We start from the raw sequence: 57,671 nt of genomic DNA on the forward strand, positions 1-57,671 counted from the left end.
CGTAATGACGGTAACGAGCGGCGTAGAAACCGCACCCTTTTCTTTCAGCAGCGAGACGGCCGCCGCAGCCAGCGGGAACGTGCAGACGATAATATCCGGCTTTTTCTCCTCCAAGAGTGTCAGGAACCGGGACAGCCCCAAGCTTAAAAACGTTTTGAACGGAATCGGCATTGCCTCTTTCCGTCTTGTTTTGCGATATAAATAGCCGTAGACCGACGGCGCTTTCTCGACGCCCTTCATGAAGCAGTACTTCACCATCGGATGAAGATACGGATATACTTCCTGCATAAAATCGATCACCTCGGCCCGGACATGTTCCGCCAAGCCTTCCCCGCATGTTTCCGCCAGCGCCCGCGCCGCCTGTCGGTGACCGTCACCCAAGTCGCCGGAGAGCACCAAAACGCGCGCAGCCGCGGGGATCTCGCCGTTCGTCAACATAAGTAGCCCCCCATTAACTATTCTTTGTTTACCCTTCTACTCTATATATTAAACGAAAATCCTGAAGAAATCCCATGCTCAGAGCTTAAAACTTTCTTAAGTACGCGAATGACCCGGACGTAACCCAAACCCGGGAGTGCACCCATAGAGCCCAACGGGAATACACTATCAGCAAAAGCCCATATTTACGCTTGATCGGAGGTTCCTTATGAAGCCTTACCCTGAATACCCCTATTATGCGATGGAAACGGAGTGCCGCGAAAAGCCGATTGCGTTCCCGCCCCAGCATCAGGAGCGACAGCCCGGACTCGAATATTTGATGAACCCGCGGCCGATCTTCGACAACCCCGCCTATGTCGGCAGCGGCAAGCTCCTTGGCAAAGTAGCCCTGATTACGGGCGGGGACAGCGGGATCGGACGCGCGACCGCCGTCGCCTTTGCCAAAGAAGGAGCCGACGTAGCCATCGCCTACTTGTACGAGCATCCGGACGCGGCCGAAACGAAGCAGCATATCGAGCAGCTTGGCCGCCGCTGCCTGACGATCCCGGCAGACCTGCGGGATAAAGCGTCTTGTGCGGGCGTCGTCGCCCAGACTGTTGCCATGTTCGGCAAGCTGGACGTGCTGGTCAACAATCTGGGCGTCCAATACCCGCAGTGGAGCATCCTGGATATTTCGGAGGAGCAGTTGATCGAGACGTTCCGAACGAATATATTCTCGTTCTTTTTCGTTACTCAAGCCGCTTTGCCTTATATGAAGACGGGCGACTCCATCATTAATACGGCTTCGGTCACCGCCTACCGCGGCAACCGGCAATTGATCGACTATTCATCCACCAAAGGGGCGATTGTCACTTTTACCCGCTCACTGGCTCTCTCGCTGGTCGAGCAAGGCATCCGGGTGAACAGCGTAGCCCCGGGACCCGTCTGGACCCCGCTGACGGTCTCCAGCTTCCCCGCCGAGCAGGTGAAGACGTTCGGCACGGATACGCCGATGGGCCGGGCCGCCCAGCCGTTCGAGCTGGCGCCGGCCTACGTGTACCTCGCAAGCGACGATTCCAGATTCGTCACCGGCGAGACGCTGCATGTGAACGGAGGCCAGTTTATCACCTCCTGACGCGCAACGTCAAAAAGGGACTGCGGAGATCGTTCCCCCGCAGTCCTTTTTGACGTTGCCCAGCACGGAGCCCCCTGCACTCCTGCTTAGCCGCGGATCACTCGGCATAAAAGCCCTGCTCCGCCGCATAATTGCCCCAGTGCGGCCTGCTCCCGTCTTCATCCGTAAAGCCGTACTCGTCGGAAAGTCCCCAGCTCGTCAGCGCTTGACCGGATTTGTCCATGATGCGCGGGTCGGCGGCCAGTGCGGCAACCGCCCGTCCGACATAATGCGGCGTCTCCGACATGATGAAATGCGGGTCCTTCTCCGCCGCGTCCCGCCAATTGTCCTTCGTCACGCCGAAATGGTCGAGCATCGCTTCCGAACGCAGAAACCCCGGCGTAACCGCCACAGCCGCCACATGGTGCAGACGAAGCTCCTCGGCCATGGCCTCGGCCAAGTGAATCGCGGAAATTTTGACGAGACTGTAATACAGGTTACCGCGGTACCTATAATCCCAGCCGTCCGTAATTTCGACGATGAGTCCCCGCTTGTTCGCCATAAGCAGAGGCGCGCCGTAATAGCTGGCGATCATATGCGAATGCACCGCCCGCCGCTGCATCAACAGCCCGTCCGCAATCGGCTGCTCCCAGAATGTCTTACCCCATTCCATCAGCGAGTCTCCGCCCCACACGTCGTTGACGAGCAGGTCGAGCCTGCCGTCCTGCTCGCTTCGCACCCGTTCGAACAACGCCCGGACCTCCTCCTCCTCCGTATGGTCCACGCGCACAGGAATGCCGCGTCCGCCTCGGGCCGTCACCAGCTCCGCCGTCTCCTCGATCGTTTCCGTCCGGCCCATATCAGAGAGCTGTCCCCGCGTACTGCGGCCGGTCACATAGACCGTCGCTCCCGCTTCCCCCAGCATCTCGGCGATGCCGCGCCCCGCTCCTCTTGTCGCTCCGGCGACGACCGCGATGCGTCCTTCCAATGGTTTCATCGTTGACTCCCTCCGCTTCCCTTAGCTGTCCGAAGGCTGCACTCTGCCATTCCCGCAGTTCATATCGATCCGCCGGATCTCCAAGGCATGTCTCCGCCTTACGCTTCCATCCTATCAATCCTAATATGTCAACCCTTGTCATATTTGCTGTGATAAAATAAAAATATCTGATGACTCAAACGGATCTTAAAATTACGACGTACAAGGAGCAATTGTCATGCGTGCGGATCGACTGTTATCCATTTTATTGCTGCTGCAGAACCGCGGCCGAATGACCTCGCGGGAGCTGGCCGAGCAGCTGGAGGTATCGGAGCGGACCATCTTCCGCGACATGGAGGCGCTTAGCGCTTCCGGCATTCCGCTATATGCCGAGCGGGGCTCAGGCGGCGGCTGGGTGCTGCCGGAAGGTTACCGTTCCCAGCTCACCGGACTCAAAATCGATGAAATCCGCTCCCTCCTGCTCGCCCACGCTTCCGGCATGATGCGGGATCTGGGCTGGCGCGAGGCTTTTGAAGCCGCCTTGTTGAAGCTGCTTGCCGCTCTGCCTCCCTCCCTGCGGCGGAATGCGGAGGCGGTCCGCGAACGCATCCACGTGGACGGAGCCGGGTGGTACGGACCCGCAGAGGAGGTATCATGCCTGTCCATCGTGCAGGAGGCGGTGTGGGAGGAACTACTGCTAGCCATTCGTTACGGACGAGGCGACGAGGTCGTCGAGCGCGAAGTCGGCCCGCTCGGGCTGGTCGTCAAAGGAAACACGTGGTACTTGATCGGGCTCGTAGACGGCCAGATGCGCACCTACCGGGTTTCCCGGATACGCAGCGCCGTCATCCGGCCAGAGAGCTTCGAGCGGCCGGCGGACTTCGATCTGGCCCGTTACTGGGAGCAATCGACGGCCGACTTCAAGTCCCGGCTGCCCAGCTATCTCGTGACGCTGCAAGCGGATGCTTCCGCGCTTGCTCTCCTGCAAGAGGAGCACTTCGTCAAAATCCGCGACACCCGCCCGGCTGCCGACGGCTTGACCGAGCTTACCGCCGATTTCCAAACGGCGGAGTATGCGCTGCGAATCATTCCGGGATATGGCGGCGGACTGCAGATACTGGAGCCGGAACAGCTGCGCGCAGACCTCCTCCGGCTGGCGGAGGCGATCCGTCAAATGTATTGCCATGGATGATACAGATCGGTTTATGCACATGAAGCCGCTGCAGCACCGTACGTCTCTCATCCGACTCCGGCGCTTGATCGCCGGGGTTATTTTGCATGCGGCGACGACATTTTTTTTGAACTAAAAACGAACAAATCCGGAGCTCGGGACCAATATAGAGTGAAAAAACAACGATAGGGGGGCCGGCCGCCTATGACAGACTCCGAATGGCAGTATTGGATCAAGCAAGCGAACCACGGAGATGAACAAGCGTTTCAAACGATTTACGAGCAAAGTAAAGACCACGTGTACCGAACAGTCACACTTCTCATCGGCAGCAAGCAGGACGCGTGCGACGTGGTCAGCGAGGTGTATGCCGAATTATTCAAGTCGCTCGCAAAATACGACGGACGCAAGCCGTTCCGCTCCTGGCTTACCGGCCTCGTGATCCGCCAAACCCGCAACTGGAACCGAAAGCTGTGGCGGAAATTCAGGCTGCACGAGCGCAGCAGATTGCTGGAAACGGAAGAGCACACTCCGGACACGGAGGAACTGTTCCTGCAGCATGAGCATCAGCACGAACTGATCGCTCTTGTCCACAAGCTGCCTTACAAGCTCCGGAGCGTCGTCGTGCTGCGGTATTATCAGGAGCATACCTTTGACGAAATTGCGGAACTGCTGGACATCCCGTCCGGTACGGTCAAATCGAGGCATCACGCCGCCATGGCCAAGCTGCGCAAGCAAGCAGCCCATTTAATTGAAACGAACGAAGGAGGGCTTGCCCCATGTCCATCGAAAATCAATTGAAAACCGAGCTTCAGCAATTTGCCGGAACCCTTCACGCCCCTGCTCAGCTCGACGATCGAATCGCAGCGTTAATTCGGAAGCATACCCGCGTGACGGCTGCGTCCCTCAGACCCGCCAAACGTAAATACGCGACCCGGGCGGCTCTTATCGCCGCGTGCATCTTTCTGTTTTCGGGCATCGCCTATGCTTCCAGCCTGCTCTATACGATGCAGACCGATAAGGTTCGCGTGGAGCTAACCCAACAAGCCGCGGCCACCTTGCCCGCAAGCTTGTCCGCCGAACTCACGCAATCGGTGCGGGACATCCGCAGCCAACTCGCTTCGGGCGAGTCCGCTTACGTATACAGCGCGGAGCTTGAGAAGCGGAAGCTGCCGGCGCTGCTGAAAATTACCGCCCCCGCAGCCTATTCGGACATCGATGCATGGAAAACGGAGACGAAGAAGCGCTTCGCCCCGTTTAAGACACCGACGGCGCTGCCGGCCGGATTCGGCTTCGTCCGGGCGGAGCTGGAGGCTCCTGTAAGCGGCATCGACGCTGCAACCTATGAGCAGTACCATAGCTTGCTTCGAAAAAAAGCCGGGGCAGCGAACCAAACCATCGTCTGGCAAAAGGCGCCTTCGGCAGGGGAAGCCGTCTCCCCGATGGATATGCCGGGGCTGGTCTATGCTAACGGTGACGGAGAACAAATCGAGGTGCGTTACCAAGTGTTCTCCGGAGACGATGCGGCGACTGACATCCGCACCCTAACCGGCGAATCGACAACCGCGGATAAGGTTTCCGTTTCGGGTAAGGACGGCTACTATACGTTGAACCGTAACCACATGCTCAGCGAAACGGGAGCGATGCAAAGCTTGGCTTGGCTGGAGACGCAGGACGGCAGCACGATCCTGTACCAAGTGACGACTCCTTCGCTGAAAGTATCTCAAAACGATCTGCTTCGCATTGCGAATAGCTTACAATAACGTCCCGCGTCCGGTCAGGGCTGTCTTGCGAGACAGCCGGGCCGGGCGCTGGCCGCTTATCCCATGAAGCAAAAAGGGATCTCCGTACGCGATTTCGCGTGTCGGAAGATCCCTTATAACCGTGTCTCAAGCGTAAATGTTAGTCCTTCCGCCGATTTTAACGACAATTCGGCCGCGAGCTTCCGGCGGCAGCCAAGCAAGCGCCGTCTGGGAAATCGGAATCCGGGAAGACGCCGCCTCGTACAAATAAACGTAATTCGGATACGTTACCTGATCGATCATGTAAGCGGACTTCGTGCTGCCCGGCTTGCGGTGCTTATTGAGACTATCAATGATCCCGGCTGCATTCTTAATGCCGATCCCATGGCCGAAATAGCTGTCGCTTCCGAGCTTCACCACGTTCTCTCCCTGCCACTCCATCCATTCCGGATCGACGTCGGGATTTTTGAAATACAGGATATCGCCCGAATACGTCGGCATTTTCTCGGCAATCGTGATCAGCCGCAGGTCGCTGTCGACCTCCCACGAATACAAATACAGGTCGGAGAACAGCCGGTTGAACTTCTGATCTCCGATCGTCTCCAGCACCGCTTTGTACAGCACGATAATGATGGCGGTAGCGCATTCGAACGCATAAGCCCGGCCGTTCGAGAAAATATCGCGGATCGCTGCGGCGGGCAGTACATCCCGCCTCATCTTAAATCCGCCATTCTCGGTACGGGTCCAATAGGCTGCGTTGCAGCGCGATTTCTTGAAGGAAGCGAACGACGCCGCGCTGTTCTGCATATCTCTGGCCGCTTGGACAATCGCCGTCCGCAGCCTGAGCTCGAAGCGCAGCGCTCCTTCCGAATCATATTGGTACGTCGTGGGGTTCCTGTGTTTCTCCTCGTAGATGTCCCTCTCGGGCGGTTCCCAGGCGGATATATCGACCGACGCTTGGCCGTCCGCAATAACGATCATGGGGACCGGTCACCTCCTCGTCAGAGATGCGATACTAGCGCTCGCTCCCAGTATATGCCGGGGAGGGCCAGGATCAGACCCCAAAAGCCTTAATCCATCTCGTAAATCGAGCCGGATTTGCTTGCGAACAGCTCGGCGTATACCTTCTCCGCGTAGGCATCCGTCATGCCGGAGAGATAGTCGGCCACGAAGCGCGGCCATGTCCAGCGGTTTTTATGCCGTTCGTAATTTTCGATCCAATCGGGCGGAATGATCAGGAGCCCTTCCTCAGGCACCTTGAAGCTGTCCCACAGCCGCCGGATCATAATTTCACTGCGCTTCTGGAGCCGCTGTACGCGGAAGTCTTTGATCAGCGTCACCCAAGCCAGCTTTTTCAAAATTTCCATCGTCCGCAGCAGCTCCAAATCCTGCTGTCCGTCGCGAACGAACGTGACCCGCTTCCAGCCTTTCTTCGGATCGTCAATAATGCCGACCCGTCCGGCAAAAGCGCTCACCCAGCGGGCTTTCATCTCTCTGCGGGTCCGCGAGGCCTCGTTGTCGCATGCGGCGTAGATTTCCTCCCACTGCTCCAGATACGAAGCCAGCACGCGCTTGACCATCGCCTTGATATCGACCTGATCCCAGCCGACCTCCAGGTTCCCTTGATCGCCCTCGATCTCTTCCACCAGATGCATCGCCAACCGGTCGTCCTCGAAAAAGGTCCGGTTCATCTGAATTTTGCCGGCGCGGATGCCGTCCTCGATATCGTGCGTCGAATAAGCGATATCGTCGCTCAAATCCATGAGTTGCGCCTCCAGCGTCGAGCAGCCGGACGGCATGTTCCATTTGTCGCGAAGGTATCCGATGCCTTCCCATTCCATCGGATACACGCCTTTAATCCGTCCGGGCGTATCCAGATTATACGGGTATTTATTAATCCCAAGCAGCACCGCTGCCGTCAAATCGAGGCCGCTGCCGCTGCCGGCGCGCTTCTCCAGAAACATCAGCAGGCGGAAATTTTGCGCATTGCCTTCGTAAGCCAAGCCGTGCTCTTCGGCAAGCAGCCGGTTCAGTACTTCTTCTCCTTTATGCCCGAATGGCGGATGTCCGAGATCGTGTGCAAGCGCAGCGCATTCCACAACCGCCGGGTCCATCATTAAGCCGGGATGCTCCTTACGCCGCAAAAACTCATAGTGCTCGCCAAGCCGCCGCGCCGTCTCGCGGGCAATTTGCGACACCTCGATCGAATGCGTCAGTCTTGTCCGATAGTAGTCGCCGGTCCCGGCGCCGAATACCTGCGATTTGCCCTGCAGCCGCCGAAAAGCCGGGGATTGGATGAGCCGCGCATAATCCCGCTCGTATTCGTCCCGTTCTTCGCTGAACGTCCCGGCCACCGGTTCGTCCAAACGCAGTTTACGCAAGTCCATAATAATCCCTCCGCTACTCTGCTTTCCTATGTCATAAAAAATAACATCATAGGTTGTTGAGCAAATTGTAGCATATTCCTTTTGCAAAGGAAAAGGGGCACCTCATGGGCTTGTCCTACGTCCTGCTGCCGAAGCGGATGCGGGGGCCGCCATGGTGCGGATCGCTTCTCGGAAAAGCTGGAGCGGCTTTGTTCTCCTGATCCGGATTGCTGCTCTCCCCGGGCTTGTGATCCGCTGCGGATTTGCCGTCAAAGACGGGCTTGCCCTCCGTTATGGGGCTCCCGCCTGCTTTAGGTTTGCCCTCCGATTTAAGCTTTCCGTCGACCACGGGCTGGCTTGTGCCGTTCCCGCTCCCGTCGGCTTCCTTGCCGTACGTATACGCTGCCCCGATGTTTAGCTTGCCGCTCAGCTCCCGGATCCCCAGCTGTCCGAGATTGTTGTTCAGATCGACGTGCTCGACGACGACCTTCTCAATAGATAACGATTGAATCACAATGGCGGGCTGAGTCTGCCGTTCCTCCAGCTTTTCTATCAGTTGGTTCAACCGTTCTTCCAGCTGACGGAGCCGCTGCACTTCTTCCTGTTTACCGCCTTGCTGCGGGGGCGCGTTGGAATTGGACGTTGTCCCGAAAAGCGATTTCCTGTTCATCGTATCCCCACTTTTTTGGTAATAATCGAATTATTCGATCTCGATATGTTCGTCTTTGCGCCGCATTCTTTCGTAGTTGAGAAACAGCAGCCCCCGCTCGAAGCGGGCATGGACCGGAGACTGCTCTCCCAGCTGCGGCAGCGAAATCGTACGCTCGAACGGTCCGTAAAAACGTTCTTTATGCAGCGGTACGGCATTGTCGAGCGGCGGCTTCGCTATCCCCCGTACGGTCAGTTCGTTGCCCGACAACGTCAGGTCCACGTCCTCCCTGCACAGCCCGGGGAGCTCCAGCACAAGCCAGTTCTCCTCCTCCCGCTCGTACAGATCATACGCCGGATAAGCGCTTGGCTTAGTGCCTTGCGCACCTCCGGGAGCCGCTTCGTCATGGCTCTCGAGTATGGACTTCCAAAAGTCCCCTTTCTCGAGCTTCTGCGCCAGCTCCATCCACTGCTTCAGTTTATCCATGTCCATAGCCCGAAGCCCCCCAATGGCAACCGCTCCATATACAACCCTCTTGTCCCCTCTATCCGCAACCCGCTGAATGTTAGATGGTGCTCGTCACCGGAGCATTCGGGCTGCCGAACGAATTCTGATTTTGATCTACAAGATCCGGGTCCGCCGCAGCATTGATCATCAACGAGGAAACGGGCGAAAGGTCTCCGTTGGCAAAATTGGCGCCGACGACTTTCAAGTTGACCGTGTGGCCGTTTTGCACTATCGTGCCGAAATCGATGTTCGCGTTTTTGGACAATCCGTTCGTCTTAATATTAAAAATATTAATAATGTTGGGCATCGGTGACGCCTCCTTCTGCTTGCAAGCCCGCTGGTAAAGCTAAAGCATACGCTTCATTTGGGAGAGAGCGTAATCTCCCCTTGGTCGTTCAGATCGGGATCAATATAAATATTGCGCATCTCGGACCGTGACGGGGATTCGTCCCCGAAGGACGCATTGGTTCCTTGCGTTTTGGAACGAACCGTATGGCCGTGGTGGAATGTATCCCCGATGCTGAAGGAGCCGTTATTCGAGATGCTGTTGATTTTGATATAAAAAATATTTATCGCCGGCGTCGTCACAAGAACCCACCCGCTTTCGGCATTGATTCTCTATTGTATGCGCGGAAAGGCAGTCATTTGCCCGCCAAAGCAAAAAAAGCGCAAAAAGACGGTTGGACCATGGTCCAACCGTCAGTTCGTTGCGGCGTGCAATCTATTATTCAGCTTCCTCCGGCGCTAATGCCCACCGGCATTCGGCACGGCTCCCCCGCCTTCCGGATCCGCCGCCGCGGCGGTAGAAGGGGCTCCGGTATATTTGGCAAGATACTGCTTCCCGAACATTTCATCATATTGAAGCTCCCGGTACTTCTCCACATCGGCAGCCGCCGAAGCCGGAACCGACGCATGCATCTGTCCGTCCGAATCGATGACGAGATTGCGCAGCAGACCCGGAATCTTCTTGGACAGCTCGGCATTGTACGCCAGCGCGGCAGGCTTCTCCATCTGCAGCCGGTCCAGCACATAGGCGCTCAGGAACGAGTTGCTCAGCACCGGCACCTGCTCCTTCGCCATGTCGAAGTTGGACCACATCACAAAAGGTACGCTGTGCATCTTTTTCAGCTCCTCCAGCGACCATTGATCCGATTTGGCCGTATGAATGAACCCGGACTGCACATACACATCGTAATCGTACCCAAGCATCGGCAGATGATCGCCATAGAACACGATAATCGTCGGCTCGTTGGACTTTTGGAAATGATCGATCAACAGCTGCAGACTGCTGTCCGCATCGCGGGCACCGTGCACGTACGTTTCCAGCGTATCGCGGGCCGCATCGTCAAGGCTGCCTTGAACTTTAACGGGATTGTCGCTGCCGTAGCGGTGATCGTCGTAAGGGCCGTGATTCTGCATCGTGACCGCATAGATGAACGTCGGGTTGTCGTTGGACTCCACTTCCTTGATAATGCTCTTGGACACCTCGTCATCCGCGATGAAATCGCCGCGGTACTCGGGATTCTGGAAGCCGTCCTTGCTCTGGAAGCTGTCGAAGCCCATATGCTTATAGACGTTCTCGCGGTTCCAGAACCAGCCTTCGTACGAATGGATCGCGGCGCTCTTGTAGCCGAGGCCCTTGAAATAGCTGGCCATGCTCGGAATCGGCTTACTGATGTACTGCTGATACGGCACCGATCCGGCCGGCAGAAAACTCATCGACTGCCCGGTCAGCACCTCAAATTCGACATTGCTTGTGCCGCCGCCGAACTGCGGCGATAACAGGTAGCCCGACGTACTCTCCTGCTGAAGCCGGTGCACCGTAGGCACCGGGTCTTCGCTGAAGCTGACGTTCGGCAGCAAGGTCGGGTCCCAGAACGCTTCGTTCATAATAAAAATAACGTTCGGCTTCACTCCGCTTGCGGCGTTCGCCGTCGACGGACCGACCATTTCGTTCAGGCTTTCGGCCAAACTGGCCATCGTAGGCTCACTGTAGCCCGGCGGCTTCGGTACGATCGTATTTTTTACATTCATAGTGAATGCCAAGGACAGCCCGTTCGTTCCGTAGTTTTCCTGCTGGTTCCAGACGATCTCGTTCACTCCCGCCCGGTCCAACAGCGTTCCGACCCATGGAGCCCGCACGCCAAAGCTGTACAAGGCGAAGATACACAGCGCGCCGAGGACTACCCGGGTTACAGGGCGCAGCGACAGCCGCGGTACCCACAGACGGAACAGGAAGATCACAGCCACGATGGCGAAGATCAGCCCGATCCGCACAAGAGCGGTACGAGTCGTGACCAGCGGCAAGATGTTCATGCTCTCCTTGTTCAGGAAAATATCCCATGGAAAGAAAGGTTCGCCGATCAGCTTGACCTTGAAATAACTGATCAGCGATACGATCGATAGCAGCAGGGCGCTAATGCCGGCAGACATCACCAGCGACCCGATGATACAGTAAATCAACACAAACACCAGAAACACAATCAAAGCATTCAATTCGAACAGCTTCCAATTGGCGGTTAGCCAAGTCCAGGTCTCGTGTACGGTTCCCCGTCCTATCAGCTCCATGCCAAATACCAGAAGCAGGGGAATTCCAATCATTGCGGCAACGATAAAGCTGTTCCAACCCATGCGGGCAAGCTTTGACCGTGATGACTTTGGCTGTCCTTGGACACCCAAGGGACGCATCGCTTCTCACACTCCTATCAGCCCGCATATCGTTCTTATTGCGGAATCAATTTTTAACTTATTGTAAAGGCTGAATATTAAAGAAAAATGAATTTAAGATGAAAGGGAGAAATTGGTCCTTCCGGCTCAGGACTTATCCCCGTTATCGGCAAAAAAGAGCAAGGCTCGCTCCGGAGAGGTGGCCTGCTCTTTCTTATTACCCAAATTTGCAAAAGGTTAACACTTATGGGGCCGATGGCTGCCATTTTTTTATTTTGTACAGCCGCCACTCGTTGTCAAAATCATGATACAGCTCGGCCCATTCGTTGCCCTTTTCGTACAAATCCTTGTATTTCGTATTAATGGCGCTTTTGTCGGCGTTCGGCAGCGGCCGCGGGATCAGAATATAATCGACGCCGTTGCCGGGCGGATCGTTCTTGGCCTTCTTGAAGTCGTAATCGCTCGTAATCAAAAATTTCTTCGTATTGCGGCTGTTCACCAGAATCGTAAACGCGGAGGCCGAGTCGGTCAGGATGGTCGCATCCCCCATATGCTCGTCCAGCCACTTCGCCACGGAGCGGTCCAGAATCTGGCTTTGGTAATATTTATTCCCGCTCTTGATCGTCAGAAACGTGTTCTCGTCAGGTGCAATCTGCGGGTTGGTGACCGCATACGACAGCAGCGTGGAAGTCGCCAGCAGTCCGGCAGCCACAACGGTGAAGGCGGCCCGGCGCTTCCTGAGCAGGCCGAGCTCGTAAGGAATCCAGGCTACCGTAATCGGATACACGTACATAAAATAGCGGAACCAGCCGAAAGACGACTCTTTCATCAGAAGCGCAAATTGCAGTCCCGGAATGGACAGGAACAAGCACACCAGCACCAAAGTCTCCCAACGCAGCAGCCGTCCCGCAAACGTACGGATCAGGAGTACGGCCGCCAGCGGCGCGGAAAACCAGGCGGTCTTTTTGGCAACGAAACCCAAGGCCAGCAGCGGGCTGTTAAAGATCCGGCTGAAGTTCTCGTCGGCCTTCAGCGCGTCGGACTGGGCCTGATTGGAATACTCGGAGTGCAGGAAGTAAAGCGCGTCGCCCATAATAATATAGTTGAAAAAGATCCAGAGCAGCCCCGAAAACACGGCCGGCAGCAGCAAAATGAACGCGGTGGCCTCCACCTTGCGGGCCCGTTCCGCCCATGGCAGCAGTCTTTCCCCTTCGCCAGGCGGCATCAGCAGCAGGACGATCAGCAGAGCGGCTCCCAAGGATACGCCGAAGGGGACGGCTTCGTACCTCGTCCAGAACGCCAGGGCCAGCGCAAAGCCAGCAAGCACCAGGTGGCTGATTTGCCGCGTTTTGAGCCAGTCGCCGAACCGGATCACGGTGTACATGAGAAAGTAAATATAAGGCGCGTCGCTGAGCCCGTTCGCCCCGAACAGGAAAACGAACGGATTCAGGCAGTACAGCAGGCTGAGTCCGAGGCTCATGCCGAACGACAAGCCGTTGCGCCGCCCGGCATCATACAAGAGCAGCGCCGTGAGTCCGGCGAAGACGCTGGTAACCAGCACCCCGGCCAGCCCGTAGGAAGCCAGCTCCGGCAGGATCGGGTACAGCACCAGAACGGCCAGCTCCATGAGGCTCGGCAATGGATTCCATACGAACCCGATGGCGCCCAGATGGGGGTCGCGGCTGTAGAGTACATAGAATGCGTTAGCCACCCGGCTGAGCGCGTCCGAATGCATGTATCCGACGACATAACTAATATAGAAGCCGAGCGCGAGCTCGGTTAGAAAGAAAAACAAAAATAATCCCCAGCGAAATGCGTTTCTTCTCAGCATCGATTCAAAGTTTCTCCCGTCCGAAAAATAACTGCGGCCAGATTCGTCAAAGAATAGGCATTTAGAACCATTATAGAACGAGAGTATGCTGGTGAAAAGAGGTAATTCAGGAATGCGGTCTCAATGCAGGATAGTCGTTCCGGTACGATGCGCAAAAAAGCCGTGCGCGACTCTCGCACTTTCCGAGTCACGCACGACTTGTGCCGAAGGCTTATTTGCCGCCAAGCACGGCTTCGATCCGCTCCAGCTCTTCGCTGCCGAATTCGAGCTTGCTTACCGCGCCTACGGCATCCTCGATTTGGCTTACTTTGCTCGCTCCGATGAGAGCGGAGGTTACCCTGCCTCCGCGGAGCACCCACGAAATCGCCATCTGCGACAGCTTCTGGCCGCGCTCCCGGGCGATAACGTTCAACTTGCGCACTTTGTCCATCACTTCGTCTGTCAGCTCCTCCGGCTTCAGAAAGACGCTCGAACCGGCCGCGCGGGAATCTGCCGGAATTCCGTTCAGGTAACGGTCGGTCAGGATGCCCTTGTAAAGCGGCGAGTAAGCGATGCTGCCGACGCCTTCCCGCTCCAGCAAATCCAGCAGGCCGTCTTCGACCCAGCGGTCCAGCATGGAGTAGCGCGGCTGATGAATGACGCACGGCGTGCCGAGCGACTTCAGCATGGCGAGCGCCTGCTCCGCCCGGTCAGCCCGATAATTCGAGATGCCGACATACAGCGCTTTCCCTTGGCGCACGAGGTGGTCGAGCGCGCCCATCGTTTCCTCCAGCGGAGTGTTCGGGTCCGGACGGTGATGGTAATAAATATCGACGTAGTCCAGCTTCATCCGCTTAAGGCTCTGATCGAGACTCGCGATCATATTTTTGCGGGAGCCCCATTCGCCATAAGGTCCCGGCCACATGTAGTAGCCCGCTTTCGTCGAAATGATCAGCTCGTCACGGTAGTTTTGGAGATCGGAGTGAAGTATTTTGCCGAACGTTTCCTCTGCCGATCCCGGAGGCGGTCCGTAGTTGTTCGCCAAATCGAAATGCGTGATGCCCAGGTCAAAGGCGCGCCGGACCATAGTCCGGCCGTTCTCATAGATGTCACCGCCGCCAAAGTTGTGCCACAAGCCCAAGGAAACGGCCGGCAGTTTCAGCCCGCTGGCTCCGAGCCGGTTATATTTCATCGTGTCATACCGGTCGCCGCTCGGTAAATAAGACATATTCGCAACTCCTCCTTAGGAAAGTGATTTAATAACCTGCACTGCTTGTTTCATTGTAGCGCGCACCGTTGGAAAATCGTATGTCAGCATGTTGGATAAAATATAGTATAATGTCACTTAATCCTCTTCATGGTGAAGCGGACTTACGGAGCGGAGGTGGCAAGCGTGTGTGCCTTTAAGTATGTTCACAGGCCCGGACCGCACGAGGCGGGTACGGACTTGAAGCTGTACTACTGCGGGATGGAAGACTGCGCGCCCGGACATTCCTGGGGACCCGGTCTGAAGGATCATTATAAAATTCATTACGTCCATCGCGGACGCGGCGTGTACCGGACTCCCTGGCAGACGTACGAGCTCTCGGCAGGATACGGCTTTCTCGTGTCCCCGGACACGGTATCGTCCTATCAGGCCGACCTCGACGAGCCTTGGACGTATTCCTGGGCGGCCTTCAACGGGGTGCAGGCGAAGCATTATTTGCAGCGAGCTCGCCTCAGTCCGGAGCAGCCGGTCTTCCAGTGCCGCAGACCGGAGGTCATCGAAGGCTGTCTTCAGCGCATGTTGTTCGAGGCCGGCCGAAGGTCTCCGAGCCGGGATATGAAGCTGCTGGGCGCGCTGTATGACTTTTTGTCCGTACTGACCGACGAAGCTTATGAGGAAGAGGACATGCCGCCGGAAGCTTTTGTCCCGATGCGGGATAGGTATGTAAAACAAGCATTGGAATTTATCGAAACGAATTATTCGAGGAATTTTACGATAGAGGAGCTGGCCCAGTCGATCGGTCTCGGCCGAAAATACTTGTCCCGGCTGTTCAAGGAGGCGCTCGGCGTATCGCCCCAGCACTTCCTCCTCCGGTATCGTATGGACAAGGCTTGCGAGCTGATGAACAATGGCGCGCTATCGATCAGCCAGATTGCCTATTCGGTCGGGTATAAGGATCAGCTGTTGTTCTCGCGCATGTTCAAGAAGATGAATGGCCTGGCTCCCAGCCATTACAGGAACCGTTAGGCTCGGCAGCGCTTTTTCATTGGACGGTCCGCGAAACCTCCCTTTCGTTTGTCCGTACTACCTACTACTCACGAAACGGGAGGAATTCGCGATGCTTAAACATTTGCTGAAAAAAATCGTTCACTCCGTCACGCATTCCAAGCAGGGCCACTACCGGCACGGAAGCAGCTCGCACCGGTTCGTCCAGCCGCGGCGCTACTCGTCGTCAGACCACCGGCACCATTCCGGATACGGCCACGGCTATTATAAGAACAAATCCCGCCGTCACTCCAGCTCCTGATTAGCGCCTGCCGCATTTTGCAGCCTCTGCAGCGTGTTGTCCAATTCGAAGCGAAACGATTCCGTATCCGCATAAGGCGGCTCCACTTGCAGGAGCCGCCTTATTATATGCTTGACGTCGCCCGAGACGGCGAGCTCCTCCTGCCAGTCGGCCGGCGGCTGCCCGGGGCGTTCTTGATACGAAGAATACAGCAGAAACAACAGCAGATGCCCCACCGCGTACAAATCGCTCCGCACCTCGGGCGTTCTCCGCTTCCTGAGCTCCTCGTCCGCATACGACTCCGCCGCTTCTTCGCCGATCCGTTTGGCCAAGCCGAAATCGATCAAGTAGAGGCGCTCCTCCCGAAGGATCACGTTAGGAATCCGGACATCAAGATGGACGATGCCTTGGTCGTGGACATAGCCGACAATCTCCATCAACTTGGCGATCCACCGTAGGCTTTCGAGCTCCGAGAACGGCCGCTCCTGCTCGAACAGCAAGTCCTCGATCGTATGCCCTTCGATCAGATCGATCGCGATGCAGAGCCGGTTCCTGTGCCGGAACGAGCCCCGGAAGCCGGGAATGCCCGGGTGCTTCAGCCCGCTCAGCAGCTCCGTCTCCCGCTCCAGCAGCCGCTCGGCCAGTTCTCCCTTGCTCGGCTTGGACTGCTTGACCACCACGTGCTCGCCGGTACGGATATCGCGGCATCGGTACGCCAGCCCGTAGCTTCCGCTGCCGAGCGAACGAACGATTTCGTAGGTTCCCGCCAGCAGACGCCCCTCCGGCTCGGGGTAATCGATCCAGGCTTGCCGGATTCCTTTGAGATAGTTTAACATCGGCCCTCCTCCAACCCGTCCAAGTCTTCGCGTACCTTCTTTCCTATGCAATCCGCTTGTTCCTACATACGAAGCGGCGCCGATTCGGGTTCCCGGAAAAAACCAGGGAAGCCTTCCGAGTCTGAAGAAAAAAGCGCCGACCCCAGGCGGGTCCGCGCTTAACGGCATATGACGATATGCCGGGAAAACGAGCCTTTGCGCACAACGCACCGCTCCAGAACGGCGAACCCGGCTTGCCCGACGAGCGTCTCCACCGGTTCGGTGGACACGATAACGGCCCGCTCCGCCAGCCGCCGGACGTTCCCGAGCAGGCGAAGCTGTTCTTCCGGCGAGATGACCGAGCACAGGTTGTACGGCAAATCGAGGACGGCGGCATCGTACCGCCCGCTCACGTCCCCGATATCCGCCACGCGGACGACGTCCGGCAGTCCGAAGTGGGCGAGATTTGCGCGGGCGCCGCGGACCGCAAGCGGATTGATGTCGGAGCCGACGATGTCGATCCCCATCGAGAGCGCCTCGACCAACACCGTGCCGATGCCGCAGCACGGATCGACCGCCCGGATGCCAGCAGGCTGCGGTACGGCAAGGTTGGCTACCGCCCGGGCGACCCGCGTGCTGAGGGCGGTGGAATAATTATGCGGCTTCCGGCTGTGCTTCAGCCAGACCGCTTCGTTCTGCCGGCAGGGGCCGAGCACCCAGCGCCCTTCGCCGTTGCAGGCGAAGCCCAGCAGCCAGTCCGGCTGGCGCATGTCGGCCCGGCCGCGGATGCGCGCGCCGAGCTCCCGCTCCATGGCGCGCTGGTCCTCGTACGCGGCATAGTGGCCCGCCTTGACGAAGACGACCTTGAACGAGCCACCGTCCAGCTCAAGCGTTCCGGCCAGTTCCCCCAGCGCCTGCAAGCTGTCAGCCTCGCACAGCACATCGACGCGCTGCTTGACGAACGGGCTGCGGCTCGGATCGACGTCCGCCGGACTCTCCAGCCAGCCGTCCTGCGCTTCCGCGCCAAGCAGCGTGCGCAGCTCAAGCGCACACAGCTCAGCCTCGTCCTCGTGACAGGCATAAGTATACAAGTATGACACCGGTCTCGTACCGGACAATTTCATGGGCAGGTCTCCCCTTATCTCTGCATAAACCTTCAAGTCTGGTTGTAATCTTATCAAAGGGGGCGGCCGGATTCAAATTAAAAAAGGCGCCTGTCTCTTCAGCCGCTGCTTCCGAGACAGGCGCCGCCCGCCGGGCAGCTTATCTTCTTTCAATGAGCAGATAAGGTTTATTCGCCCCTTGTCTGCTGCTGCCCTCGGTATACAGCGACTTGGGATTGATGACCACGAAGCTTGCCGTCTTGTCGCCGGCCAGTTGAGACAACACGTAAGCGGTTACGTCAATCTCCCTGTAAGCACTGACTGCGTTCAGATCCATAGACCCGAGCAGAGCTCCCGCCGGCGGTTTGTTATTGAAATTAATCCCGTATTCGGTCCAAGCATCGTTATCCACCGCGTATACGTTAGCGGTTAGGGTCGATACCGGAGCGCCCTCGATCACGCCCATATATAAACCCAGTTTCGCCGAGTAGACGGCGCCGGTCACGCTATTCTGATAAACGTTACCGGTCACGTTGGGCAAATATACGCTCCCGGTCACGCTCGGTTGATATACACCCCCCGTCACATTGGGGTGATAAGTTTGCCCCGTAAACGTAGGCGAATAGATGCTCCCGATGAGCCCGGCCGGATTGGACGGGAGTAAAAGAGAGCTCAAATCGAATTTCAAATACGACCGGCGGTCCCCGTCGCCTGTGGAGGTTTTGATCACGAGACGCGGGTCCCCGCCGAAATTGGCGCCGGCATAGGCGCCGCTTCGGACATAAGCATCGGCAATCGGGTATAGCTTCGAACCGATATTAATGTCGCTAACGAACAGGAATTCATATACGTAGACGGATTCTTCGCCTAACTGATCGGAGATGGAGTAGCTCCCGTTCGTCACTTCGATTTCGGTTGAAGAAGCGGCGACGCCGGTATCGTTGGTATACTTGTTCAAGGTGTACTTTCCGTTAGGAAGCGTAACCGGCATATAGGTCGCTTGCGTAACCGTATCCTGGTTGGATGCGACGAAATATACATTCTTCGTTCCGTCGTCCGCGTTGATCTTAGCTGTGTAGACATTCCCGGAAGCCATGTCGAAGCTGACATTGTTGGATGCGGAATCGTGCCATGCTTTGCCGGACGTTTGGTTCTCCAGCGGGAAAAAGACGGCGTTGTAGCTCATTCGTTTGTCCGGGTCCGTGGCATACGGCCCCCAGGCAACGCTGCCTCCTGTGCCTTTTTTCTTCTGAATGGCGATCCCTTGCCCATGTCTGGCAAAGATCGTGCCCGGCTCGAAGCTGTGCTGGATATTCGTGCTGAATTCCCAGTTGGCCGAGCCCTGCTTCTGAATCCAGAAGCCCATCTGGTTGAAGCTGCCGTACAGATCGTTCTGGTTGCTGTCCAGCACTGTAGATAATGTGCCGTTCATCGGACCGAACATAAACCGGCTGCGGACAAAATGCGACTTGCCGCTGTTCACGGCAGTGACCGTATCGCGCAGGCTCATGGAGTTCATGGCGATCAGCCGATTTTTGAACGTAATCCACGTTTGCCGCGAGATCCAATCGTTCGCTGCCGTATTGTCCGACGTATACAACCAGGTGTAACCGCTTACCGGAATGAATTTCGTATACTGCACGCCCAATTTGTCTCCAGCCAGCACCCGCTTGCCTACGGCACCGCTTTGATAAGCCGGCCCGCGCGAATTCGCATCAAGCGGGGGCATAAAATAGGACCAGGTGTATTGTCGCGGATTGCGAATTTCGCCTTTATTGGATTCCATATAGACGTTGGCTAAATAACTGTCGCGGATGAGGTATTTGTCGTCAAATTTGTTGAGAGAGGCGGTGGCTAGCGTAGGGGAGTTTTTGTTGTTGGAAAGAGCCACGTCAAACGTACCCCACCGGGCGCGAATCCCTTTGATATCTTCATCCTTTACCACGTTGTAATCGGGGACCGTCACGGGTGCGATATGATTGATATTGGCATCCCGGGTCTGTGCCGTAAAGGTGGTGACGGACAAGGAGGTGGCACCGTCCCAATACGGCCGGATATAAAATTCTTTAATAACGTTGCCGGACATTTTGTTGCGGCCGTCGCCGGTAATGGCCGTGACCGCATCCACACCCGAGGGCAGCTCGCTCGTAAGCCATGCCTGCTTGAGCTCCCCGGAGGTTCCATATTCAGATTGGCCGTTGCGGGAAAACGCAAGAGGATAATATTCCTTCGTTTTCGCGATTAAGTCCACGACATACTCCGGATCCCGGGTGTATTTGTAGTACAAGTACCATTCCGAGACGTGCTTTTGATAGAGTGGCACGGGGTTCCCGCCATAGATGTAAAGCGCTCCGCCGTTGACGCCGATGTCGTTAAACTGCTTCTTCAGGACATTTTTGGCCTCGGCGATCATGGAAGAGTTGCCGAGAAGGGCTCCCGCCATACCGAGCACCGCTACGTAGTTCTGATCCTGGTTCGGGTAATCTCCGTAGGAAGCCGAAAGCGGATACGTGTTCATTTGATACTGCGCCGCCCGGGCAATGAGGCTTCTCCAGGCGTCCCGCTTGGCTTGCGGGATAAGCGGCTCGTTCTTCAGCAGATCGTAAGCTTGGATCAGATCGACGGCGAGGAACCGGTCGATGTTCTCGTCCAAATCCCTTTCCTTCGTCCACGAACCGGTAGAGCTGATTTCCCGGCTCAAAACGAAATCCATCGCTTTGACCGCAAGCTCCAGCGCGGAAGCGCTTTGATACAAGCTGCTTCCCGGCTCGTAGTAAGCATTGGCCAGGAGAAACGCCGCAGAAGCCGAGCTGTGAGTGCCGTCCGTATAATTGTCCGTCGGGATCGTGACGTCCCTGCCGGTCGCCGGATCGATCTGGCCCATTGCGTGAATGGCGGTGAGCTCCATCTGGTCCTTATAGAAGTTCGACCAGTTTTTATTGTTCTCCAAGCCGATGTAGCCGGACAAATCGTTGTTGTCCACCTGGATCGGCGCCTGCGAGACGTAATTCGTTCCGTTTACGTTCAGCGTCAGTCTGGCGGTGTAGGCACCGTTCGCCACGTAGCTGCCTCCGTTGTCCTTTCCGTCCCACTTCAGCGTCTTGCGGACATCGGCTGCCATAGATTCGCCGCTCGTCAGCGTACGGACGACCGTCCCGCCGGACAAAATGTCCACGGTGGCGACGCTTGCGGTATCAGGCGTGAAGGCCAACAGGGAGTAATCATTCGCTCCTGGCGTCACGTTGGGGGTAATGAGGTCAGGGAATGCTTCAAGCCGCTGCGTTTTGATTTTGAGCGGAGGGCCGTAGCTTGTCGTCTGGCCCGAAGGGGGAATGGCCTTGATCCGAACGTAGGAGACGCCTTCCGGTAAGTCGACCGGAATCCGGTAAGCGATACCCAAAATATCGTCAAAGGTCGTGACGCCGCTGGCGAAATTCGGATCGGCGCTGATCTGCAAGCTGTACTTGGCTACGTTAGGCTGGTTCATCCAACTGATGACCGGTCTGCCGTTCCAGTTCGAGAATTTCGGCTTCATCACCGAATCCGGCTCCAGCCGTTCCGCCACCATTTGAGCCAGGTCCCACCATACCGTTCCGGCGGCGCCTCTGATTATCAGCTCGACCTTCAGCTTCGCGGCGCCGGACGGTGGCTTGAATTTCAGATCGAGCCGTCCCCACATATTGGAGCCGTTGTTTCCTTTTACGTAGACGGGAAACCCGGTCTCCGCATCGGCGGCGTCGAAGAATGATACTTTCGCCAGTACCCCGTCCGTATAGGCCGTAGTCAGCTCCACATTGTCCGTCCGGTAATAGACCGAAAAACGGGCTCCGTCCGCATAAGCCGGATCGACCGGAAAAGTCTGGCTGAGCACGGATTGGCTCTGAGAGCTGGCGTTCACCACTTTCAAGGAACGGTTCCAGTTGTAGGTGTGCACGGTTTCCGCACTGACACTGCCGCCTCCGCTAAAGCTCCAATAATCCGGAACACCGTCCGCATTGGAGTCGTTCTCGAAATCGCCGTTGTTCAGCTGGACTACAGGCTGTAGCCGGACGTCATCCCACCAGATCGTTCCGCTCGCATTCGTGAGCGCCAAGCTGATATCTACCTTCGTCGCTCCCGTTGGGACGGTGACCATTTTCTCCAGCACCGTCCAATCCGAGTCGTTCTTGTTCCCCCGCACGATCGTGTCCGTCCCGCGGGTCTGGCCGGAGTTATTGTAAAAATGAATCACGATCGTAGCTCCCTTATCAAGCGAGACGAGCCCGGCGGTTTTGTGAGCTGCACTTACCTTGTAGCCCAGGTTGCCTTGCGCCGGCAGTACGTACGTTTGCTTAATGCTCCCGGAATCCGAAGCTGACGTTCCGGTCATTTTGACCGACTTCAGCCCGTCGCTGGCCGACGACGGGTCCAAACCGATCGTCGGAGTGCCTGACGTAACAACCTTGGACCATCCGTCCGGCATTCCGTCGTTATTACTGGACGTTTCAAAGCTGGGGTTCAAAAGAAGATTGTTTGCAAACGCTTTCTTTTCTGGTGCGATAAAAAAGAGTGCGATTATCATAGACAAAGCGACGATCAATGAAATTGGACCTTTGCGCATAGGTTGTATCACCTCATCTTGGTCGTGTCATACCACAGAAGTCAACGAAACATATCGACCAACCAACCCACAAACCGACAAAAATCGACAAATTCAATTCATGCCCAACCCAATCGACGGGCGGGCGCCCCTCCTAAACAACGCACCAAGCAAACTTATCCGGCGGACGACTCAAGCTTCACCTCCATTCTTCTCTTCTTGCATCCACTCCTGAAGCCGGATGACCTCTACCCCTGCGAGCAAAACAATTCCAATTCCATGCGTATCGTTAAGCAGCGGCAGAAGCTCGCGCTTGTAATAGTCGGGATTAAACGAATACCAAGAGCCACGGCAAACGCCGTGCACATTGCCTTGCTTGTCGATCGCCAGGCGTTCCAGACCCTCCCATGCCCGGATGGCCGCATCGACGGGTGCATCTTCAAAGTCCAGCCAGCCGAAACGAATACCTCTGGACAGCGCATAGACGAACATCGCCGTGCAGGAGGTTTCCTCGTACGACTCCGGGTCTGTCAGCACTTGATGCCACAATCCGCTATCGCCCTGACACTGCAGGATTCCTTCGCAAAGCGTCCGGAATAAACGGATTAACTCCTTACGGTCCGGATGCTCCGTCGGCAGGACGGCCAGCAGCTCGGATAACGAGAACAGCACCCAACCGTTGCCGCGCCCCCACGGAATGTTCGTCGCCGTCCCGTAGGCGAAGTCGTATACGTGGGACATCAGTTTGCATTCGGGCAGAAACAAATAACGTTCGAACCGCAAAAATTGCTTCGCGGCATCGTCCATATAGCTCATCTTCCCGGTAAGCAAAGCATACCGGCAAAGAAACGGAACGCTCATATACAAATCGTCCGCCCAAAGATTCTCCGAATCCGAAAACACGCGGTATAACGTACCGTCTGGCAGACGGCTCTGTCCCTCGGCGATATAATCGGCAATCCATTCCGCACACTCCTGCGCCCCTTGCAAGGCGCCTTCCTTTCCCGCCTCCAGCATGACGGAACCGAAGGACCCGCAATCGTCGAGCATGTCGATCTTCGACAGCTGATGGTTGATGCCCGGCAGGCCGTAACGCTCCTTGTCCCATACCGTATAGGCGGCCATGGACGAGCAGGCCTCGATATGGCGTCTCGCGTAAGCGATCAAATCAGCGCGCCCGAGCGTTCTTCCGGTTTGCAGCAGCCCGTACAACGTAACTCCGAGCGGATAGTTCCATTTGGCAAACAATGCGTTCTCCAGACTCGGGCGTACCCACGTTTCCGGTTGATCGACCCGCCAATACACCGGACCTCCGGCGGATTCGAACAAGCCGTTCAGCGTCGGCTGCTTGAGCACGGTCGGCGTCTCGGCTGACGAAAATGGGCCAAGGTACATCCACGCGTCGGGCATCCCTCGCGCCGCCTCACCCGGCAGCCACTCCATCCGTTCCTCTCCGTGCCACACTTCGGCACGGAAGCCCCAGTCCCGGGCTCCGCAGAAGCTCTGGACCACGACGCTGTGCACGCCGTACTTGGCTTGCAGCGGGACCTGAAATACGCCAGCCGTGTCGGAAGCGTAAACCAGCTTGCCCCCAACCGAGACGCGGATTTTCCCCTCGCTGCTTCCCTTGAGCGTATAGTCGGCCGTTCCCTTCCGCTTCAGCCGGACCTTCGCCCAGCCTACGGCGTAATGACCGGCTTGAAGGCCATACAGCCGGTGCAGCTGTCCGACCGCCAGCTGTTCGTCGCTCCACCGGCGGAGCGGCAGCCATTCGGCTCCGCTGCCGATCTCGGACCAGCCCTCCCCGGGCAGCTCCGTCAGCGTTCCGCGAAGCGGCTTCGTGTAGATCCAGCCCATCTGCCCGCTACGCTCGTTGCCCGGCGCCAAGAAGGCCAAATACTGCCACTTGGCCGATACCGTGCCGAACTCGCCGCCGAAGCCCGAAGCCCGCTTGGTGAATTGGACGGCAAAATGCGACCAGCCCCGCTTGAGACGCACTTCGAAATCGTCTGCCCGCTGCTTGCGGATTTCCACCTCGCTCGTCGAACGGTATGCCGGCTGCCCGTTGATATAAACGACCGCCGGACAGCGGCAGTTCAGTCTCAGGCGGACGGTCGTCGAACGGTCCGACCAAACCTTGGCGCAAGCATACACGCTCTCGCCGTCCTTCGCTTCGGGAAACCGTTCGCCAAAGTCAAAATCGAAATAATAGCTGTCCGTCCCGCGGATACCATCCCCTTGAAACGTCCGGAACATAAACGGGTACGGCGGATGCTCTCCAACGTAACGGCCCGCGATACGAAGCAGCGTGCTTTCCAGATTCGGACGGGACAAATCGGCCGCCCCGCCCTCCTTCTCTTGCATCGGTTCTTTCATCCGAACAAGCCTCCTTAGATTTTAATGGCGCCGGAGGTCAAGCCTTGAACAAACTGCTTCATGCCGAAGATGAACAGCAGCAGCAGTGGAATGCTCGCAATTGCATACCCGGCCATCAATTGGCCGTAATCCCCGGGATAGCTGGAGGTAAGGAACGCCAGCCCGACGGTCAAGGGCCGTTTGGCCGGCGTCGTCAACGTCACGAGCGGCCAAATGTAATTGTTCCATTCGGCAATGAACACGTTGATCATGAGCAGAGCGATCATCGGCCGGAGTAGGGGGACGGCGATCAGCATGAAGGTTTGCCCCTCGCCGGCCCCGTCAATTTTGGCGCAGTCGAACAACTCCTGCGGCTGCTGCTGGACGAAGGTGCGTACGACGAACACCCAGAACGGCAGCGCGCCGGAGGCGCCGAACAAGATCACCGCCCAACAGGTGTCCAGCAGCCCCAGCTTCCAAGCAAGTACGAAGGAAGGAACCAGGTTCAGAACGCCCGGGAGGAACAGCTTGGCGAAGATGACCCAGAACATCGGCTCCTTCCCACGGAACGTCAGCCTTCCGAACGCATACCCGGCCATGGCCGCCGTGACAACGGCCAGCAGCGCCGTGCCTCCCGAGATGATAAGACTGTTCCACACCATCGGGCTGACGCGTTTCCAAGCAACGGCGTAATTTTCAAAATGAAATGGCGGCTTGATCTCGAAAAAGCCGTAGATGATTTGGCCGACATCCTTGATCGACATTTGCAGCATGATAAAAAACGGATAGAAGACGAACAAACACGTGACAATGAGAAACAGATGCTTGCCGGCCTCTGCGGCGCTGAATTTCGATTTGAATGTCATAAGTGGCCTCACTCACTTTTAATGAACTTCATCGTCGCTATCGAAATGAGCAGCGCGATGATAAACAGCAGCAGCCCGACCGCCGACGCATAACCGAACTCCGTATTGCCCCCGAACGCCCTTTGGTACATGTACAGCCCCGGAACGAGCGTGGAATAGCCGGGGCCTCCTCCGGTTAAGACAAGCTGCGTGCCGTAGCCGGTGATCGTACCGGAAATAGCGCCGATCAGGTTCAATTTGAACTGGCCCTTGAGCAGCGGCAGCTCGATCTTCAACGCTTGGGCGACCGGACCGACGCCGTCCATCTTGGCCGCATCCCAGATCGAGCCATCCACGCTCTGCAAGCCTCCGAGATAGATGAGGGCGGCTATGGTGCCGATCCAGGGGAAGCCCATGAAGATTAAACACCATAACGCGAGGTTCGGGTCCCCGAGCCACAGCTGTTTATATTGCTCCAGTCCGAGAATGGCGAGCAATTGGTTGAAGAAACCGAACTGCGGATTGTACATAAACTGCCACAGCAGCAGCGTCACCAGCCCGGGAACGACCATCGGCAAGCAAAACAGAATCCGGTAGACGTACTGCGAAGCGACGCTGCGGAGGCGGAACAGCACGATGCAGGCCGCCAGCGTCGGGATCATCAGCACGATATGGAACACTAACAGGATCGCCATATTGCGAACCGAAATCCAAAAGACGGAATCCGCGACGATTTCCACAAAGTTATCGAAGCCGACGAACTTCTCCAGCGTCGCCCCGTCCCAGCGGTAGAACGCATGGTACATCCCGTCCAGAATCGGATAGTAATCGAACAACAGAGTCATGAGGAAAGCGGGCAATACGAAGAGATACGCGATGCGCCACGATTTGCCGAGAGCCGAGCTGCGCACTTTGCTCTGCCGAAGGCTAGCCCCGGTGACGCGAAGAGGATCGTTCATGTCTCTCCCTCATTTCCAAAGCCTTATTTTAATGCGGGCTCCGCATATTGCTTATAAAGCTCCAACTGAAGCTTCATCGTCTCCAGCGACTTTTTCTTCGTATCGATCAAAATTTGCGCCGCCTTGGCTGATTCCAGCTCGGCAATCTGCTTCTCGACGGCAGCCATCGCATTCGGCAACCCGATCTTCTCGTCCAACTGGTCCTTCGCCTTTTTCGTCGTCGACTTTCTCGTACTTTCCTCCAGCAGCGTCAAGTACTGTTCCTTATCGATCTTGCCGGTGTAAAATTGCTGCGAAGCCGCCACGCGGACCGTAGGCTCGGCTTCCAGGTAGAACGTATTGCCGTTCGGATTTTTCAGCTTGTTTTTCTCCGTCTCCATAAACGGCTTCATCACCTCGGGAACGTGCACTCCATCTACGGGCGAATTCGTAATCGCCGTATCGACGAATTTGTTTTGCACTTCCTTGCTGGTCGCAAAATGGAAGAAATCGATCACAACCTTCAGCTTGTCGGGATCTTTCTCCAAATCCTTGTTCAGACCCCAGCCGTACGTAGCCAGCGTGCTGTTTCCTTTCGGGAACGCTTCTTCGGCAAGCGGGGACGTCTCCTTCGTAATGACCGGGAACGGCATCACATCCCAGGCGAAATCCTTGATGTTCTCCTTGTAGTAGCCATAGTTCCAGTTGCCGTCCAGCAGGAAGGCCGCCTTCTGGTACATGAACAGCTGCTGGGCCGCCTGCTCCCCGGCTCCCGCCCAGCCGTCCTGCCAATACTGGGAAAATTCCTTCACGAGATCGATTTGCGTGTTCAAGATCGGATCTTTGCGGTCAATCTTGCCCGTGAGCGCCGCGATGGACCGTTTGGTCGCATACAGCTCCTTGATATTGTCGTACTTGGGGTCGAAGTACTGGCTCGCATAATTTTCGCCGAACTGGTTGCCGGTCCACTGATTGATCCAGTTCACCCAGCGCTCCTTATCGGCGGCGATCGGCGTAATCCCCGCTTCCTTCAGCTTTTGGCATGCCTCGATAAACTGCTTCCACGTCCGCGGCACCTCGGCGACTCCGGCTTTTTTCAGCAAATCCTTGTTGTAAAAAAACGGGCGGTTGTCCGCGAGCCCCGGTCCGCCGTCCACCGGCACGAACGAAATAACACCGAAGCGGTTGCTGATTTTCGCCTGCAAAAACGAAGCCTCGCCGCCGACGAACGTATCGATCCATTTTTTTCCTCCCGAGTAAGGGGTCGGCTGGTTCAGGTACCCTTCCATATGGATAATGTATCCTTGGTTCGTATACTTGTTAATCATATCGCCCGACAGCTGTATGGCGTCGGGGGCGTTATGGGATACAAACTGCGTGTCGAGCAGCTTGTCGTATCCGTTATTGGCCAAGGGCTGGTAAATATGCTCGATCTTCACGTTCGGGTGTAGCTTCATGTAATCATTGATCACATTATCGTAAGCGGCCTGATAAGGCGGATTTTGCCCTTGCCAATCCATCAGCTTGAGCTCGAATTTTTTGTTGCCCGGTACGGCGCCCGTGTCCCCAGCGTTCGGCTTTTCGCCCGGAGTCGGCGCGGGCTGCGCGTCGCTGCAGCCGGCTGCGGCAACCGCCAAAGTAACAATAACCGCCGCCTGCCGTAAAAATTTTGTCTGAGAAGAATGCTTTTTCATTCGATTGAATACCCCCTAAACATACTGATGAAAAAATGTAATCGCTTTCTCTGCCCGAAACAGTTTACTTACCTTAGATTTAGCATATCTTAATACCATCCCTCTCCAAAAGAGGAAGATTATTCTGTTTAGTGTATAATACTACGATCGGCACGGGGAATATTTCTTCCTAAAATGGATAAATCTAAGATTTTCGAGTTTCACCACTTTCCATAAGAGGGATCAAATAGTATACTCTCCTTGGAAAAGGATCTTATTGGACGGAGGTAGTCGCTATGCTGAAAGTATTGATTGTGGACGATAAGCCTGTCGTATGCAGCGGCCTGAGACGAATGATTCCGTGGACACAGCTCGGCGCCGAACTTATAGGGGAATGCAGCAACGGACAAGAAGCGCTCGAATCGGCTCTTGAACATCGGCCCGGCCTTATCATTACGGATATCCGTATGCCCGTGATGAACGGACTGGAACTTTGCAAGCGTTTACACGAACAATTGCCCGATACGGCCATCATTATTTTAAGCGCGTTCCACGACTTCTCTTATGCGCAGACGGCCATTCGTTACGGGGTCACCGATTACGTGCTTAAGCCGATCGATAAACCCAAAATCGAGCAGTTGATCCATAAAATCGCCCAAGTGGCGCAAAGCTGCCAAATCCGCGAGCTGTATTACCGTCTGCTGTACGATGCAAATTTGAAGGAACAGTGGGCCGCCGGTATCAAACGAGGGGATATGTCCATGATCCAAGAGCAATTTGAGAGCATGTTCACCGAGTATCCGATGGTTACTTACGACGTCATTAAGGATATTTGCTCGAAGCTGCTCGCCATCTGGCTCGAAGCCTCGCGCGAAGCCGGACTGCCTTGGGGGCATGCGGGCCTGTCGCAGGAGCAGGCATGGCGGCAGCTTGTTACCGCCAACTCGAAGGAAGATATGCGCGAGTGCGTAAGACAGTGGTTTCATGGGGTGACGGAGTGGGTGCACGAGCGCAAAAACAAACGCAGCGAGGTCGTCGTCGAATGCCTTAAAAACATCATCCGGCAAAAATATCAGGACCCGGCCTTAACCATCTATTCCATTGCGAGCGAGCTGAAGCTGTCTCCAAACTATATCAGCGTCATTTTCCGGCAGTGGACGGGAGAAAATATCAGCACATACCTCACCCGGCTGCGGATGGAGCATTCGCGCCATCTGCTGAAGGACCCTGCCGCTTCGATCCAGGAGGTAGCCAAACACGTTGGGTATGTGGACCCCCATTATTTCACCAAAGTGTTCAAGAAAAACGAGGGATTGACGCCTTCGCAGTACCGGAATCTCGCGCTTCATCCGGGAAGTGCTTCCGTATGATGGTCATCCGCCCCAGCTTCCATCGAAAGATGGCACTTATTTTTCTTCTCTGCATCATGATTCTGATCGGGCTGTCGAGCACGATCACCTACTGGAAGTTTAACGAGATCATGCGCCGGCAGGTGCTAAGCGACTTGAACCAGATCATGGCGCAAAATAAAGTCAACCTCGACAATCTCATCAACGGGCTCGACAAAGCGACGCTGCTTCTGTATACCGACCATACGGTCATGAATATTCTCAATAGCCCGCCGGCCGATTACATGCAAACCTACGACGACATCGGCCAGCTCAACAACGAGCTGGCCAAATATATGTTCATTCCGTTAAACAGCTCGCTTAGCGCCTACACCATCACGTTTTTCGTTTCGCCGGATATGCCTTTTGCCGAGGCGTTGTATTCGGGGAAAGATTTTTTTTACGGCTTCTACAACGGCAACGACACGATGAGGACCTCCTGGTACCGGCAAGCGGTCGAAGCGGACGGAAGGCTGATCTGGTTCACGGACCCCGCCAAGCCGGAACAAGTGTATATCGCGCGGCTGATCAAGAACCCGGAGGCGCTGTCGCTCCGAAATATCCGCTTGGGCAAGGAAGTGATTGAGAACGTAGGCGTCGTCGTCATCGGATTCCGAACGTCGGAGCTTGGCAAGCCGCTCGAAGCCTCCAAGCTGTCGCCTTCGACCGAGCTGATGATTGTCGATTCGCAAGGGACCCCGATCTATTCGCTGAATCCGCATCATCCGGCTTTTCCGGCTACCACAGAGCAAGTTCAATCATCCGCCACGATCACCCACGAAGGTACCGATTATGTGATCAACCGCTCCCCGCTCGCCTTCGGCTGGCAGCTGCTTGCTTTCATTCCGGTGGACGATATTTCGGTCGGCTCCACGATCGTCCGCTATATCGTCGGGTTGTCCGCTCTTTCCGCTCTCTGTGCCGGGATCTTCCTTTCCTACCTGGTTTCCAGCCAAATTACCGCGCCGATCCGCAATCTTGCCCGCACGATGAAGACGATTATGCTGACGGACCGGTTGAACGTTTATATGGAACCGCCAAAAGGAAACGACGAGGTCGACATTCTTTATCAGAGCTTCAACAACATGATGACGCGAATCCGCCAACTGCTGGAGGATGTATACGAAAGCGGCGTCCGGCTCAAGGAAGCCGAGCTGCGCGCGCTGCAGGCGCAGATCAATCCGCATTTCCTGTACAATACGCTCGATTCGGTCAACTGGCTTGCTTTGGAATCCGGGGTCGATGAGATTGCGGAGATTAACTCCTCGTTATCCAGCATGTACCGCTACATCATGAAGGATGCCAATGACATGGTGACGCTGGAAGACGAATTGCAGCAGATTCGGCATTATGTGAACATCCAGTCAATTTGTTACCCGGGCCGGTTCGAGGTGCATTACGATCTTCCTCCCGAACTGCTGAATACCATGTGTCCGAAGCTGATTTTCCAGCCGCTCGTCGAAAATGCGATCGTTCACGGCATCGAGAAATCATGCGATAAAGGCCGCATCGACATCCGCGGGTATATCGAAGATCAAACCGCGGTCCTGACGATCGCCGATAACGGAGCAGGCTGCAGCATCGAGGATTTGAACGCGTTTCTGGAAGGAAAGCACAACGCGCTGCAAGTGTCTCAAGGCTACGGCATCCGGAACGTGAACCGGCGCATTCAGCTCAAATTCGGGGACGCCTACGGCCTGCATTACGAGCCCGGCGAGACTCGCGGTGTCACCGCGATCATCCGGATTCCGGCATGAACAGACGGCCCCCCGCGATGAGCTTATCCCGGTATCCAGAACGACGTCTGCGGCGTAACCGGCCGCGGCTCCCCCGCCACCTCCAGCACAACGGTCGCCGCGATCGGACCGACGGGCGGCAAGCGGTGCAGGAACAAGCGCTCGCCCTGCTGCTCATAGGGGATCGGCGTCTTCGTTTCCAAATGGTACGCGGCTGTTACCTTGTTGCCGATCTCGGCCAGACAGAACGGCTCCCCGGGGTTGTGGAACAAATGGACATATACATTGTTCCCCTTCGTGGTCAGCCTGGCGGAATTGTTCCACGAGAACGGAGAACGCGACGAAGCGGACAGAAATTCGCCGTTCTTCTCCAGCCACTCCCCGGCCTCGGTCAAAATCCGAACGGACGGCTCCGGGATCGTCCCATCCGCTTTCGGTCCGACGTTCAGCAGCAAGTTCCCCGCCTTGGCCGCCGTTTCCGTCAGCATGGAGATGACCTCCGCGGCGGTTTTGTACCGCTGGTCGCCGGCGTGATACCCCCAATTGTCGTTTAATGTCATACAGGCTTCCCAAGCGGTCCCGGCCGGGGCTGGCTTAATCGCTTGCTCGCTGCAGTGAAAGTCGCCTTGGCCGCCGTTCCGGTGGTTGATCAGAATATGCGGCTGAAGCTGCTTCACCCGTTCGTTGACCGACTCTCCCTCCAGCGGACCGGGCGTACATCCGTCATACCAGAGCAGATCGATCTTCCCGTAGCCTGTCATCAGCTCCTCCAGCTGTGCCCGGTAAAACCGGACAAACCGCTGGCGGCTCTCTTCGTCCGTCCAATCGGACGGCCAGTCCCGGAAATACGCGCCTGGGTAATCAGGGTGGCTCCAATCCGCGACGGAATAGTAGAACCCGACCTTGAGCCCTTCCTTGCGTGCCGCATCGGCGAACGGCCGGACCAAGTCCCGCTTCGGCCCCATGGCCGCCGCGTTAAACCCGGTTGTCTGCGTATCCCACAGCGCGAATCCGTCGTGATGCCGGGTCGTCAGGACCATATATTTCATTCCGGCCTTGCTCGCCAGCCTGGCCCATGCCTCGGGATCGTAGCGCTCCGCACGGAATTGCTCCACATAGTCGCGAATGTATTCGTCGTACGGGATTCGTTCCCGATTCAGCACCCATTCGCCGCGGGCCGCGACCGAATACGCTCCCCAATGGATGAACATCCCGTACCGCGCTTCGTTAAACCACCGCAGCCTTTCGCTCATGGCAATCCCCCTCAGGCTCTGATCTGTCCGTTGACGAGAAAATACACGATATGAAGCGCGCGGCCGACGCTATCTTCATGCTTGCGGACGGAAAGCTCCAGCTCCGCCACATGGTCTCCGGGGTGCAGATCGTCCGCAAACAGGACCGCCTTGGGACGGTAAAATCTCGGACAGTGCACATCGAACAGCGGCACGTGCTTCGACGTCTTGCCGTCGATCTTCACTTCGACCTCCCCGGTGTCCATTCCGGCCAGCAGCGCCATCCCGATAGCGGTTCCGGTAAAGCGGATTCGGAGCACCGCTCCCGGCTCATCGGCCCGCAAAATGTCGACCGGCGGCTTCCAATTGCATGTTCTGGCCGGAGACCAGCGGGCAACATAATGAAAGCCTTTGACCTTCTCCGCCGCGAGCGGAGATACAAGACTGGCTTGATCGTAGCTGAAACCGTCCATGCGGGCCGGGAGGATGGCAGCGGTATTCACCGAACGCGCATCGGCAGGAAGCGCCGTCTCCAGAAACGATTCGAGGAGCTCCGCATAGAGCGCGTGCCCGTGATCGTTCGGATGGACGTCATCTCTGCTAAGCATTTCCCAAGAAAGAGAGCCGGAGGCAATCCTGCGATAAATCTCGCTTGCGATATCGACGGAAGGGAGCCGGTAATGCTCGGCCACTTCCTCATGATTGGCTATGTTTATTTGCGGCTTGCCCGTCCTGGAGAAGTGCTCGCAGCCGGACCGGTTCGCCGTATAAATAAAACAAATATCCATGTGCGGATTCAAGGTCCGGGCTTGCCGTACGATTCCTTCCATCGCCCGCAGCGAGGACAGCCGCCTTCCGCCGTCGTTCACCGCGAACTCAACAAACAAGAGATCCGGCGCGTAAATGCGGAATACGTGATCCTGCAGCCGATAAGCGCCGTAGACCGAGTCCGTTCCTCCGATCGCGGCATGAATGAAGCGAAAAGCCGCTTGCTTGTAAACATCCCTCAAATATTGGCTGATCCGCACCCGGTAGCTCGTTTGTTCGGGATCGGACGCCCCGCTTCCCGCCGTCACCGATCCGCCCAGAAAGGCAACGGTTACAGTGCCGCCGCTTTTCAGCTTACGGGCCGTTCTCCCAATTCCATCGCGAAGCAAATAATGGGTGTTCCGTTCTATACTTGACGACAACCTAACCCCCCCTATGTGATGTCCTCCGGTAATGTTGTGCCTGTCGATTTTCACCCGCCATTCCACTGTACCGAAAGGAGCGCACCCGCAGCAAGGTAACAAAACTTCGATTTGGTGGAGGATTCTATGGTTGAGGGGTAAAGTCCAAATCAATATAACCAAATTTTCCATTCCTTACCGCTATCGCTTCATTGCATAATAAGTTGTGTAGACGATAGGTCTAACATAAAAAAGAGGTGACGGAATGTCCATTGAACTGCGGCCCTTGCGGCTGCCGGAGGATTACGAAGCGTTAGCATCACTTTTGAATACTTACAGGTCGGAGCCTTGCACGGCCCAAAGGCTGGAGGAGGACGATGCCAAGCTGTATACGGTCGGCCACACGTATCTTGATGAGAACGGTCTGCTTGCCGGCTATGACCGTACCCGGCGCGTTGCCGTGACGGAGCAGGATGTCATTGTCGGATACGTCTGGTCTTGGCGGGCGCCATGGACGGAGCCGGGGCATCTCAATAACACGCTTATCGTGGCCGGAGAATACCGCCGGCAAGGAGCCGGGCAGCTGCTGCTCGAGCATGTCATCGATTGGGGGACCGCGCTCGGGGCGACGACCCTCGTCACGGAGGTCTGGGACGATCACCCGGATGCGCTGCAATTTGCCGAGCGTCGGGGCTTTGCGGTCGAACGGCACGCTTTTCAATCGGTGCTGGATCTGGATCGGGTAGACCCCGACCGCCTGCGCGAGGCCGAAACGCTCAAGCTGCTGGAGAGCGGAGGTCTGCGGTTCCTGACGCTGGCGGACGAGCCCGGCGAGGAGAGCGAGCGGAAGCTGTACGAGCTGTACAAGGAGACGCTGACAGACATTCCGGGGTACACGGGAGAGGTTCCCGACATTCAGGAATGGCGGAAATGGTATCTTATGGCCGAGGGCTACGCACCGGAGCGAGTGATCATTGCAGCGGACGGCGACAACTATGCCGGAGTAACCAACGTGCTTCACAATCGGCAAACCAACGGAATGTATCATGAGTATACGGGAGTGAAGCGGGCTTACCGCAGGCGCAAAATTGCGCTGGGCTTAAAGATCAAAGCCATGCTCTTGGCCAAGGAACGAAATGCCGCCTATATCCGCACGGACAACGATTCCATGAACGCGCCCATCCTCCGGATCAATCGCAGTTTGGGCTACGAGCCGCTGCGGGGGACTTACCGGTTAACCGCCAAGCTGCAGGATGTGGCACGACTCGCGGCCCGGAATTAGATTGGACAAAAAAATCGGCCCTGCGGCATAAGGCATTAGCAAGGCCGATTTTCGATATAGATCGATATTCAAAAAGGATTTCTCCCCTGGCTTACGGAAACTTCATAATTCCCATCACGTGATCGAGAGGAATATAGCCGATGTTCCGGCTGTCGCTGCTGTTGTTCCGATTATCACCCATCACAAAAACGTGCTTGTCGGGAACCGTCCACTTCCGGTTCGAGCTAAAAATCATTGCCTCTTTCATATAAGGCTCCTGCAGCGCTTCCCCGTTCCGGTAAACTTGATTTTCCTTGAACTCCAGAACGTCGCCCGGTTTGCCGATGACTCTCTTGACATAAAAAACGTGCTCGTCCATGTTTCCTCTGAAGTATTGCACCATGGGATTCTCCAGGATGCTATCCGTCAACGTCCGTTCCCGGTTAACCCGACTGTCGATCACGACGATATCGCCGTACTCCGGCAAGTAAGAAAAGGTATGGGATAATTTCGAAACGTAGATCCGCTGGTCGTTCTGCAAAGTAGGTTCCATGGAATGCCCTTCGACCTTGAACGGCTGGAAAACAAAAATGCCGATGACCAAGGACAATACAAAAGCCATGGAGAATGCGCCAATCCAGCTTCCGAATTCTTTTAGTGCTTTCATCAGGCGGCCGTTACCTCCTATAGTATCATTATTTTCCATTATGCTGGAAATGTTTAGAAAATGCAACTTTTGGCGCAGCGAGTAATCGCTTTCTCCTTGACGTTAAGAAAGAAAGACAAGACCCTTGCGTCCTGTCTTTCTCCATCCGGGCGGTCCCGGTTTGCGTGCCGATTTACTGAATCCTCGCATACGGCGAATCCAGGTGCCCGATTTCGTCGCTGATCGCTTTCATTTTCGCATCCAGCTCGACGGTTAGGTGCGCGGCGGACAGCAGCTCCTGCTTCAGGCGGTCCGGAATGTCCTTGTTGTATTTGTAAAAAATTTTATGCTCCAGGCTGGCCCAAAAATCCATCCCCAGCGTACGCAGCTGGATTTCGGCTTTGACCAACTGTGTGCCCTTGGAGAGCAGCACCGGAACTTCGACGATCAGATGCAGGCTCTGATACCCGTTCGGCTTCGGATTGCGGATGTAGTCCTTACATTCGATGATTTTCATATCGTGCCGGTTGTTCAAAATTTCGTACAGATCGTAAATGTCACTCAGAAACGAGCAAATAATTCGCACGCCGATAATATCGTTCAAGTGGTCCCGCGCCGTGACAAGGCTGATCGGCAGCCCCTTGCGCTGCAGCTTGTTAATGATGCTCTCGGGCGATTTGATCCGGGTCTTGATATGCTCGATCGGGTTGTAGTTATAGACATGCATGGCCTCTTCGTTAATATGCCGGATCGTCGTGCTCAGCTGCTCCATAGCAAACTTGTAAGGCAGGAACATCTCTTTCCATTCGCCGGCCGCTTTCAATTTATCGATCATAGTCTGGTCCCTCGTCAATTAAGTATTGGATTAGACCACCCAATGGAGTCCTCTTTTATCATAAAAAATTATGGCGCCCGAAGCAATTTTGTGAAAATATTGTGGACAAAATCCCGCCCTGTCCGGCGGCCTTGTAAACGGCAAAAACCCCCGGCAGGCGGCGCGGAGCCCGTCTCCCGGAGGGTGTCTATTATAGTTTCAAGCTGACGATCAGCATAACAGCCAGCGTTAGCGTCATGAAGCCGGCCGTCGCGGCTACATAGCCGCCGATGCGGGCCGGGGCGGCCGCCCCTGTCCCTTGCCCGTTTTCGGCGTTCAGCCGCTTTTTCAACCTGCTGCCAAGGATACCAGTCAGAATGACCGCGAGCAGGATGACCATCCCGCCGCCTTTTTCCATGACCTGCAGCCACAGCGGCTTGCTCTCCGCAGGAATATTCATTTGGACGATCATGACGACGCCCGAGATCAGAACGACAATCGCGCTGGGATGGGCGATTGTGCTGATCACGCGAAGCGTTTTGCGGGCCAAGGCGCGCAGCTCCACGGAGCCGGGTGTTTGGTTAAGCAGCGGCAGCATGACGACCGCCGTCAGGCCCGAGCCGAGCCATAGGGACAAGCCGGTCAGGTGCAAAAACAACAGAAAGCCGAACATAAGGAATACCTCCTTCAAATGATTTATTGTCTTCTAGGACGAGTGAACCTGCGAGTTCTTCGCACTCGACGGCTTGCGCTTCCTGGTCAGCACCAGAATCGAGGGCAGCAGCAGCCCTCGGACGAGGAACGTATCGATCAGGATCCCGATCGTCATCGTCAGACCGAACAGAAACAGCTCCTGCAGCGGCTGGGTCATCAGAACTCCGAAGGTCGCCGCGAGGATGAGGCCTGCGGAGGAGATCACCCCGCCCGTTAACGACACGCCACGGCTGACCGCTTCGCTCCACCCCGTCTTGCGCGCCTCTTCCTTCACCCGGGAGACGAGCATAATGTTATAATCGACGCCCAGCGCGACCAGGAAGACGAACGTATAGACCGGCAGGCGGTAGCTGATCGCGTCATAGCCAAGCAGGCTATGTGCAATTCCCCAGCCGAGCCCCATCGTGGCCGCGTAAGACAGCAGAATCGTGAGCATCATGTAGACCGGCATCAGCAAGGAGCGGGTCTGAAGCCCGAGCATAGCGGTAATCAGCAAACCGATCAGCGAAAACAGGACAAGCGTATCCCGCTCGTTCATCGCTCTGACATCGAGCTGCTGCGCGGTTTGGCCGGCAAAATGCAGCGAATCGCGCAGCGGATCGAAGCCGCTGTCCTTCAGCATCGTCTCGCTATTCCCCCGCCATGCGTTCAGCGCGTCCAGCGCCGCGGGATCGTACGGGTTGCCCTTCACAAGCAGTTGAAGCCGGACGGACTGCTTATCCTGCGACAACATGGTCGCGGGCCATTCACCACGCACGGTGTCCGGTTTGGGCTCCACCGATTCGACGCCCGTCTGCTTGGCGAGCAAGCCGGTCAGCGAGGCTAGCTTCTCCCGGAACTGCGGCTCCTCCTCCGTCAGCGGACGATCGGACTGCAGGATGACCGTAACCGGCGCCAATTGCCCCGGCGGATACGACTGCTCCAGAAGCTCGAACCCTTCCCGGGAGGACGCCGTATCCGGGAACGACTTCAGCAGATTGAACGAATACTTCATGCCGCTGATATTTAACGAAGCGAACAGCAGCAGCACGGTGAGAATGCCCGCCGTCATGCCGGGGCGTCTGGCGACCAGCGAGCCTGCCTTGGCCCACAGTCCTGGAGGCCGGGTATCCCGCTCTTCCAGCTTCGGCACGAAGGGCCAGAACGCTTTGCGCCCGACCAGCGTGAAGACGGCCGGAATCAGCGTCAGTCCGCTTAGCAGAATGACCACCATGGCCGCAGCAAATACCGGCGCAAAATAGTGGTAGGGCTTAAAGACGGCCGCGAACAGTACAAGCACCGCAACGAGCACCGTTCCGCCACTGAACAGAATGGGCTCCGCCACCTGATTCATCGCCAGACGCATGGCGTCGTGCTTCGAGCCGACCTTGCCAAGCTGCTCCCGGTAACGGGAGAACACGAACAAGCAGTAGTCCGTTAAGACCGCGAACAGCAAAATCATCATAATGGACAGCGCCTGCTTATCCACGACGAGCCAGCCGTTCTTGGCGGACAGCCCCAATACCCGGTCCACGGCCTCGTATACGACGCCCGAGATGACCAGCGGAAGCACCGCGAGCAGCGGCGAACGGTAAATGAGAAGCAAAATGACGAGAATTAGCCCGACCGTCGCGAGCATGAGCACGAAATCGGCATTTTTGAACAGCGCTATCGTATCTGCGGCAATACCGGCCGGCCCCGTCATTTCAAGCTGCAGCTCCCCGAGGCCGATCTTCCCGGCCTGCTCCCGGATTTGCTTCAATGTATCGTAGATCCGGTCCGACTCCAGCCCCTTCTCCAGCGTTACGTTCAGGAGCAGCGTTCTGCGGTCCTCCGAGAACAGCCGGTCCTGCGCCGCTTCGGGAAGCCGGTGGAACGGCAACGCTCCGGTGACGTGCTGCGGCTTACTGTCGGAGGCGAGCCATTCGCTGAGCTGGAAAATTTTGGACCGCTCCTCCGCGGTCATCGCCTGCTTCCCGTGCAGCACCAGCAGGGCGGTTAAGCCGTCGGCGGACGGAAACTGCTCGTCCATAATCTGCTGGGCCGCCGCAGACGGCGTATTTTCTTTGACGCTTCCTTCTCCGCTGCTGATGGCGAATTTTTTGGCGGACGGCGCCGCCGCGGCCAGCACAACGACAAGCAGAAGCCAACCGGCGACGATGCTTTTGGCCCCTTTGGGGCTGCTTACCCACGAGGAAAATGTATGCAAAGCGCGAAGCATGTTTTCAATTCAACCTCCTGTCTTCGATCTCACTTCGGATTCTAGGACAGAAATATGAATGGAAGATGAATGAGAGATTACGATTATAAGCGGGGCAGACGGACGGTGAATTCCGTTCCTTCGGAGACGCGGCTGTGCACGTCGATCGTACCTTCGTGGAGTTCGACGATTCTCTTGGTAATGGCGAGCCCCAGACCGCTGCCGGAGCGGGAACGGGTTCTTGCTTTGTCCGCTTTGTAGAAGCGGCCGAAAATATGGGGCAGCTCGGACTCAGGAATACCCATACCGGTATCGGAAACCCGAACGACGATTTCCTCCTCTACCACAACGCCGATGGTCAGCACGTCGCCGGAATCCGAAAATTTGATGGCGTTCGTTATCAAATTAAGCCATACCTGATGCAGCAGCTCACGGTCGGCACGGACGACGATCTCCGGAAGATTCAGCTCGACGCCGATGCCTTTTTCCATCCACTGCCACTCCGTCACGAGCACCGCCTGCCGAAGCTGCTCGTCCAAGCGGAAGCTCGTTCTCTTGAGAACGCCCGTTTCTTTGTCCAAGGCGGCGAGCATCAGCAACTGCTTGCTGAGTGATGAAAGCCGTCTGCTCTCCTCCTCGATAATGTGCAAATACCGCTGCGCTATTTCGGGCGGCAATTCCCCCGACTGGATCGCTTGGGCAAAGCCCTGGATTGACGTTAACGGGGACTGGATTTCATGGGAGACGTTGGCGACAAACTCCTGCCGCATGCTGTCGAGCTGGCGGAGCGCTTCGGCCATATGCGCGAAGTGGCGCGCCAGGTTGCCGATTTCGTCGGCGCGCGCAACGTCGAGCCCGATCTCGTAATTTCCTCCGACAATGCGGGTAGTCGCCTCCGTCAACGCTTTGACTGGCTTGACGATATACCGCGTGCAGACGACGATGAGCAGCATGCTGAATGCAAACGTCGCCGCAAGCAGCACCGCCATGAGCAGGCGGACCTCCCCGATCTGCTGCTCCAGGGCCGGCCGCAAAAACAGCGCGTGCCGTTCTCCCCGGATATCGAGCGGGATGCCGACCGTGTTGCGCAGGCTGCTTTCAAAAAAGCCCGTAATCGTCAGCAGGCGGGGCTCCTCCGTGATGCCGCGGTAGATTTCGCCGTCCAGCACGCGGCGGATTTGATCCGGCGCGCTCTGCGTATGCCGGAACGGCTCGCCGTAGAAGACGCCCTGCCCTTTGCCGTCCGCAAGGTACATTTGAAAGCCCAACTGGGCGATGCTGCGAAAATAGCCGTCCGGATCGGTATCCGGCATCCGCTCGAACAGCGTCCGGATTTCTCTGGCGACTTTCATGATCTTCTGTTCGTTATATTCCCGGATTTGAGTCCGGTAGTACACGTTAGCCACCAGCAGGGCAAACACGCCGCTAACCATGGCGATCAAAATATACGTTGCGACGATCCGCACATACAGCGTCTTCATTCGCCTTGCACCTCTAGCTTATACCCCAAGCCGCGCACCGTCGTGATGAAAAAATCGTCTGTCACCGGAGAAAACCGCTCCCGCAGCCGTTTCACATGAACGTCGATGGTCCGGCTGTCACCTTCGAAGTCGGGGCCCCAGATAAGCTGCACCAACTGCTCCCGGGTAAAGATGCGCCCCGGATAGCTGGCCAGTTGGCACAGCAGCTCGAATTCTTTGAGCGGGAGCGTCATCGTTCGGTCGCCAACCCGGATCTCATAGCTGCTGCGGTCAATAACCGTTTCGTTTAACCGGATTTTCGCCGACGACACCATCTGGTATCGCCTCAGCAGCGCCTTGATCCGAAACAGTAGCTCCTTCGGCTCGAACGGCTTCACGACGTAATCATCGGTTCCCGACAAGAAGCCTTTTTCCTTGTCCTCGACCTCGCCTTTGGCCGTAAGAAGTATGACGGGAATGTCATAGTGGGCACGAATGTCGTGGCACAGCTCCCAGCCGTCCTTACCGGGCATCATAATGTCTACGACCGCCAGATGGATCTGCTCGCGCTCCATCAGCTCCGCGGCGGCCAGCCCGTTGTCCGCTTCGTAGACGACATAGCCTTCCCGGCTTAGAAAAAAGCGGAGCAGCTCGCGAATATGCGCGTCGTCATCCGCCACCAGTATATGTACTCTCAAGTCAATTCACCTGCCGCTAGGAAATACGTTCCGTCAATCCGCCAATCGCTGCGAATCGTTTGACGGATCGTTTCACTCTCATCATGCCCGATTTACCCTTCGTTTTCAAACGAGAGGTTATCCGCCCGGAAAATAAAAATCGGAGCCCGGAAAGGGGAGCTCCGATCAAGAATAACCTGGACTTGGAGGAATGCCGGGCGTCAACTTTACAATCGCGCTTTTCTTTGTTGGATAAGCAATGGTATAGACAGTAATAATAACGCAATCCCGACGGCCAAATACCGGCCTTTCCCCTCATACGAAAGGACAAGGACAAGCTCCCGCCAAGTTGAGGGGCCGGAATTGACACAACCATGACAGTAAGGATAAGTAAATATAAAGGGCAGTATTCCAATAAACATAACAATGGTTCCGAAAAGCAGCAATACAACAGAAAGTTTTTTCATCATTAAGCCCCCTGTCTTCATTCCATTTTATCACAACAATTGAAACCGTTTCATTCTTCAGACAAAAAAAGGCTCGACCCGCTTCCACGGCTCAAGCCCATTCCTTTCTACATCACATCGACTGTATTCGCTTTCAACTCCGGTGCGTATGAAGCTTCCTCCGTCCCGCGATAATTCGATAGAAATTGTTTATGTCTGCTTGATTGAACTAAAAAAACGAGCTCGGACCAACCTCGTGATCCAAGCCCACTTATCATGTTACCCATTCGCCGGCTGCTTCCCGCGGAGGCGGGGCGACGGTTCGCGGTCCGTTTCCGCCGCTTCCTGCGGCTTCGGTCCTTGGCCGCCGCTTCCGGTGCGCAGCGGAATTTCCTTCAAGAAGAACGTCAGCACAAGCGCGACCACCAGCAGCGCAGCCCCCGCCAAAAACACATTGGCCAGCGAATAACTGAGCGCCTCGCGGAGCGAATCGATCATCCGGCCGAACACCGTCTGCAGCTCCGGCGGCAGGGTTGCCTGAATCTGCGCCAGCTTCGGCTGATCGAGCAGCATCTGCGGATTATGGAACGCGGCGAGCTTCTCGGCCACCTTCGGATCGAGTTTGCTCAAGTCGACGCCCCGTCCGCTGGCCAGGATTTCCTGCAGCTTGTTCGTCATGCCCGTCGACATAATCGTCCCCATGACGGCAATGCCGATCGTGCCGCCCAAGTTACGGAACAGCTGCGAGGAAGCCGTGGCGACGCCAAGATCTTTCGGCGATACGGCGTTCTGAACGGTCAAGGAAAAGACCGGCATCCCCAGCCCGAGGCCGAAGCCGAACACGATCATGCTGAGCACCGTCACCGAGATCGTATTCATGTAATGCATGATCATCATCCCGATGACCATTATGATAATGCCGATAATCGCGATCCGCTTGTATTTGCCCGTCTTCGTGATCAACTGCCCACTGATCGCACTAGTGGCGACCATCCCGATGGACATCGGCATCGTCACATAACCGGAATAGGTCGGCGAGATCCCCATCACGCCCTGGACGAAGAACGGCGTATACATGAGCGCTCCCATCATCCCGGCGTTCATAATAAACCCGATGACGTTCGAGATCGTCACAATTCCGTTTTTGAACAGCGAGAGCGGCAGCACCGGACTTTTCACCCGGCTCTCCACCCAAATGAAAATAACCAACGCCACCAATGTACAAGCGAACAAACCGACAATTTGCGATGATCCCCAAGCATATTTCGTGCCGGCCCACGAGAACGCGAGCAGCATCGGCACGATCGTCAACGTGAGGAACAGCGAGCCGAAATAATCGATCGATTCCGACGGCTTGCGCTCCACCTTCGGGAACATCGTCAGAATCATAATGAAAGCGACAATGCCAAGAGGAAGAAAAATCCAAAATACCCAGTGCCACTCCATATGGTCGACGATATATCCTCCAAGCGCAGGACCGACGACGCTCGCGAATCCGAACACCGACATCATGATCCCGGACCATTTCCCCCGCTCGCGGGGAGCGAACAAGTCGCCGACAGCCGTAAAGGCCGTGGCCATAATAATCCCGGCGCCCACCCCCTGAACGCCCCGGTACGTAATCAGCTGAAAAATATCCCCGGACGTCCCCGCCATGAACGCGCCGATCATAAATAAGACGATCCCCGTTAAAATAAACGGCTTCCGTCCGTAAATGTCGGACAGCTTGCCGACCAGCACCGTTGCGATCGTTGAGGTAAGCAAATAAATCGTGATGACCCATGTATAGTAGTCCATTCCGCCGAGCTTGGCGATAATCCGCGGCAGAGCCGTTCCGACGATCGTCTGGTTAATGGCCGAAAAGAACATCGCCGCAATAATGGCGATCATAATCGTGATCTTGCGTTTATACGATAAATGTTCCACGTTACCTTCTTACTCCTCTCCCAAATGTTCCATGTTGTTCAGCATCCGGTTAAAGAATCGGAGATGCTCCCGGATCTCCTCCTCCGACAAACCGGCGAACAACGATTCAACCAGCTCTGTCTGCTGCTCTCCAAGCTGCCTTAGCTCGCTCAAGCCCCTTTCCGTCATTTCCAGATACACGACCCGCCGGTCGTCTTCTCCCCGATACCGCTTAGCATACCCCTTCTCTACCAATTTATCGGCCTTGGCGGTAATCGCCCCAGATGTCAGCTCCAGCGCCTCGGCCAAGTCGGATACCTTCTGCGGCCCTCCGCGCAGCTGCCGGAGCACCATAAACTGAGCCATCGAAAGCGACTTGTCGATATGCCTGCTCCAGAGGAACGACATTTCTTTGACGACCTTCCGGAACGTGCGGGCCAGTTCGGTTTTTAATTGATGCTCCTCGTTCATGAAAATCACTCCTTTCGTGTGCAAAAGGTGCCTCCCAAGGAAGGTGTTTTCAAAGTAAAACCATTAAAACACAAAATAATTTACTAATAAACAATTAAAGTATTTACTCATTATACACTAAAGGCAATCGTTTGTGAAATATTTTTGCCTCGACAACTGCTCCGATGCCCGCTCAAACTTGACGCTTTCCTCCGAATTTATACGTTTATCCATTGCGCGGTACAGGCAGCCGAATACACTGGAGATAGAATCCAAACCGATACCCTCACGAATGGGAGGAACGCGTGTGGCTCAACGAACCTTCAAAACCAGATATCGGCTCCTTGCCCGCCGTTACGGACTGCAAATCAAGCGAATCATCCCGTACCATTCGCTTTACAAACGCAATGCCGCTTACCGTGCAACCACCGATCGGGGCGACTTCCTGTTGAAGCCGTTTTGCCCTAGCCGTATTCTGCGCCAGCGCACCCCCAAGCAGCAAATTGAGCGCATTTCCTCTCACATCCGCACGTTGCAGGAAGCCGCTTACCCTCACCTGCCGAAGTGGTTGACAACGTCATCCGGCCGTTACTGGACCAGCTATCGAGGCAAACCATATTATTTTACGGAATGGATTAAAGGCTGGGAGCTTCAAAACGACGTACAAGACTATGATACCCTCGGAAAAGCATTGGCCAGGCTTCATAATGTCACCCCAAACTCCCGTTTGCCGATGTCTTGCTTTACGTTACAGGAAGCCGCTGTCCTGAAGCGGCAGGATGCCTTGTTTCGGCGGCAGCTCGTGCGGTTTAAACGTCGAGGCCTATGGTTTAGAAAGCATGGGGCCGAGTGCATCGCCTTGGCGGACGAAGCCTGGAGGATCATGGAGACACCGGAAATACAGCGACTGCTCTTGATGGAACATGAGCATCCCGCTCTCATTCACGGCGATGTTACTTTTCCGAACGTCATTATCCGGCCCGACAGGCTGTTCCTGATTGACTGGGACCGGGTCAGGATGGGCTCGATTTATCAGGAAGTCGCAAGAACGCTGCTGAATACTACGCTTTTCGAGCCGCTGCTTATGGAAGCGCTGCTGCGCGGATACGAACAATTCAAACCGCTGCGGCCGGAAGAACGTCTGCTCATTAGCGCCTTGTTCCGGCTGCCGCGCGAGGCTTGGTCATCCGCAAAGGGCATAGCGCTTGGCCGCAGTCGAAACGTGAGCCGCTTGGTGACAAGAACGTGGGGCCGGCGTTTGAACGCTGTCGTCTGGATGGAGGGTTGGGCCGGGGCAGCGTCCCCTGAAGGGACGGGGATAAACAAAGAAGGCGAACCGCCTGCGATGTGAGTCGCTGCGGTTCGCCTTTAGTTTGAATCGGATTAATAGCCGACGGTAAACCGTTTGCGGGAGAAGCGCGGACGCTCCGCCTCATCCAGCATAGCAACGGCGTAGTCTTCGGCCGAGATGCGGCTGTTCCCCTCGGCATCCGTGACGAGCCGGTCTTCTTCCGTACGGTATTGGCCCGTTCTCTCTCCCGGTTGAATCAATGCGGCCGGGCTCAGGTTCGTCCAATCGAGATCAGAACGACGGTATACCTCCAGCGCATCTCGATGCGCCAATGCAATTCCCTTCCATTCCGCAGGGAATTCAGGCGTATCGACCAGTTGCACGCCCGGAGCCACTTCCAGACTTCCCGCGCCTCCGACGGTCATCAGACGGCTAACGCCGGCCTTTTTCGCCGCATCGACCAACGCTTGGGCAGCCTGAGCCAGCTTCTCCTCTTGGCCGTGCGTTGGACCATAAGCGCTAATCACGATGTCGTGACCGGCTGCCGCCGCGGCGACACTATCCGCGTTCGAAACGTCTCCCGTTACAACGTTCAAGTTCTCGTTCTGCTTCGTCACACGAGACGGATCGCGCACGATGGCCGTCACTTGATGCCCCCGGCTCAAGGCTTCCTCCAATATCCGCTGTCCGATCGTTCCCGTTGCTCCAACCAATGCAATTTTCATCGTCAATCCATCCTTTCGTCTTATAAAATGTTATGGTGATTAAATGTTATCGAGGTTAATCGCATTCTCCATCCACGGTGCAGGACAGCCCTTCGGCGGCCTTGCCGGCTTGGCCGGCCAGCTCCTCGGCGATCACCTGCTCCAGCGTCTCCCGGTTCGCTACACCTCTCAGCACCTTGTTGCCGATAAAAAACGTAGGGACGGCCGTAATGCCCGCTTCCCGGTAAGCATGGTTCAGCGCTTGCTGATGAGCTTCCTTGTATTTCCGCGTTTCCAGCGCTTCCCGGTACTCGGCGGCATCCAGTCCGATCTCGCCAGCCAGCTTCGCCAGCACGTCCGGGTCCCCGATATTTTGCTCCTCCTGGAAGAAGGCCCGGAACAACCGGTGGTTGTACTCGTTTCCTTTGCCATGCTCCTTGGCGTATTGATACCCTTCGAACGCAAGGTGCGTGTAAGGATGCGGGGAAACCCGCGGCAGCTTCATATCGATCCCCATCTGCTGCGCATAAGGAGCGATGGATTGCTGGAACATCCTCAATTTCGGCGGATCGTTCCATGGGTCCAGCGGCTCGGTCGGGCTTGGGCGCAGCTCGAAGGGCATCCATTCCACCTCGACGTCCTTGCCCTGCACGGCCTGCTCCAGCGGTCCTTCTGCCAGAAAACAGAAGGGGCAAACGTAGTCCGAATACACTTGAATTTTGACGGTCATTTTCAATTCACCTCCTTAATAAAGTCGTCCGAGTTTCTTCTTCCCATTCACATGTAACCAAAATAGTTACAGGTTACGGCAAAAAAAAGGGTTACCGGTCACCCCGCACCAAATCGAATACAATCTGGTCCAGCGTAACTTTCGCCAACTCGTTCTCCATGGCCGACTCCGCCCGTTTGAAGACGGTGTCCAGCGTGCCTTGAATATTTTGCCCGACAGGGCATTTCGGATTCGGCTTATCGTGCGCCGCGAACAGCTCCCCCGGGGGATCGTTCTGTACGGCGCGGTACACTTCCAAAAGGTCAATCTCCTGGGGCGGACGGGTCAGCGATGCGCCGCCGACGCCGGGACTCGTATGCACCAGCCCGGCCTTGCCCAGCAGACCGATCACACGCCGGATCACCACCGGATTCGTGTTGACGCTGCCCGCGATAAATTCCGACGTATTGCGGCCTTCTTTATTAATATCGAGGAGAGCCAAGATGTGAATCGCTACGGCAAAACGACTGCTGATCGACAATTCATATCCTCTCCTCTCCGTTAATTCCACCACCTGTAACCATTGTAGTTACAATCATTCCTTTTGTCAACCCGTAAAAGAAAATGAAGAGTAGGTCCTCTCCCAACAATCCGCGCATGGGAGCGAAAACAAACAAAGCACCGACCGTTTGTCCTTGGTCCGTGCTTATGTTATTAGGCCTCACCGTCCGTTCACGGCTTCTTCCCGTCGCGTCCGATCCGGTATTCATAGTTGTCCTTGCACAATTGCAGCAAATCGTATTTCAAACCGCGCTTGGGTGTCGTAATCTTGATCGCCCGGCCTCCCGTTCGCCGCAATACGGCACGAACCGAACCGGGATCGCTCACTTTGTTGACGATGAGCTCGTCCGGTCCCTCGGTTTCCCCGTAACGGCTGACCAGAAAACGGTCGCAGGCGATCTCGCCGTAAGCGCGCTCCAGTTCGTGCATCTGAAAATCCCGAAGCATGCCCTCCTGCACCTTGGCAATCAGCACCTGCTCCTCGCCGAAATACAGCACATCCTGATGGATCGAGCCTTCCCGGTCGACGATCTGCTTCTCCGGCATTTCCTCCAAAATGCGCAGATGGCGAAGCATGCTGCCCGCTTTCTCGAATTCCAGACGTTCGGCATACTCGCTCATCTTGACGCGCATCGCGGCGATCAGGTTCTCCCCTTGGTTCAAAAGCAGACCGGCCGCCTGTTGCGCCGTCTCCCGGTAAGCCTCCTCCGTGATTTTCCCCTCGCATACGCCGCTGCACTTGCCAAGGTGATAGAGCAGACAGACGCGCTTCGGCATCTTGTCGCACGTCCTCAGCTTATAATGCTCCGTGACAAATTCGAGCACGGCATCGCGGAAGCGGGCGCTCCGGTAAGGGCCGAAGCGGTGTTCCTTGCCCAGGGCAGCAGCCCGGCCTTCACCACTTGCGGTCCGCAGCCTGCGGTCGCGGTAATATTCGGTCAGCCGCGGAAACCGCTCGTCCGTCATCTGCAAGTAAGCATACCCGCTGTTATCCCGCTTGAGCGCCCGGTTGTATGGGGGCTTATGGATTTTGATCAAATTGTTCTCCAGCAGCAGACTTTCCGACTCGTTGTTGACCAGCACCACTTCAATGGACGCGATGTCCTGCACCATTTGACGAATGCCTCTGCGCTGATCCCGATTTTGGAAATACGAGCGCAAACGGCTGCGCAAATTTTTGGCTTTGCCGACGTAAAGGATACGGCCTTCGGCATTTTTCATGATGTAGCAGCCCGGGCGTTCCGGATATTCGCCCGCTTCGAATTGAAATGGCATCGCAAACTTCCCCTTTTTCTTGCAGTTCCGCGCAAGGCTCCCCCCGCACAGTTCCTTTAGAGGCTTTTGTCCATTTTAACCTGCTCCACAGCGACCGTAAACCCTCCCGCCGTCAAAACCTCCGCGCAGACAGACGTCTTCGACAAGTTAAACGCACGCTTCCGCAGCGCATCGGCTCCGGCAAACACTTCCGAGCACAAGAGCCGGACGATTCCGCCCGCATCCGTGACGTCCGGGCTCGTTACACATTGGTACAAGAGCGTCGAGACATGCTCGCCGGATGCATCGTATGCCCGCTTGACCAGCGCATAGCCGACGGGGCGGCCTTCCGAGTCGGATGCAATAACCGTATGCCCGTCCTTCAAGCTCTGCCAGCCCGTCTGCCAAGCCGAGTTGGCGTTGTAGAAAGGAAGCCGCGCCGCCTCATGCGGCCCGGTCCAGCGGACCGTATAATCCCCGTGCGGAAGCTCTCCCGGCTGCCAAGCCTCCGCCGATTCCAGCAGCACCAATTGATCGGTTACCTCGTAGCCCATTTTCCGGTATAAGGCAATCGCCTTTTCGTTCTGTTTGAACGCTTCGAGCGTCGCCAGCGATACGTCTTCCTCCCGGTACAGCCGGATGGACGCTTCCAGCAGCTGCCTGGCGACGCCATGCCTGCGGTGCGACACAGCGACGGCTGTTCCTCCGTTCCAGGCCGTTTTGACGCCGTTCATCGTACGGATGCCGTTCAGAATGATTCCTACCGGCTCGTCCCCGTCAAACGCGACAAAGGAATAGTCCGCCGACAAGCTTTCAGCCACCATTCGCGCCAAGAACGCATCGACCGTCATGACGATCTGAACATAGTAATCCTCGAACCCTTTGTTCCAAACCTCTATAGCTTGATTCAACGTACATTCGGACAGCCGCTTCACCGTAAGCTCCATTGCCGATTCCCCCATTACGTATGAAATTAGGCGGAACATGACGTTCCCCTCCCTATTCCTAGATTCTCATACAGATTCCGGAATTGCAAGATGCTGGAATTTCCTTTCCCCTCAAGGGAACAGCAAAGCCATTCCCCGCGTCTATTCCATGTGCGCACAACACATCAACGCATAGGAGACTACACATGAAAAGGTTTATTTTAAGTATCGCTATCCTCTTGGGTGTCCTTTCCCTTCTGCTTTTGCTGATCGTAACCAAGGTATCCGACATCAAAATGGTCGGGCAGTCGCGGCAACCGGAAGCCGAAATCCATTATGAAAATAAAGTGATCGTTCTGCTGTATCATGACGTCCAAGAACCGGATGCGGCTGGCATGCCCCGCCTCTTGACGGTCACGCCACACCAGTTCGAAGCTCATCTGAAGGCTCTGAAAGACCACAGCTATCAGGTCATCAGCATGGAGGAATACGTCCGCTTCGCCCGGCAAGGGAAACCGGTTCCTCCAAATGCCGTCGTCCTCACATTTGATGACGGATACGAATCGTTTTATACCCGCGCCTATCCAATTCTGCAAAAGCACGGCGTTCCCGCATCCAATTTCGTGATCGGAGCGCCGACGGATACGAGAGATCCCAAAAAGGGACAGTATTTGACATGGAACCAGATGCGCGAGCTGATTCTGGCCGGGCATGGCATTTACAGCCATACCTACGATTCGCACTGCATGGTCGATACAGCTCCGGAAGGTCCGGAGCAGCCGGCCTTGACACATCCCGCCTATTTGGCACAATCGAAACGGCCAGAATCGGCCGAAGAGTTCCGCAAGCGGATTCGCAGCGATTTGACCTTGATGAACGAGCGGCTCCGCACCGAGCTTGGCGACCGTTCGAAGCTGCTCGCTTTTCCGTACGGGGCGTACAATAAAGAAACGCTTCAAGCGGCGGAGGAAGCAGGCATCGAGCTGCTGTTCACCACCCGCGAAGGCATTAATACCGCCGCAGACCGGCTGGTGCACCGGATCGACGCAGGCGAGCCGTATATAACCGCGGACGCCTTGATCGCAACGATAAGAAAGTACCACCGAACGAATGAAAGCAATCTTTAAAAATAAGGAAGATGTCCGGAAGCCGGCAGTAAAAGTCTTCACCTTGCCGGCGGCCGGCACATTCGCTTTTATTGAAGTTTCCCCGTGTTTGAACGGTGGTCATGACACGTTCCCCCTCTCTGCCCCCTTGATTCTCATTCAAATCATTTGAACCGCCCTCCGCCTTCGTTCGCCTATATCATGTGCGCACACCACTTCAAGCTTAGGAGGCACGCATGAGAAGGCTTATCCCGGGCCTCGCCTTTCTGCTGCTCTTGCTGACCGGGGTCACGCTGACCGGACAGACGCTGCAGTCGGAGGTCGAAGTCCATTATCAAAATAAAGTTATCGTTCTGCTTTACCACGATGTCCAAGAACCGGAGGCGGCCGGATTTCCGCAACCCTCAACGGTTTCAACCATCCAATTCGACGCTCATCTGAAAGCTTTGAAGGACCACGGCTACCAGATCATCGGCATGGAAGACTACGTCCGCTTCGCCCTGCAAGGAAAACCCGTCCCCGCCAACGCCGTCGTCCTCACCTTCGATGACGGATACGAATCGTTCTATACCCGTGCGTATCCGCTTCTGCAAAAGCACGGCGTTCCCGCATCCAACTTTATGATCGGAGCGCTGTCGGATACATATCATCCCGATGCGGAGCCGCATCTGACGTGGGACCAAATGCGGGAGCTGGTCCGGGCGGGATACGGCATTTACAGCCATACCTACGACTCGCACCGCATGCTCCATACCGCCCCCGGCGGCCAGCCGCAGCCGGCCTTGACCCATCCCGCCTATCTGACCCAGCGTAATCGGACCGAGTCGGACGAGGAATACCACAGGCGCATTCGCAGCGACTTGACGTTTATGAACGAGCGGCTCCGCGCCGAGCTTGGCAATCATTCGAAGTTGCTTGCTTTTCCGTACGGGGCGTACAATGAAGAGACGCTTCAAACGGCGGAGGAAGCAGGCATTGGGCTGCTGTTTACGATTAAGGAAGGCATCAATACCGCCGCGGACCGGCTGGTGTACCGGATCAATGCGGGCGAGCTGTACATGACGGCCGACGCCTTGATCGCGACGATAAGCAAGTATCATTAAAGAAGGATCAAAATTTTTTTGCGGAATCAATGAACCGAAGCACCGTTTCGTTCGCCTATAAGGTAGAGGAAGTCAGGAAGGTGACGTAAATGGATCAGGAAAAGCTATATATGAAGCAGTGCAGGAACGGAGATAAAGAAGCTTTTTTCAAGCTGGTCGAGCCGTTGTTAGGCCGCGTCTACAGCACGTCGGTCGCGATACTGCGTTCCTCGCATCTGGCGGAGGATGCGGTACAGAATGCGTTGCTCGAAGCGTATCAAGCCATAATGAACGGCAAAAATATTCGCAATTTCAAGAGCTGGTTCAATCATTTGACCGCCTGCCGCGCGCTCGATCTGGCCAGGCAGCGTTCGAAATTGGCCAGCCGGACCGGCGATCTGGAAGAGATTGAAGTCCCGGACGAGCAAGCCTCCCCGATCGACTCGCTCATCCGCAAGGAAGCGGGCCACGAGCTGTTGGAATCGGTGATGTCGCTGGACATCAACCACCGGACGGTCGTCATTTTGTACTATTATCAGGAGCTGTCACTTGACGAAATCGCCGATGTGCTCGACGTAAAGAAGGGCACGATCAAATCGCGGCTGCATGCCGCCCGCTTGAAATTGAACGAAAAAATGATGCAACCTAAACCAAAGCAGGTGATGGAATGTTAAAATCGGTACGCGATAAACAAGTCAAAGAAGAGCTCACCCAATCGCTTCAAGAGCTTCCTGTCCCGGCATCGCTGCTTCAATTTGCCAAGGACGTTCCGGACATAGCGAAATCGATGCCTGCCATCCCGGCCCGCAGGCCGCTCCGGCAGCGCAGAAGGAAGGCGCGCTTCACCATTGCCGCGGCCTGTGCCTTGGCCGTAGTCGCTTCGGTCGGCGCCGCGCAGGTTTCCCCGACGTTCGCCAATATGGTAAAGGGCCTTCCGGGCTTTTCCGGCGTGTTAGGCTGGCTGGATGAAGTACGGAGCTATGACGGCGTCCGCAATGCGCGCTCCTATGGTTATGAACCCGCCGAGCCCGTCGTGAAGCAGTTCGGCGACGTCACCATCGGCATCAGCGATGTTTATTTGACCGGCGATAAGCTTTCCTACAAAACGTTCGTCAAATCCGACGAGATTAAGAAAAACGCGTTCAAACGGGATAACGGCGGTTGGGATGCGGACTGGAGAAACACAACGGAGTATTTGTTCCATATCGTTGACTTTAAAGAAATTAGAGGCGGAGGCAGCGGGGGCATCATTATGTCCGACGATTCAACCAAGGAGCCTATTTATGCCGGAACTCACAGCTTCACCCTGACGCCGCAGCAAGTCCAAGATTTTATGAATAAGAACCCGAAGGAACTGCGGTTCAGCGTATCCAAAGTTCAACCGGGACAACAGAACGCGGAGTTCTTGTTCGAGATCAGCGTGCCGTTCGATAAGTCGCAATGGCGTGAAGACCTAGTTGTTCCGCTTCATCAACAGGTTGAGGTGGCCGGGGACCCGGATCTTCCGTCGTTTGCCTTGGATCAGGTCAAGATTACGCCTACGAATACGCAACTTGATGTGAAGATCCAGCAGGGCGCAAACCACTATTTGGAGTTTAGGCAGACTGGCGATTATGAGCGTAAATTCGACCCTTATCTTACCGACGATAAGGGGAACAAATACCCGTTACATGTGGATAGTCCGCAGAAAATGTATGATAGCCTTGCTCGGCCTGGCGATTGGGACGGCAACAAGATGGAGTTCATGTCTTCGCCCTATTTCGACCCGTCCGTGAAGCGGCTAACCTTGCACCTGAACGGCTTCGAGCTTACCGAAAAAACGCCGAGCGCCTCATTCACGCTCTCGCCCGGCGAAAAGCTGCCGAAAACGGTACGCTTTAAGGATAAACAATTTACGATCGTCGGGACCTCTTATAAAAAGGGTTACCTGTGGCTCAAAATCAAGAAGGATCGTCCGGAAGACGTCCGCTTGGGCATCCAGTTCGGCATTCCTCAGGACCTCAACAAAGCTTATCAGGAGAAAATCCAGAACACCCCGGAATTGTATGAATTGTATGAACCGCATCCCGGCGTTGCGCTAATCGACGGGGTGCCGCGGTCCGAGCGGCCGGAGGACGACTATTTTGAAGCAGGCATCATGACACCCGAGCAGGACTCTTACGAAATTACGATGCTCCGTAACGTCAACCCGATCCCGCTGCAAAAAGAGATCACGTTTGAAATCAGAAAGTAGCAGTTTTAACCTTGCCGATACTCGGCACCATCGCTTTTATTGAAGCTTCCCCGTGTTTTGAACGCGTTCATGACGGAATCACACCGGCATGATGCGGTCAAGGCACGGGGTGTTTTTTTGGGGGATAGGAACCGATAGACTTTATTGAAGCTACTCTGGTAGTGTATAAATCACATCAAACGGATTCTTACCCTCGAAAAATTCTGTGTAAAGCTTCATAGTTCGTTCCGGAGCCCGGGCTGGCCTGAGCAATAAATAGTATTAACCTCACTGGTTACTCCCCCGCCAGAAGCCACAAAAACATAATATGATTTTAATTAAAGTACATAAAAACTTACTTTTAAACTTTTAATTTTTCTGTTAATACGCTTATCATTATCCGTATAAATTCTTTATTTCGGTCTTCATCGTAATAAATTTCTGCTGTTTCTATATTTACTTTTCTCAAATATTCCCAGTCCCCCAATTCTTTTATAAAATTCACTTCTGCTAATAATTTTTCTACTTCCTTCTTCTCTTCATACTCGATAAAATTATTAATTGCCATCTCAAGTTCATTCCATCTGTAACTTATATTAAAATAACCTGAAATGAACCATTTATAGGTATCTAAATTTTTGCTCTCACTCATTCTTTTTTGTCCTTTACTTTATTTTTGGGAATGCAGTGTCAATTCTAAATCCAAGCTTTTGTGTTGTATCTTTAAACAAGTACATGGTAGACTCTTTTATTCCCTTTACTTTAGTTATTGAAGATGGCCTTATTCCAAATCCTAGATCATATCCATGGAAATGGTCTAGTTGCAAATTCCTCGACGCTCCTTTATCAAACCAATCTTTAATCTTACGTGCGTTATTTGGATTAGATAAGGATTCCCTTATTGCTTTAAGAGCAGTGGCTTCGTCAAAAAATGTAGTACAAGCTTTATAATTATCGTTAGCAATTTCTTTTATTTCCTCAAAAGTTTTGCCTATGTGGTCCCTATAAGCATGACCAGTTCTTGAAAGCAACATATCCTTTATGTCTTGATCTGCTAATTCACAAAAATCACCTTTTAGACCAAAAACGTCTACCCAAGCGTTTGGATCATGGACATACCCATACAAACGCAACCCACCAGCTAACCCAATTGGGTCCTGCTGCGTGTAAATTCCTTCATGCGGCGCGTAATAGCGGAAGCGATTGTAGTATAGCCCTGTCTCTTCATCCTCGTACTGTCCGGGATACCGGAAAGGACAAGCACTGCTCTCACCTTCAAGCTTAAGACGTGGAACTTTCCCGTAGATGTCCAGTTCACACGACCATACCTTTTTCCCCGTATCGTCATACATCTCAATAGGCGTGCCTAGATTGTCGGTTATGATGCTGTAAGACCCTTCCGGCGTAATCTTCGCGGCAGGATGAAACGTTCCATCTTCGAATATCCACGTGATCAGGCCCTCAGGGCAAAGCACTTGTCCCGGCTGCTGCGTTACCTTCGGCTGCTCGCCGTCGTCCCATTCCGCTCCGTTTTCAAATTGAGGCTTCTCCGCCTTCCACTCATGCAGGATCGTATTACCATCCCACACATAACAGTGTATCATGCCGTTAAAATGCTTCCCAATCCGCCTACCAAGACTATCATACGTAAACGTAACTTCCTGCCCGTCCGGCCGTATGACTTTGCTCATCATATTGTTGCCATAGTACTGATAACGCCAATGCGTGCCGTTCGGATCTATTTTCTCCGTGAGATTTCCCTCTTCATCGTAGCTGTACTTCGTCCCATTGAACTCCAGCAGTTGCCCGCCCGCGCCGTACGTCCGGTCCGTTTTTTGACCGCTGCTGTACAGGTTACCAACATTGTCGGCCATACGGAAGATTTTGCCGAAATCGTTCGTAGCCCCGATCAAAGTTCCAAAATCGTCGTATCCGTACTGCGTTTTCTTCCCTGTCAGTTCATTGAGCACGGACTTTAGACGGTTATTGACATCCCACGTATACTTTCGTTTGCGGGTTTCACGTCCACCTGCGTTCACACTGTGCCGTTCAGGTCTTCCTGCAATATCATACTGCCAACTACTGATTACGCCGCCGGGCAACAACCTCTCGATTTCCTGCCCAAGCTCATCGTATTTCACCTGCGCCGCCCACGACACACCGCCTGCCTGAGCCGCGTCGCCTCCGCGCTGTTGCTGCGCCTGCATCTGGCTTATTTGTCCCAGAACGTCACGCTCCATCGTCACGTGAGCGCCAAGACCGCTACTTACTTCTGTACGGTTACCCAATTCATCGTATTGGCTGGTCACCCAGTACGTATCCCGCCATTCCTTTATCACGCGACCGGCCCGGTCATATTCCAGCTTCACCGTCGCAAAAGGATTGGCTGTCTCCAGTATATCCCCGACACGGTTATACCTAAACGTCTCCACCAGACCGTCGCTGTATTCCACCTGCGTTACGCGTCCCATAACGTCATGGCTGTAGGCCGTCCATCGTCCGCCCGGCCGCTCTACCTTCCGAAGCAGACCTGCGGGGCTTCGCACGTATTGACGCACGATTCCGTCAAAGCCCGTTTCGCGTATGATGCTTCCGTTCGCATCGCGCTCCAGCACATACCGCTCGCCTCGCTCATTGATGACTTCGGTCAGTTCTTCTTCCTTGTTATAACTCAACTGGACACGTTTACCCCGTTCTTCACGCCAGGTCAGCTTCCCAAGCGGGGTATACCCGAACGCTACACGGTGCTGGTTATCTTCTGCGAGGATCACTTCGTCGTAAGCGTTATACTTTAGCTTAATTACATTACCATCCGGCAACTCTGCGCGGACCACCCGGCCCAGCACATCGTATACGAAAACTTGCTTCGCTCCCAGCGGGTCTGTCATCTGCACACATTCCCCACGGTGGTTATACGTCCACTTCCCGCTTGTCCCGTCGGGCAGCGTGATCTGGATCAGGTTATCCTGCTCGTCATAATCAAGCTTCGTTACTGCGCCTTGCAGATTACGCACTTGACTCATCCGATGACGCTCGTCATAGGCAAAGAAAGTCGCTGTCCCATCGGCCCCGACAATCTCCTGCATCCGCCCAAGTTCGTCATACTGCCATGCCTGGTTACCACCTTCCGGGTCCATCACCTGCTCCAGCCTTCCGTCTTCACGGTAGGCAAATTTCCATACGCCCTCATCCGGATGTACTTCCTCGATGATACGTCCATACTCGTCGTATTCATATCGCGTGACCCGGTCTTCCTCATCCGTTACACTTAAGAGCTCTCCTAACTCGCTGTACTCGTAGTGAACGACACCGCCTAGCGCATCGACCATCCGAGTACAATAATACTCCGGGGTATAGACGTACGTTGTCGTATACCCTTGACTGTTAGTCAATTCATTCCAGCCGTCGTGATACACGATGCGCCCCTCCAGAAGTCCGTCGTCCCCATAGGTATGAATACATCGCGCTCCCGTAGTCGGACCGTCATAATGCCAGTGAAAGGTGTTCCCGTTCCGGTCTGTCATTTTTACCAA

Annotated in this window: 49 protein-coding genes (2 of these 49 cut by a window edge); 14 read left to right on the forward strand and 35 right to left on the reverse strand. The window is 55.5% G+C overall.

Going from position 1 to position 57,671, the window contains the following annotated elements:
* Positions 1-438, reverse strand: the start of a protein-coding gene (locus QMG93_RS22445; RefSeq protein ID WP_281940416.1) for an MGDG synthase family glycosyltransferase. The gene continues 771 nt to the left of window position 1, outside the view; only the first 438 of its 1,209 coding nucleotides appear in the window; it begins with the start codon at positions 436-438; its stop codon lies off the left edge, out of view.
* A 208-nt stretch (positions 439-646) separates the two neighbouring features.
* Here QMG93_RS22445 and QMG93_RS22450 point away from each other — a divergent pair, with 208 nt between their 5' ends.
* Positions 647-1,552 carry an SDR family oxidoreductase gene (locus QMG93_RS22450; RefSeq protein WP_281940418.1) on the forward strand — a complete coding sequence of 302 codons (906 nt, stop codon included), beginning with the start codon at positions 647-649 and terminating at the stop codon, positions 1,550-1,552.
* A 97-nt stretch (positions 1,553-1,649) separates the two neighbouring features.
* Here QMG93_RS22450 and QMG93_RS22455 read toward each other — a convergent pair whose 3' ends face one another.
* Complete coding sequence (locus QMG93_RS22455) at positions 1,650-2,528, reverse strand: SDR family oxidoreductase (RefSeq protein WP_281940420.1); 879 nt, start codon at positions 2,526-2,528, stop codon at positions 1,650-1,652.
* 217 nt (positions 2,529-2,745) lie between these two features.
* Between QMG93_RS22455 and QMG93_RS22460 the strand changes: the two genes are divergently transcribed.
* The 3 genes from QMG93_RS22460 to QMG93_RS22470 all read left to right on the forward strand — a co-directional run bounded on the left by QMG93_RS22460 (position 2,746) and on the right by QMG93_RS22470 (position 5,438).
* Complete coding sequence (locus tag QMG93_RS22460; protein ID WP_281940421.1) at positions 2,746-3,699, forward strand: helix-turn-helix transcriptional regulator; 954 nt, start codon at positions 2,746-2,748, stop codon at positions 3,697-3,699.
* A 183-nt stretch (positions 3,700-3,882) separates the two neighbouring features.
* Positions 3,883-4,476 (forward strand): sigma-70 family RNA polymerase sigma factor, encoded by a 594-nt coding sequence (locus QMG93_RS22465; protein WP_281940424.1) that lies wholly within the window; start codon positions 3,883-3,885, stop codon positions 4,474-4,476.
* The gene (locus tag QMG93_RS22470) at positions 4,455-5,438 is read left to right on the forward strand and encodes a hypothetical protein (RefSeq protein WP_281940426.1); all 984 of its coding nucleotides are present in this window, start codon (positions 4,455-4,457) and stop codon (positions 5,436-5,438) included. Before QMG93_RS22465 ends, QMG93_RS22470 begins: the two co-directional genes overlap by 22 nt.
* A gap of 126 nt (positions 5,439-5,564) precedes the next feature.
* Here QMG93_RS22470 and QMG93_RS22475 read toward each other — a convergent pair whose 3' ends face one another.
* From QMG93_RS22475 to QMG93_RS22515, 9 genes are all read right to left on the reverse strand, one after another.
* Entirely contained in the window at positions 5,565-6,398 is an 834-nt protein-coding gene (locus QMG93_RS22475) for a protein-glutamine gamma-glutamyltransferase (protein WP_281940428.1), read from the reverse strand.
* A gap of 89 nt (positions 6,399-6,487) precedes the next feature.
* Positions 6,488-7,804, reverse strand: a complete 1,317-nt coding sequence (locus QMG93_RS22480; RefSeq protein WP_281940430.1) for a deoxyguanosinetriphosphate triphosphohydrolase family protein — start codon at positions 7,802-7,804, stop codon at positions 6,488-6,490.
* Positions 7,805-7,919: 115 nt separating this feature from the next.
* Positions 7,920-8,453 carry a hypothetical protein gene (locus QMG93_RS22485; protein ID WP_281940432.1) on the reverse strand — a complete coding sequence of 178 codons (534 nt, stop codon included), beginning with the start codon at positions 8,451-8,453 and terminating at the stop codon, positions 7,920-7,922.
* 30 nt (positions 8,454-8,483) lie between these two features.
* The gene (locus tag QMG93_RS22490) at positions 8,484-8,924 is read right to left on the reverse strand and encodes an Hsp20/alpha crystallin family protein (protein ID WP_281940434.1); all 441 of its coding nucleotides are present in this window, start codon (positions 8,922-8,924) and stop codon (positions 8,484-8,486) included.
* Positions 8,925-8,997: 73 nt separating this feature from the next.
* Positions 8,998-9,246: a spore germination protein gene (locus QMG93_RS22495; RefSeq protein WP_281940436.1), complete on the reverse strand. Its 249-nt coding sequence runs from the start codon at positions 9,244-9,246 to the stop codon at positions 8,998-9,000.
* Between the two features lie 53 nt (positions 9,247-9,299).
* Positions 9,300-9,527, reverse strand: a complete 228-nt coding sequence (locus tag QMG93_RS22500) for a spore germination protein (RefSeq protein WP_281940437.1) — start codon at positions 9,525-9,527, stop codon at positions 9,300-9,302.
* A gap of 156 nt (positions 9,528-9,683) precedes the next feature.
* On the reverse strand, positions 9,684-11,627 hold the full coding sequence (locus tag QMG93_RS22505; RefSeq protein ID WP_281940439.1) for an LTA synthase family protein: 1,944 nt from the start codon (positions 11,625-11,627) through the stop codon (positions 9,684-9,686).
* A 223-nt stretch (positions 11,628-11,850) separates the two neighbouring features.
* A complete protein-coding gene (locus QMG93_RS22510; protein WP_281940441.1) occupies positions 11,851-13,437 on the reverse strand; it encodes an ArnT family glycosyltransferase in 1,587 nt (528 codons plus the stop codon).
* 211 nt (positions 13,438-13,648) lie between these two features.
* Positions 13,649-14,644 (reverse strand): aldo/keto reductase, encoded by a 996-nt coding sequence (locus QMG93_RS22515; protein WP_281940443.1) that lies wholly within the window; start codon positions 14,642-14,644, stop codon positions 13,649-13,651.
* A 165-nt stretch (positions 14,645-14,809) separates the two neighbouring features.
* Here QMG93_RS22515 and QMG93_RS22520 point away from each other — a divergent pair, with 165 nt between their 5' ends.
* Together QMG93_RS22520 and QMG93_RS22525 are read left to right on the forward strand one after the other, a co-directional pair.
* Complete coding sequence (locus QMG93_RS22520; protein ID WP_281940444.1) at positions 14,810-15,649, forward strand: AraC family transcriptional regulator; 840 nt, start codon at positions 14,810-14,812, stop codon at positions 15,647-15,649.
* Between the two features lie 91 nt (positions 15,650-15,740).
* A complete protein-coding gene (locus QMG93_RS22525; RefSeq protein WP_281940447.1) occupies positions 15,741-15,929 on the forward strand; it encodes a hypothetical protein in 189 nt (62 codons plus the stop codon).
* Here QMG93_RS22525 and QMG93_RS22530 read toward each other — a convergent pair.
* From QMG93_RS22530 to QMG93_RS22560, 7 genes are all read right to left on the reverse strand, one after another.
* Complete coding sequence (locus tag QMG93_RS22530) at positions 15,914-16,744, reverse strand: serine/threonine protein kinase (protein ID WP_281940449.1); 831 nt, start codon at positions 16,742-16,744, stop codon at positions 15,914-15,916. The two genes, QMG93_RS22525 and QMG93_RS22530, sit on opposite strands and share 16 nt — an antisense overlap.
* A 158-nt stretch (positions 16,745-16,902) precedes the next feature.
* The gene (locus QMG93_RS22535; protein WP_281940451.1) at positions 16,903-17,847 is read right to left on the reverse strand and encodes a TRM11 family SAM-dependent methyltransferase; all 945 of its coding nucleotides are present in this window, start codon (positions 17,845-17,847) and stop codon (positions 16,903-16,905) included.
* Positions 17,848-17,986: 139 nt separating this feature from the next.
* Positions 17,987-22,426 (reverse strand): DNRLRE domain-containing protein, encoded by a 4,440-nt coding sequence (locus tag QMG93_RS22540; protein ID WP_281940453.1) that lies wholly within the window; start codon positions 22,424-22,426, stop codon positions 17,987-17,989.
* Positions 22,427-22,597: 171 nt separating this feature from the next.
* On the reverse strand, positions 22,598-24,781 hold the full coding sequence (locus QMG93_RS22545; RefSeq protein ID WP_281940455.1) for a glycoside hydrolase family 105 protein: 2,184 nt from the start codon (positions 24,779-24,781) through the stop codon (positions 22,598-22,600).
* Between the two features lie 14 nt (positions 24,782-24,795).
* Entirely contained in the window at positions 24,796-25,626 is an 831-nt protein-coding gene (locus QMG93_RS22550; RefSeq protein WP_281940457.1) for a carbohydrate ABC transporter permease, read from the reverse strand.
* An 8-nt stretch (positions 25,627-25,634) separates the two neighbouring features.
* A complete protein-coding gene (locus QMG93_RS22555; protein ID WP_281940460.1) occupies positions 25,635-26,564 on the reverse strand; it encodes a carbohydrate ABC transporter permease in 930 nt (309 codons plus the stop codon).
* 23 nt (positions 26,565-26,587) lie between these two features.
* Positions 26,588-28,237 (reverse strand): ABC transporter substrate-binding protein, encoded by a 1,650-nt coding sequence (locus QMG93_RS22560; protein ID WP_281940462.1) that lies wholly within the window; start codon positions 28,235-28,237, stop codon positions 26,588-26,590.
* Between the two features lie 275 nt (positions 28,238-28,512).
* On the opposite strand from QMG93_RS22560, the gene QMG93_RS22565 reads away from it, so the two are divergent.
* Complete coding sequence (locus tag QMG93_RS22565) at positions 28,513-29,586, forward strand: response regulator transcription factor (RefSeq protein ID WP_281940465.1); 1,074 nt, start codon at positions 28,513-28,515, stop codon at positions 29,584-29,586.
* Positions 29,583-31,361 carry a sensor histidine kinase gene (locus tag QMG93_RS22570; protein WP_281940467.1) on the forward strand — a complete coding sequence of 593 codons (1,779 nt, stop codon included), beginning with the start codon at positions 29,583-29,585 and terminating at the stop codon, positions 31,359-31,361. The genes QMG93_RS22565 and QMG93_RS22570 overlap by 4 nt, the downstream gene beginning before the upstream one ends.
* Before the next feature lie 23 nt (positions 31,362-31,384).
* On the opposite strand, the gene QMG93_RS22575 is transcribed toward QMG93_RS22570, so the two are convergent.
* A complete protein-coding gene (locus QMG93_RS22575; protein ID WP_281940469.1) occupies positions 31,385-32,593 on the reverse strand; it encodes an alpha-L-fucosidase in 1,209 nt (402 codons plus the stop codon).
* Positions 32,594-32,604: 11 nt separating this feature from the next.
* The gene (locus QMG93_RS22580) at positions 32,605-33,762 is read right to left on the reverse strand and encodes an SGNH/GDSL hydrolase family protein (RefSeq protein ID WP_281940471.1); all 1,158 of its coding nucleotides are present in this window, start codon (positions 33,760-33,762) and stop codon (positions 32,605-32,607) included.
* 244 nt (positions 33,763-34,006) lie between these two features.
* On the opposite strand from QMG93_RS22580, the gene QMG93_RS22585 reads away from it, so the two are divergent.
* Positions 34,007-35,023: a GNAT family N-acetyltransferase gene (locus QMG93_RS22585; RefSeq protein WP_281940473.1), complete on the forward strand. Its 1,017-nt coding sequence runs from the start codon at positions 34,007-34,009 to the stop codon at positions 35,021-35,023.
* A gap of 91 nt (positions 35,024-35,114) precedes the next feature.
* Here QMG93_RS22585 and lepB read toward each other — a convergent pair whose 3' ends face one another.
* The 8 genes from lepB to QMG93_RS22625 form a co-directional block, all read right to left on the reverse strand.
* The gene (gene lepB, locus QMG93_RS22590) at positions 35,115-35,669 is read right to left on the reverse strand and encodes a signal peptidase I (RefSeq protein ID WP_281940476.1); all 555 of its coding nucleotides are present in this window, start codon (positions 35,667-35,669) and stop codon (positions 35,115-35,117) included.
* A 172-nt stretch (positions 35,670-35,841) separates the two neighbouring features.
* Positions 35,842-36,483: a GTP pyrophosphokinase family protein gene (locus tag QMG93_RS22595; RefSeq protein WP_281940478.1), complete on the reverse strand. Its 642-nt coding sequence runs from the start codon at positions 36,481-36,483 to the stop codon at positions 35,842-35,844.
* Positions 36,484-36,673: 190 nt separating this feature from the next.
* Complete coding sequence (locus tag QMG93_RS22600; RefSeq protein WP_281940480.1) at positions 36,674-37,135, reverse strand: hypothetical protein; 462 nt, start codon at positions 37,133-37,135, stop codon at positions 36,674-36,676.
* A 33-nt stretch (positions 37,136-37,168) separates the two neighbouring features.
* Positions 37,169-39,376: an MMPL family transporter gene (locus tag QMG93_RS22605; protein ID WP_281940482.1), complete on the reverse strand. Its 2,208-nt coding sequence runs from the start codon at positions 39,374-39,376 to the stop codon at positions 37,169-37,171.
* A gap of 83 nt (positions 39,377-39,459) precedes the next feature.
* A complete protein-coding gene (locus tag QMG93_RS22610) occupies positions 39,460-40,836 on the reverse strand; it encodes a sensor histidine kinase (protein WP_281940485.1) in 1,377 nt (458 codons plus the stop codon).
* Entirely contained in the window at positions 40,833-41,513 is a 681-nt protein-coding gene (locus QMG93_RS22615) for a response regulator transcription factor (protein WP_281940487.1), read from the reverse strand. The genes QMG93_RS22610 and QMG93_RS22615 overlap by 4 nt, the downstream gene beginning before the upstream one ends.
* A gap of 704 nt (positions 41,514-42,217) precedes the next feature.
* Positions 42,218-43,864 (reverse strand): MDR family MFS transporter, encoded by a 1,647-nt coding sequence (locus QMG93_RS22620; RefSeq protein ID WP_281940490.1) that lies wholly within the window; start codon positions 43,862-43,864, stop codon positions 42,218-42,220.
* Positions 43,865-43,873: 9 nt separating this feature from the next.
* Complete coding sequence (locus tag QMG93_RS22625) at positions 43,874-44,338, reverse strand: MarR family winged helix-turn-helix transcriptional regulator (RefSeq protein WP_281940492.1); 465 nt, start codon at positions 44,336-44,338, stop codon at positions 43,874-43,876.
* Positions 44,339-44,600: 262 nt separating this feature from the next.
* Between QMG93_RS22625 and QMG93_RS22630 the strand changes: the two genes are divergently transcribed.
* On the forward strand, positions 44,601-45,644 hold the full coding sequence (locus QMG93_RS22630; RefSeq protein ID WP_281940494.1) for a phosphotransferase: 1,044 nt from the start codon (positions 44,601-44,603) through the stop codon (positions 45,642-45,644).
* A 32-nt stretch (positions 45,645-45,676) separates the two neighbouring features.
* Here the strand turns inward: QMG93_RS22630 and QMG93_RS22635 are convergent, their stop codons facing one another.
* From QMG93_RS22635 to QMG93_RS22655, 5 genes are all read right to left on the reverse strand, one after another.
* Positions 45,677-46,309 (reverse strand): NAD(P)-dependent oxidoreductase, encoded by a 633-nt coding sequence (locus QMG93_RS22635; protein WP_281940496.1) that lies wholly within the window; start codon positions 46,307-46,309, stop codon positions 45,677-45,679.
* A 55-nt stretch (positions 46,310-46,364) separates the two neighbouring features.
* Entirely contained in the window at positions 46,365-47,018 is a 654-nt protein-coding gene (locus QMG93_RS22640; protein ID WP_281940498.1) for a DsbA family protein, read from the reverse strand.
* A 91-nt stretch (positions 47,019-47,109) separates the two neighbouring features.
* A complete protein-coding gene (locus tag QMG93_RS22645; protein WP_281940500.1) occupies positions 47,110-47,538 on the reverse strand; it encodes an Rrf2 family transcriptional regulator in 429 nt (142 codons plus the stop codon).
* 191 nt (positions 47,539-47,729) lie between these two features.
* Entirely contained in the window at positions 47,730-48,833 is a 1,104-nt protein-coding gene (locus tag QMG93_RS22650) for a GIY-YIG nuclease family protein (RefSeq protein ID WP_281940502.1), read from the reverse strand.
* 56 nt (positions 48,834-48,889) lie between these two features.
* On the reverse strand, positions 48,890-49,798 hold the full coding sequence (locus QMG93_RS22655; RefSeq protein ID WP_281940504.1) for a GNAT family N-acetyltransferase: 909 nt from the start codon (positions 49,796-49,798) through the stop codon (positions 48,890-48,892).
* Positions 49,799-49,944: 146 nt separating this feature from the next.
* Here QMG93_RS22655 and QMG93_RS22660 point away from each other — a divergent pair, with 146 nt between their 5' ends.
* The 4 genes from QMG93_RS22660 (at position 49,945) to QMG93_RS22675 (ending at position 54,159) form a co-directional block, all read left to right on the forward strand.
* Positions 49,945-50,865 (forward strand): polysaccharide deacetylase family protein, encoded by a 921-nt coding sequence (locus QMG93_RS22660; RefSeq protein ID WP_281940507.1) that lies wholly within the window; start codon positions 49,945-49,947, stop codon positions 50,863-50,865.
* Between the two features lie 215 nt (positions 50,866-51,080).
* Complete coding sequence (locus tag QMG93_RS22665; RefSeq protein WP_281940509.1) at positions 51,081-51,947, forward strand: polysaccharide deacetylase family protein; 867 nt, start codon at positions 51,081-51,083, stop codon at positions 51,945-51,947.
* 89 nt (positions 51,948-52,036) lie between these two features.
* A complete protein-coding gene (locus QMG93_RS22670; protein WP_281940511.1) occupies positions 52,037-52,600 on the forward strand; it encodes an RNA polymerase sigma factor in 564 nt (187 codons plus the stop codon).
* Positions 52,594-54,159 (forward strand): hypothetical protein, encoded by a 1,566-nt coding sequence (locus QMG93_RS22675; RefSeq protein ID WP_281940513.1) that lies wholly within the window; start codon positions 52,594-52,596, stop codon positions 54,157-54,159. The genes QMG93_RS22670 and QMG93_RS22675 overlap by 7 nt, the downstream gene beginning before the upstream one ends.
* A gap of 340 nt (positions 54,160-54,499) precedes the next feature.
* On the opposite strand, the gene QMG93_RS22680 is transcribed toward QMG93_RS22675, so the two are convergent.
* Complete coding sequence (locus QMG93_RS22680) at positions 54,500-54,790, reverse strand: hypothetical protein (RefSeq protein ID WP_281940515.1); 291 nt, start codon at positions 54,788-54,790, stop codon at positions 54,500-54,502.
* A 13-nt stretch (positions 54,791-54,803) separates the two neighbouring features.
* Positions 54,804-57,671 carry part of the coding region annotated (locus QMG93_RS22685; protein WP_281940517.1) for a DUF6531 domain-containing protein on the reverse strand (this coding region is incomplete at its 5' end). Its footprint extends 1,446 nt past the window's final position, so 2,868 of the 4,314 annotated nt are shown.

It is taken from the genome of Paenibacillus tyrphae (assembly GCF_027925525.1).
Taxonomy (GTDB): Bacteria; Bacillota; Bacilli; order Paenibacillales; family NBRC-103111; genus Paenibacillus_G; species Paenibacillus_G tyrfis_B.

Bases quoted from the DNA above. Each gene is read 5' to 3' on its own strand.
- QMG93_RS22490 (WP_281940434.1), bottom strand. From the start codon at position 8,924: ATGGACATGGATAAACTGAAGCAGTGGATGGAGCTGGCGCAGAAGCTC.
- QMG93_RS22495 (WP_281940436.1), bottom strand. From the start codon at position 9,246: ATGCCCAACATTATTAATATTTTTAATATTAAGACGAACGGATTGTCC.
- QMG93_RS22585 (WP_281940473.1), top strand. From the start codon at position 34,007: ATGTCCATTGAACTGCGGCCCTTGCGGCTGCCGGAGGATTACGAAGCG.
- QMG93_RS22485 (WP_281940432.1), bottom strand. From the start codon at position 8,453: ATGAACAGGAAATCGCTTTTCGGGACAACGTCCAATTCCAACGCGCCC.
- QMG93_RS22555 (WP_281940460.1), bottom strand. From the start codon at position 26,564: ATGAACGATCCTCTTCGCGTCACCGGGGCTAGCCTTCGGCAGAGCAAA.
- lepB (WP_281940476.1), bottom strand. From the start codon at position 35,669: ATGAAAGCACTAAAAGAATTCGGAAGCTGGATTGGCGCATTCTCCATG.
- QMG93_RS22515 (WP_281940443.1), bottom strand. From the start codon at position 14,644: ATGTCTTATTTACCGAGCGGCGACCGGTATGACACGATGAAATATAAC.
- QMG93_RS22535 (WP_281940451.1), bottom strand. From the start codon at position 17,847: ATGAAATTGTCCGGTACGAGACCGGTGTCATACTTGTATACTTATGCC.
- QMG93_RS22650 (WP_281940502.1), bottom strand. From the start codon at position 48,833: ATGCCATTTCAATTCGAAGCGGGCGAATATCCGGAACGCCCGGGCTGC.
- QMG93_RS22545 (WP_281940455.1), bottom strand. From the start codon at position 24,781: ATGAAAGAACCGATGCAAGAGAAGGAGGGCGGGGCGGCCGATTTGTCC.
- QMG93_RS22465 (WP_281940424.1), top strand. From the start codon at position 3,883: ATGACAGACTCCGAATGGCAGTATTGGATCAAGCAAGCGAACCACGGA.
- QMG93_RS22610 (WP_281940485.1), bottom strand. From the start codon at position 40,836: ATGAAGACGCTGTATGTGCGGATCGTCGCAACGTATATTTTGATCGCC.
- QMG93_RS22460 (WP_281940421.1), top strand. From the start codon at position 2,746: ATGCGTGCGGATCGACTGTTATCCATTTTATTGCTGCTGCAGAACCGC.
- QMG93_RS22550 (WP_281940457.1), bottom strand. From the start codon at position 25,626: ATGACATTCAAATCGAAATTCAGCGCCGCAGAGGCCGGCAAGCATCTG.
- QMG93_RS22470 (WP_281940426.1), top strand. From the start codon at position 4,455: ATGTCCATCGAAAATCAATTGAAAACCGAGCTTCAGCAATTTGCCGGA.
- QMG93_RS22675 (WP_281940513.1), top strand. From the start codon at position 52,594: ATGTTAAAATCGGTACGCGATAAACAAGTCAAAGAAGAGCTCACCCAA.
- QMG93_RS22595 (WP_281940478.1), bottom strand. From the start codon at position 36,483: ATGATCGATAAATTGAAAGCGGCCGGCGAATGGAAAGAGATGTTCCTG.
- QMG93_RS22455 (WP_281940420.1), bottom strand. From the start codon at position 2,528: ATGAAACCATTGGAAGGACGCATCGCGGTCGTCGCCGGAGCGACAAGA.
- QMG93_RS22540 (WP_281940453.1), bottom strand. From the start codon at position 22,426: ATGCGCAAAGGTCCAATTTCATTGATCGTCGCTTTGTCTATGATAATC.
- QMG93_RS22480 (WP_281940430.1), bottom strand. From the start codon at position 7,804: ATGGACTTGCGTAAACTGCGTTTGGACGAACCGGTGGCCGGGACGTTC.
- QMG93_RS22530 (WP_281940449.1), bottom strand. From the start codon at position 16,744: ATGTTAAACTATCTCAAAGGAATCCGGCAAGCCTGGATCGATTACCCC.
- QMG93_RS22560 (WP_281940462.1), bottom strand. From the start codon at position 28,237: ATGAAAAAGCATTCTTCTCAGACAAAATTTTTACGGCAGGCGGCGGTT.
- QMG93_RS22665 (WP_281940509.1), top strand. From the start codon at position 51,081: ATGAGAAGGCTTATCCCGGGCCTCGCCTTTCTGCTGCTCTTGCTGACC.
- QMG93_RS22600 (WP_281940480.1), bottom strand. From the start codon at position 37,135: ATGTTCGGCTTTCTGTTGTTTTTGCACCTGACCGGCTTGTCCCTATGG.
- QMG93_RS22505 (WP_281940439.1), bottom strand. From the start codon at position 11,627: ATGCGTCCCTTGGGTGTCCAAGGACAGCCAAAGTCATCACGGTCAAAG.
- QMG93_RS22450 (WP_281940418.1), top strand. From the start codon at position 647: ATGAAGCCTTACCCTGAATACCCCTATTATGCGATGGAAACGGAGTGC.
- QMG93_RS22670 (WP_281940511.1), top strand. From the start codon at position 52,037: ATGGATCAGGAAAAGCTATATATGAAGCAGTGCAGGAACGGAGATAAA.
- QMG93_RS22525 (WP_281940447.1), top strand. From the start codon at position 15,741: ATGCTTAAACATTTGCTGAAAAAAATCGTTCACTCCGTCACGCATTCC.
- QMG93_RS22655 (WP_281940504.1), bottom strand. From the start codon at position 49,798: ATGTTCCGCCTAATTTCATACGTAATGGGGGAATCGGCAATGGAGCTT.
- QMG93_RS22575 (WP_281940469.1), bottom strand. From the start codon at position 32,593: ATGAGCGAAAGGCTGCGGTGGTTTAACGAAGCGCGGTACGGGATGTTC.
- QMG93_RS22680 (WP_281940515.1), bottom strand. From the start codon at position 54,790: ATGAGTGAGAGCAAAAATTTAGATACCTATAAATGGTTCATTTCAGGT.
- QMG93_RS22605 (WP_281940482.1), bottom strand. From the start codon at position 39,376: ATGCTTCGCGCTTTGCATACATTTTCCTCGTGGGTAAGCAGCCCCAAA.
- QMG93_RS22510 (WP_281940441.1), bottom strand. From the start codon at position 13,437: ATGCTGAGAAGAAACGCATTTCGCTGGGGATTATTTTTGTTTTTCTTT.
- QMG93_RS22635 (WP_281940496.1), bottom strand. From the start codon at position 46,309: ATGAAAATTGCATTGGTTGGAGCAACGGGAACGATCGGACAGCGGATA.
- QMG93_RS22640 (WP_281940498.1), bottom strand. From the start codon at position 47,018: ATGACCGTCAAAATTCAAGTGTATTCGGACTACGTTTGCCCCTTCTGT.
- QMG93_RS22660 (WP_281940507.1), top strand. From the start codon at position 49,945: ATGAAAAGGTTTATTTTAAGTATCGCTATCCTCTTGGGTGTCCTTTCC.
- QMG93_RS22570 (WP_281940467.1), top strand. From the start codon at position 29,583: ATGATGGTCATCCGCCCCAGCTTCCATCGAAAGATGGCACTTATTTTT.
- QMG93_RS22475 (WP_281940428.1), bottom strand. From the start codon at position 6,398: ATGATCGTTATTGCGGACGGCCAAGCGTCGGTCGATATATCCGCCTGG.
- QMG93_RS22565 (WP_281940465.1), top strand. From the start codon at position 28,513: ATGCTGAAAGTATTGATTGTGGACGATAAGCCTGTCGTATGCAGCGGC.